Annotated in this window: 44 protein-coding genes and 1 other annotated feature (1 of these 45 running past the window's edge); of the genes, 27 read left to right on the top strand and 17 right to left on the bottom strand. The window is 30.6% G+C overall.

Going from position 1 to position 57,671, the window contains the following annotated elements; translation table 11 throughout:
- Positions 1-592 precede the first annotated feature (592 nt).
- From ACWJKE_RS12155 to ACWJKE_RS12145, 3 genes are all read left to right on the top strand, one after another.
- Positions 593-1,186 (top strand): DUF1836 domain-containing protein, encoded by a 594-nt coding sequence (locus ACWJKE_RS12155; protein WP_216303293.1) that lies wholly within the window; start codon positions 593-595, stop codon positions 1,184-1,186.
- Between the two features lie 217 nt (positions 1,187-1,403).
- On the top strand, positions 1,404-1,610 hold the full coding sequence (locus tag ACWJKE_RS12150; RefSeq protein WP_216303294.1) for a hypothetical protein: 207 nt from the start codon (positions 1,404-1,406) through the stop codon (positions 1,608-1,610).
- 480 nt (positions 1,611-2,090) lie between these two features.
- Complete coding sequence (locus ACWJKE_RS12145) at positions 2,091-4,004, top strand: EAL domain-containing protein (RefSeq protein ID WP_462958854.1); 1,914 nt, start codon at positions 2,091-2,093, stop codon at positions 4,002-4,004.
- 80 nt (positions 4,005-4,084) lie between these two features.
- Here ACWJKE_RS12145 and ispF read toward each other — a convergent pair whose 3' ends face one another.
- The 3 genes from ispF to ACWJKE_RS12130 form a co-directional block, all read right to left on the bottom strand.
- The gene (ispF, locus tag ACWJKE_RS12140) at positions 4,085-4,552 is read right to left on the bottom strand and encodes a 2-C-methyl-D-erythritol 2,4-cyclodiphosphate synthase (RefSeq protein ID WP_216303296.1); all 468 of its coding nucleotides are present in this window, start codon (positions 4,550-4,552) and stop codon (positions 4,085-4,087) included.
- Positions 4,553-5,577: 1,025 nt separating this feature from the next.
- On the bottom strand, positions 5,578-6,357 hold the full coding sequence (gene rluF / locus ACWJKE_RS12135; RefSeq protein WP_216303297.1) for a 23S rRNA pseudouridine(2604) synthase RluF: 780 nt from the start codon (positions 6,355-6,357) through the stop codon (positions 5,578-5,580).
- A gap of 138 nt (positions 6,358-6,495) precedes the next feature.
- On the bottom strand, positions 6,496-7,068 hold the full coding sequence (locus ACWJKE_RS12130) for an anti-sigma-I factor RsgI family protein (protein WP_462958853.1): 573 nt from the start codon (positions 7,066-7,068) through the stop codon (positions 6,496-6,498).
- Positions 7,069-7,294: 226 nt separating this feature from the next.
- Between ACWJKE_RS12130 and ACWJKE_RS12125 the strand changes: the two genes are divergently transcribed.
- Positions 7,295-7,423 carry a hypothetical protein gene (locus ACWJKE_RS12125; protein ID WP_268064034.1) on the top strand — a complete coding sequence of 43 codons (129 nt, stop codon included), beginning with the start codon at positions 7,295-7,297 and terminating at the stop codon, positions 7,421-7,423.
- 82 nt (positions 7,424-7,505) lie between these two features.
- On the opposite strand, the gene cls is transcribed toward ACWJKE_RS12125, so the two are convergent.
- Entirely contained in the window at positions 7,506-8,960 is a 1,455-nt protein-coding gene (cls, locus tag ACWJKE_RS12120; protein WP_216303299.1) for a cardiolipin synthase, read from the bottom strand.
- 337 nt (positions 8,961-9,297) lie between these two features.
- On the opposite strand from cls, the gene ACWJKE_RS12115 reads away from it, so the two are divergent.
- Together ACWJKE_RS12115 and truA are read left to right on the top strand one after the other, a co-directional pair.
- Positions 9,298-10,830, top strand: coding sequence for a YiiX/YebB-like N1pC/P60 family cysteine hydrolase (locus tag ACWJKE_RS12115; protein ID WP_216303300.1), 1,533 nt, complete (start codon positions 9,298-9,300; stop codon positions 10,828-10,830).
- 114 nt (positions 10,831-10,944) lie between these two features.
- Positions 10,945-11,682, top strand: coding sequence for a tRNA pseudouridine(38-40) synthase TruA (gene truA / locus ACWJKE_RS12110; protein ID WP_216303301.1), 738 nt, complete (start codon positions 10,945-10,947; stop codon positions 11,680-11,682).
- A 164-nt stretch (positions 11,683-11,846) separates the two neighbouring features.
- On the opposite strand, the gene ACWJKE_RS12105 is transcribed toward truA, so the two are convergent.
- Together ACWJKE_RS12105 and ACWJKE_RS12100 are read right to left on the bottom strand one after the other, a co-directional pair.
- Positions 11,847-12,032 carry a hypothetical protein gene (locus tag ACWJKE_RS12105; RefSeq protein WP_216303302.1) on the bottom strand — a complete coding sequence of 62 codons (186 nt, stop codon included), beginning with the start codon at positions 12,030-12,032 and terminating at the stop codon, positions 11,847-11,849.
- 112 nt (positions 12,033-12,144) lie between these two features.
- Positions 12,145-12,936, bottom strand: coding sequence for a putative ABC transporter permease (locus ACWJKE_RS12100; protein WP_253198202.1), 792 nt, complete (start codon positions 12,934-12,936; stop codon positions 12,145-12,147).
- A 247-nt stretch (positions 12,937-13,183) separates the two neighbouring features.
- Here ACWJKE_RS12100 and ACWJKE_RS12095 point away from each other — a divergent pair, with 247 nt between their 5' ends.
- From ACWJKE_RS12095 to ACWJKE_RS12035, 13 genes are all read left to right on the top strand, one after another.
- Positions 13,184-13,759, top strand: coding sequence for a nucleoside recognition domain-containing protein (locus ACWJKE_RS12095; RefSeq protein ID WP_216303304.1), 576 nt, complete (start codon positions 13,184-13,186; stop codon positions 13,757-13,759).
- Between the two features lie 49 nt (positions 13,760-13,808).
- A complete protein-coding gene (locus ACWJKE_RS12090) occupies positions 13,809-14,345 on the top strand; it encodes a spore maturation protein (RefSeq protein ID WP_165414495.1) in 537 nt (178 codons plus the stop codon).
- 246 nt (positions 14,346-14,591) lie between these two features.
- Positions 14,592-15,317, top strand: a complete 726-nt coding sequence (locus tag ACWJKE_RS12085) for an ABC transporter ATP-binding protein (protein ID WP_462958852.1) — start codon at positions 14,592-14,594, stop codon at positions 15,315-15,317.
- On the top strand, positions 15,310-16,974 hold the full coding sequence (locus ACWJKE_RS12080; protein WP_216303306.1) for a putative ABC transporter permease subunit: 1,665 nt from the start codon (positions 15,310-15,312) through the stop codon (positions 16,972-16,974). Before ACWJKE_RS12085 ends, ACWJKE_RS12080 begins: the two co-directional genes overlap by 8 nt.
- A 505-nt stretch (positions 16,975-17,479) precedes the next feature.
- Positions 17,480-19,420 (top strand): methionine--tRNA ligase, encoded by a 1,941-nt coding sequence (gene metG, locus ACWJKE_RS12075; RefSeq protein WP_220286921.1) that lies wholly within the window; start codon positions 17,480-17,482, stop codon positions 19,418-19,420.
- A 159-nt stretch (positions 19,421-19,579) separates the two neighbouring features.
- The gene (locus ACWJKE_RS12070; RefSeq protein WP_462958851.1) at positions 19,580-21,097 is read left to right on the top strand and encodes a DUF445 family protein; all 1,518 of its coding nucleotides are present in this window, start codon (positions 19,580-19,582) and stop codon (positions 21,095-21,097) included.
- A 221-nt stretch (positions 21,098-21,318) separates the two neighbouring features.
- Entirely contained in the window at positions 21,319-22,086 is a 768-nt protein-coding gene (locus tag ACWJKE_RS12065; protein WP_220286919.1) for a TatD family hydrolase, read from the top strand.
- Between the two features lie 269 nt (positions 22,087-22,355).
- Entirely contained in the window at positions 22,356-23,396 is a 1,041-nt protein-coding gene (locus ACWJKE_RS12060) for a 3D domain-containing protein (protein WP_216303310.1), read from the top strand.
- Between the two features lie 200 nt (positions 23,397-23,596).
- Positions 23,597-24,160, top strand: a complete 564-nt coding sequence (gene rnmV / locus ACWJKE_RS12055) for a ribonuclease M5 (protein WP_165412902.1) — start codon at positions 23,597-23,599, stop codon at positions 24,158-24,160.
- Positions 24,141-24,977, top strand: a complete 837-nt coding sequence (gene rsmA, locus ACWJKE_RS12050) for a 16S rRNA (adenine(1518)-N(6)/adenine(1519)-N(6))-dimethyltransferase RsmA (protein WP_220286918.1) — start codon at positions 24,141-24,143, stop codon at positions 24,975-24,977. The genes rnmV and rsmA overlap by 20 nt, the downstream gene beginning before the upstream one ends.
- Positions 24,978-25,054: 77 nt before the next feature.
- Positions 25,055-26,572, top strand: a complete 1,518-nt coding sequence (locus tag ACWJKE_RS12045; protein ID WP_462953378.1) for a DUF7922 domain-containing protein — start codon at positions 25,055-25,057, stop codon at positions 26,570-26,572.
- Positions 26,573-26,683: 111 nt separating this feature from the next.
- Positions 26,684-27,268: a hypothetical protein gene (locus ACWJKE_RS12040; protein ID WP_216303313.1), complete on the top strand. Its 585-nt coding sequence runs from the start codon at positions 26,684-26,686 to the stop codon at positions 27,266-27,268.
- Between the two features lie 360 nt (positions 27,269-27,628).
- On the top strand, positions 27,629-28,459 hold the full coding sequence (locus ACWJKE_RS12035; protein WP_220286916.1) for a hypothetical protein: 831 nt from the start codon (positions 27,629-27,631) through the stop codon (positions 28,457-28,459).
- Positions 28,460-28,524: 65 nt separating this feature from the next.
- Here the strand turns inward: ACWJKE_RS12035 and ACWJKE_RS12030 are convergent, their stop codons facing one another.
- Together ACWJKE_RS12030 and ACWJKE_RS12025 are read right to left on the bottom strand one after the other, a co-directional pair.
- Positions 28,525-28,704 (bottom strand): hypothetical protein, encoded by a 180-nt coding sequence (locus ACWJKE_RS12030; protein WP_165412906.1) that lies wholly within the window; start codon positions 28,702-28,704, stop codon positions 28,525-28,527.
- A 222-nt stretch (positions 28,705-28,926) separates the two neighbouring features.
- Complete coding sequence (locus ACWJKE_RS12025) at positions 28,927-29,127, bottom strand: cold-shock protein (protein WP_071611001.1); 201 nt, start codon at positions 29,125-29,127, stop codon at positions 28,927-28,929.
- 496 nt (positions 29,128-29,623) lie between these two features.
- Between ACWJKE_RS12025 and nrdD the strand changes: the two genes are divergently transcribed.
- Together nrdD and nrdG are read left to right on the top strand one after the other, a co-directional pair.
- On the top strand, positions 29,624-31,732 hold the full coding sequence (gene nrdD, locus ACWJKE_RS12020) for an anaerobic ribonucleoside-triphosphate reductase (RefSeq protein ID WP_216303340.1): 2,109 nt from the start codon (positions 29,624-29,626) through the stop codon (positions 31,730-31,732).
- Between the two features lie 93 nt (positions 31,733-31,825).
- Positions 31,826-32,314: an anaerobic ribonucleoside-triphosphate reductase activating protein gene (gene nrdG / locus ACWJKE_RS12015; protein ID WP_220286914.1), complete on the top strand. Its 489-nt coding sequence runs from the start codon at positions 31,826-31,828 to the stop codon at positions 32,312-32,314.
- 86 nt (positions 32,315-32,400) lie between these two features.
- Here nrdG and ACWJKE_RS12010 read toward each other — a convergent pair whose 3' ends face one another.
- On the bottom strand, positions 32,401-33,036 hold the full coding sequence (locus ACWJKE_RS12010; protein WP_462958850.1) for an MBL fold metallo-hydrolase: 636 nt from the start codon (positions 33,034-33,036) through the stop codon (positions 32,401-32,403).
- 168 nt (positions 33,037-33,204) lie between these two features.
- Positions 33,205-35,103, bottom strand: coding sequence for a type I glutamate--ammonia ligase (locus ACWJKE_RS12005; RefSeq protein WP_216303341.1), 1,899 nt, complete (start codon positions 35,101-35,103; stop codon positions 33,205-33,207).
- A 558-nt stretch (positions 35,104-35,661) separates the two neighbouring features.
- Positions 35,662-35,880, top strand: a binding site (T-box leader).
- Between the two features lie 127 nt (positions 35,881-36,007).
- Between ACWJKE_RS12005 and ileS the strand changes: the two genes are divergently transcribed.
- The 5 genes from ileS (at position 36,008) to ACWJKE_RS11980 (ending at position 46,313) form a co-directional block, all read left to right on the top strand.
- Positions 36,008-39,109, top strand: coding sequence for an isoleucine--tRNA ligase (gene ileS / locus ACWJKE_RS12000; protein ID WP_462958849.1), 3,102 nt, complete (start codon positions 36,008-36,010; stop codon positions 39,107-39,109).
- A 221-nt stretch (positions 39,110-39,330) separates the two neighbouring features.
- On the top strand, positions 39,331-40,329 hold the full coding sequence (locus tag ACWJKE_RS11995) for a LacI family DNA-binding transcriptional regulator (RefSeq protein WP_216303318.1): 999 nt from the start codon (positions 39,331-39,333) through the stop codon (positions 40,327-40,329).
- Between the two features lie 123 nt (positions 40,330-40,452).
- A complete protein-coding gene (locus ACWJKE_RS11990; RefSeq protein WP_216303319.1) occupies positions 40,453-44,517 on the top strand; it encodes an AAA domain-containing protein in 4,065 nt (1,354 codons plus the stop codon).
- Positions 44,518-44,634: 117 nt separating this feature from the next.
- Complete coding sequence (locus ACWJKE_RS11985; RefSeq protein ID WP_216303320.1) at positions 44,635-45,048, top strand: hypothetical protein; 414 nt, start codon at positions 44,635-44,637, stop codon at positions 45,046-45,048.
- 197 nt (positions 45,049-45,245) lie between these two features.
- Positions 45,246-46,313, top strand: a complete 1,068-nt coding sequence (locus ACWJKE_RS11980) for a mannose-1-phosphate guanylyltransferase (RefSeq protein ID WP_216303321.1) — start codon at positions 45,246-45,248, stop codon at positions 46,311-46,313.
- A 41-nt stretch (positions 46,314-46,354) separates the two neighbouring features.
- Here ACWJKE_RS11980 and ACWJKE_RS11975 read toward each other — a convergent pair whose 3' ends face one another.
- The 3 genes from ACWJKE_RS11975 to ACWJKE_RS11965 all read right to left on the bottom strand — a co-directional run bounded on the left by ACWJKE_RS11975 (position 46,355) and on the right by ACWJKE_RS11965 (position 52,694).
- Entirely contained in the window at positions 46,355-48,043 is a 1,689-nt protein-coding gene (locus ACWJKE_RS11975) for a sugar phosphorylase (protein WP_216303322.1), read from the bottom strand.
- 15 nt (positions 48,044-48,058) lie between these two features.
- Positions 48,059-50,668, bottom strand: coding sequence for a glycoside hydrolase family 38 N-terminal domain-containing protein (locus ACWJKE_RS11970; protein WP_462958848.1), 2,610 nt, complete (start codon positions 50,666-50,668; stop codon positions 48,059-48,061).
- A gap of 70 nt (positions 50,669-50,738) precedes the next feature.
- A complete protein-coding gene (locus ACWJKE_RS11965) occupies positions 50,739-52,694 on the bottom strand; it encodes a fructose-specific PTS transporter subunit EIIC (protein WP_216303324.1) in 1,956 nt (651 codons plus the stop codon).
- A 197-nt stretch (positions 52,695-52,891) separates the two neighbouring features.
- Here ACWJKE_RS11965 and ACWJKE_RS11960 point away from each other — a divergent pair, with 197 nt between their 5' ends.
- Positions 52,892-53,641: a MurR/RpiR family transcriptional regulator gene (locus tag ACWJKE_RS11960; protein ID WP_216303325.1), complete on the top strand. Its 750-nt coding sequence runs from the start codon at positions 52,892-52,894 to the stop codon at positions 53,639-53,641.
- A 130-nt stretch (positions 53,642-53,771) separates the two neighbouring features.
- On the opposite strand, the gene ACWJKE_RS11955 is transcribed toward ACWJKE_RS11960, so the two are convergent.
- The 4 genes from ACWJKE_RS11955 to ACWJKE_RS11940 all read right to left on the bottom strand — a co-directional run.
- Positions 53,772-54,458: an ABC transporter ATP-binding protein gene (locus tag ACWJKE_RS11955; protein ID WP_216303326.1), complete on the bottom strand. Its 687-nt coding sequence runs from the start codon at positions 54,456-54,458 to the stop codon at positions 53,772-53,774.
- 12 nt (positions 54,459-54,470) lie between these two features.
- Positions 54,471-56,000, bottom strand: coding sequence for an ABC transporter permease (locus ACWJKE_RS11950; protein WP_220286910.1), 1,530 nt, complete (start codon positions 55,998-56,000; stop codon positions 54,471-54,473).
- 112 nt (positions 56,001-56,112) lie between these two features.
- On the bottom strand, positions 56,113-57,570 hold the full coding sequence (locus tag ACWJKE_RS11945) for a sensor histidine kinase (RefSeq protein ID WP_216303328.1): 1,458 nt from the start codon (positions 57,568-57,570) through the stop codon (positions 56,113-56,115).
- Positions 57,563-57,671: the final stretch of a response regulator transcription factor gene (locus ACWJKE_RS11940; RefSeq protein WP_216303329.1), read on the bottom strand. It continues 581 nt past the right edge of the window; 109 of the gene's 690 nt are visible here — the last part of the coding sequence; its start codon lies off the right edge, out of view — the gene reads right to left on this strand; the stop codon is at positions 57,563-57,565. Before ACWJKE_RS11940 ends, ACWJKE_RS11945 begins: the two co-directional genes overlap by 8 nt.

The following is a 57,671-nucleotide window of genomic DNA, read 5'->3' as shown; positions in this document are numbered from 1 at the left end:
CAGAAAAAGATAAAAATTGAAAGTAGAAAAATAATTTGATACTCTTTTCTCCACACAAGGATTAACAGTTTATGAACAGGTGATAATGTATAATGTGGATAAGAAACTTGTCAGAATTACTTTTAATATGTAAATGCTTTTAAACAAGGCTTTCCGTGTAAATTAAATTGTCCACAGCTTCTGTTGATTAAATGTTAAAAACAGTGGATAACTTAATTATAATGGTTAAAATTTAGATGTTTGCAATATTAACTGTGAATTAAATCAAATTGCATAACGAGAATCTTGTAAAAGAGTAGAGTATATTGCGTATTATAAATAATGTTAAAAATTAGTGGGTTTTCAAACTAATAATTTATATTAACCGCTATTTATTATTAAAGTATACAGAGCGAAGAAAAAACAACATTAATATGGTAATATTTTTATATGCGAATCTTAGGTTAGTTATTTTCAAATTTCTACAGAAATAATGCAAATTATAAAAAAAAGAAAATAACTTGTAATAGTATATACATACCCTATAATATAATTATATGATCAAGACTATAAAATATATTTTATTTAGTATATTAATTTTGGAAGGTGACAAATGGTGGATAAGGCTAAATTTACTCTAGATAATATAATTTCATTATCAAAATCGGTATCCGAAAACAGCATAATTCTGTATGAAGAATTACCTCAGTACGATTTGTTTTTATCACAAGTGATTGATTACTTAAATGATAAATTTGATGCTGATAATTACACTAATAATATAGTACAGAATTATATAAAAGGCGGAGTTATATCTAAGCCAGAAGATAGTAAAAAAAGAGGCTATACAAAGTTACACCTTGCCCAATTAGTCTTACTTAGCTACATGAGACCTATACTTACGTCAGAGGAAATTAAAAAAGTCTTTAGACTAGCGTTCAATGAAATTAATGATAGAGATGATGATATTATTTCATGGGAGAAAGCTTATAAAATTTTCTCTGATATGCAAAAGGAAAGCCTTAATCATTTCGTAGAAAATCAGTTTTGTGATAAATCAAAATTACAAAGTATAATTAATGCTTTAGATTTAAAAGAAAGTGACGAGGAAAGAATAACAGTGTTTTTAGTTGTAATGACATTGGTATCACAAGCTAGTGCAATAAAAAAATTAATAAGAAAAATTGTAGATGATTATGAAAATTAAAAAATATAGAAGTGTATATTAACTATTTTAAGCGGGGGGATAACAGAAAATAAAAATTAATATTTATTCAGAAATAGGAATGAAGATCCATTTATAATGGATCCAATGCCAAATCTTAAAAAAATAAATCAAAATTAATAGCATTTTCAGCATAAATAGTAGTACACCATAATATTTATTAACTTATAGTTAATAAATATTAAAGGGGTAGATGAATATGATTGGTAAGGTACCAACATTAATTTATGATCTGTGTGGGGACAAAGTAGAAGTTATGAATTACACGAAAGTTTTTTTTGAAAATCAGAATGAAGAGGGTTATGTGCTTCATGTAGAGCAACATGATAGAGTTACATCTATAAGTGAATTTGATTTAGAGAAAAGAGAAGATAAGTATTATTGCACTAGGAAGTTGTTTAGCTAACTAAATTTTTGAACATAGTTTTAACGACATTTCAGAAGGAAGGTCTCCTACTTCTATAAGTTGGAGTTACATGCCCTAATAAATAGAAAACTTCAGTGGGAGTATAAATCTCCTTCTGAAGTCGTTAATATGCAGCTCCGCAGGAGATGATTTAACGTCATTTATTTAATCACACAAGCTTTATAATTAATAAAGCTTGTGTGATTTTCTGCGTTTATAGTAATATTATATATTTGTAGTATAATCAAATAATGATAAGTATATTTTAGCTTATAAAAAGAAAACACTGTTTATAAATATAAGGGTGAATTAACCGATAAATAGTGTAAATCATATATTATAGTGAAATTAATAGTTTATACACTGTTAACTTAACTCGAAATAGTTTATAATTTATAAAATTAACATATGAAATGCAATAAGTCTGGATAAAGGTATGTTTAGCTATAGTATAATAATAATTGGTGTAGGGGGTAAAATATGCTAAGCCAGAAAGAGAAAACAATGATTTTAGAAAATTTTGCAGAAGAAAATCAACCTATAGAAATAATAAATAAATTAAATGATGGACAATCTGAGGCGGCGGTATATACTGTGGAATTTAGTGAATCGCGTAAATTAGGAGTTCTAAAAATTCAGGAAATGAATGAAAGCGGATTACATAATAAAGCATTCTTACAAGCAATAGAGAATGGAATTGAAGGATATATTCCTGAAATTATTGATGAAGTGGAAATACAATGTGAAAATAATTTAAAGAGATTTGGAGTTTTATATGAATTAGGCGGAGATAATGTACTGGGAATTAAAACATTGAAATATTCAATGGAAAATGAATTAGCATTAGTTAAGCAAACTTCAGAACAAGTAGCTAAATTTTTATATAATTGGAATAAGCCTCATATCTCTGAAATTAAATCTCCTATTGATATAATGAAAACTTCCTTAGGTTATAGATTTATGGATGAGAAATTTATAAAGGGTTTTGAAACATTAATGATCGATGAGGATAAAAAATGGCTAGTCATTGATGGAGTTGATAAATTTTTTCCGAATCCATATAAATTTTTTGCAGATGAAAAGGTATGGTGTGGTCGTAAAATAAAATATTTAGATTCATGCATACATGGTGATTTGCACGGAGGAAATATAATTGTTTCGGTGAAAAAACCGTCTATTATTGATTTTGGAAGTTACCAACTTCATAGTAATATTTTTTATGATACAAGGTATTTAGAAATACATTCTTTAATGGACTATTTAAAATTCGATAACAATAAACAAAGAAAATTTTGGATTAGTTTATGTGACGAATTAACAAAAAATGTTAAATATGTTGATATTCCAGATGGAGAAGGAGCTAGTATATTGAGAGATATAATACCAGAATTAAGACATGGTATAGACTATTTGCTCTCGGATTCTAGAAATAAACTATATGAGCCATCTTTTTATTTAGCTGGAGTTTCTGCAGGATTGAATTTCATTCGTAAAACAAAGGATGAAAATAAAAGGATGGCAGCAATGATATATACAATGTATAACTTAAGAGCAGTTTTAAAGCATGAACTTGTAGATTTATATAATCCTAGCTTATTATCGAGCACTAGTGTTCAATGGTTTTTAGATGAAGCTTCAATAAGTGAGTATCTAGATAATGATTCAATATATAAAATTGACGAAAAGGCATATCACATTTCGGGTATAATAAAAAATAAGTCTATAGAGCTTACAGTTGAGCCTATTATAAACTTAAACAGTGGCAGGGTTAAATCATTAGAAATACTAGTTAGGGATTCAAGATTAGAATTTTTCCCGGATGAAATGTTTGAAAAAGCTAGACTTACCGGGGATTTGGAAAACCTTACTATGCTAGCTTGTGACAAATTAAATAACTATCTAAACAAACTTGAACCATTTATTGAAGAGGGATTATTTTTTAAGCTTCAATCGGATACAACTAGGCATACTATAAAAAAAGTTATAAAGAAATTGGAAGGGACAAACTTAGTTTTAGAAATTACACAACGTATACCAAGAAGTGCATTTTGGCGTAATTTTGCTGATGAATTAAAATTCAAATTAGCTATGGATAACTTTGGAGAAGGTAACTCTAATATGGTAGAATTGATAAAAATGAAGCCACATTTTATAAAAATTTCTCAGGAGATAGTAAAAGATGTGCATAAAGATGAAATAAAAGCATTGATGATAGAACATATGGTTAAAATGGGGATAAAAACAGGAATGAAGATTATAGCCGAGGGAATACGAACCTTGGAAGAAAAGGAAAAGCTAATGGAACTAGGTGTTGAATATGGACAAGGTACGTATTTTTCTTCAGCCATGCTTATTGATCATGCAGATTATGGAATTTGGAAACAAGGATTTTAGAATTTTAACGACATGTCAGAAGGAAGTCTCCCACTTCTATAAGTGGGAGTTACAGACCCTAACAAACAGAAAATAAAATTTTATTTTAAAAGACAGATGGCATTAGAAGAGATCCCTTCTAGGCGGCCAGTAAAACCAAGGCCTTCCTCTGTAGTAGCTTTAATGTTAACTTTATCTATAGGTAATTGTAGCGCAGTTGCAATATTTATTACCATAGGGGGTATATGGGGCGCCATTTTAGGGTTTTGTGCAATTATTGTAGCATCAATATTTTCGATTATGTAATTCTTATTTTTTATTAAACTGCCTACATATTTAAGTAGGACAATGCTAGACATGCCTTTATATTTAGCATCAGTATCGGGGAAATGATTTCCAATGTCACCAAGAGCCGCAGCACCTAAAAGAGCATCTATGATAGCGTGAACAAGAACGTCTGCGTCTGAATGCCCTAGTAATCCAGCCTCGTGCGGTATGGTTACTCCACCAAGTATTAAACTTCTACCCTTAACTAATTTATGAACATCATAGCCCATTCCAATTCTCAAGCGAATTACCTCTTTTCAATTTAATTTATAAATATTTTAAATATATAGAAATGTAACAGTAGGAATATATACTTTTCTTTATATAATATAGCATTTCATGAGAAGGTAATCAAGAAAATTTATTCGCGCAACACATTAAAATATGTAGTGAGGCACTCACGGATTTAGTAATAGGAAATATGATGAGAAAATAGCCAATAAGTTATTAACATGTTATCCACAAAACTGTGGATAGTGTGCATAACTTAATAATAAAATTTAGAAATATTTTATTTAAAATGCAAGTATTTACATAAAAAATTCTAAAAACGTCTATAATTAATACTATAAAGTATTCATTAACATCAACCCCACATATTATCCACACAAAAGCTGTGGATAATGTGTATAAGCCTTAAATGTTTTATATAAATTTACAAAAACATACATAATTTTAGTGCATTTGTGGATTAGTAAATCTTAATGTGTACAATCTGTTAGTCTAAATAAAAAATAGTAAAAAATTTCAAATTATTAGTAAATTTATGAAAATAATAGAGTGAAATATAACGTAATATTTATAGAAAAATAAATATTAATTACTTAGAAAGAATTTTAAAAGGTTGAGAAAAAGTTGTCAAGTTTTTTAGTGATAACTATAACAAATTGTTTAGTAGCGTGCCTAAGCACCAGAAATGTAATTAAAATGTAATAGCTATAAAACAGTAAAAAATTAAAAAGATCTCAAATTGTAGGGAGTCCCATAGAAGAAATTACCTTTGAGTCAGTAAAAGAATATTGGATAATATCTCATAGAAAAAGACTAAAGAAATATTTGAATTCAAGGGTAATAAAGAGATAATTACTAATAAATTTAAAGATATATTTACAAAAAAAAGCAGAAGTTAAATAAGATAGTTATTATTAACTAAGACTAACAAGTTATCCACAATTTCTGTGTGAATAATGTTGATAACCTTTATATAAGCCAAAAAGCACACAAATTTGTGTGCTTTTTAACTACATTTAAGCATAGAAGATGATGTTTAAGCATTTTCAGTTTTAATAGAATCAGAAATTAACTTATTAATACCGACTAGTTCTTTTGGCGTTAGATATCTCCATTTCCCAAGGGGTAAGTTGTCTATAGAAACATTCATAATTCTAAGCCTTTCAAGTTTCACAACAGCATACCCTAAATGCTCACACATTCTTCGTATTTGACGGTTAAGTCCTTCTGTTAAAATTATTTTAAAAACATATTTGCCTTCTTTTTTTACAAAACATTTTTTAGTTATAGTATTTAGTATAGGAATACCATTTGCCATACTCTTTATGAAATTAGGGGATATAGGTTTATCTACAGTAACAATATACTCTTTTTCGTGGTTATTACCTGAACGTAAAATTTTATTCACAATGTCTCCATCGTTAGTTAGAAATATAAGACCTTGAGAAGGTTTATCAAGGCGACCAATGGGGAAAATTCTTTTTTTAAAATTTATAAAATCTATGATATTTCCATTAACTTTATGCTCAGTAGTGCAGGTTATTCCAACGGGTTTATTGAAAGCTAAGTAGACAAATTCTACTTTATGTTTTAATGGTTTACCATTTATTTCAATGTGATCAGCTGCAGATACTTGAGTGCCCATTTCAGGGATTTTGCCATTTAAGGTGACATTGCCTTTGTCAATCAGTTTATCTGCTTCACGCCTAGAGCAAAAACCCGTTTCACTTATAAATTTATTTAATCTAATTTTTAAAGCACTATTTTCATAGGGCTGAATAATGTTTTTCTCTTTTTCATTAGGTGTGGTTTTCATTTTGCACCGTCCTTTGGAATTATAAAATAAGATTAAGGTATACAACTCATATTATATGGTTAAATCATCTCCTGCGGAGATTAAATGTCGTTAAATAATCATACAAATAGTTGTAAGGGTATCTTAAGCGGGATACCCTTAGTCAATTACAGCTTGACCATTATTATTTAGTGATACATTGAAATTATGTGTACCAGCATACCTATTAAACTCAGTTAAGTTAATTGGAGTTTTATTTTTATTTTCAGAAACAAATATATAAATTTTTAAACCGTCGTCCGCATGTGCTTTAGTTAGGTATTTTTGTTTAAGCGATTCATCTAAAATTAAATGAAGTGCTTCATCCAAGGATTTATTTTCTAAATTTACAAGTTGTTTTATTTTATAGCCTCCAGGACTTCTGCCTTCTACTTTTGTAATTTTATTTGAACCGTTTACCTCCATTTTTAGAGAACAATTCATGTCGACTATAACAGAAAAATTATATCTATTATCCAAATATAATTTTCTTATTGAAAATAAAAGTAATAGGATGCAAGAAATAGCCAATAAGTACTTCCAAACGGAAATGCTTCGAAATTCTTTACCTACATATAGTTCGCCTATTTTAGGATGAGCCGTATGCTTTTCAAGGGTTACAAATTCATTATTTTGAGTTATGATATAGACCTTATTTTTTTCAATGTTAATTATTTTACCGGATTTTTGCATAGTGGCACCCCTTTTATATGCTGTAAGTGTATTTAAAAATGATAATGGATTGGAACTTATGCCTGCCACGGTTATGGCGAGGAGATAAACCTAAGTAACTATTTACAGGAGGATAAATGTAATAAATTGATTTTATAATTATAGAGGCTGATAAGCATTATATTCAGGATTTAAGGAAACTAGAATATACAAAGTATGCACTGAGTTTCAATTATTATTATATCACATGAGAAGCTTATTAATAATTCCATTAGTTCATAAAGATAAGAAATATGGATTAGTAATAATTCTAAATCATAAAATGGGAGCATACAATGAAATTAAGAGGGCTAATGATTTCCCTTTTGTTATTTAGTATATATTTTAGGGTCAAAATAAATTATGAATATTATAATAAAAAACCTCACAAACATTAAAAAAGTTTGTGAGAGTTTTTATTACAATATAGGCGAAAGTAATCTTGAAATAGATTCCTTAAATTTAACAATAAAACTTCTATTAACATATTTTTCGAGAGTTAATTCATCGCAAAATTTTAAATCGTCCATAAAAAAATGTTCTAAGTCGGAAGTTATTTCTTTATCATATATAAAAGCATTAATTTCGAAGTTTAAAGTAAAGCTTCTAATATCTAAATTAGCGGTGCCTATGGAGCTTATAGACTTATCAATAGAAAGAAATTTACTGTGAAGAAAGCCCTTAGTGTAGGTATAACATTTTACGCCTGATTCTAGTAGCTCTCCCATATAAGATGTAGAAGCCCAATACACAAAGGGATGATCTGGTTTACTAGGTATCATTATGCGAACATCGACTCCGGATAAGGATGCTATTTTTAAAGCTTCTAATATACTGTCATCTGGAATGAAATAAGGAGTTTCTATAAAAATATTGGTTTCAGCTTTGCTAATCATTTTTAAATATCCATTTCTAATAGACTTCCAAGTTGAATCAGGACCGCTTGAAACTATTTGTAGACCTGTATTCCCAAGGTGAGCTCTGTGAGGGAAATACTTGTTATCAAAAATTGAATTTTCATTGGCGGCAAATCTCCAATCCATTAGGAAGTGCAATTCCAATGCATCTATTGCATCGCCCTGTATGAATAAATGGGTATCTCTCCAAAACCCAAATTTTTTAGAAAGACCTAAATATTCATCACCAATATTAAAACCACCTATAAAGCCATATTGACCATCGATAGTACAGATCTTACGATGATTTCTAAAATTTACTCTTAGATTTATATAAGGAACAAAGGGTGGGAAGAAACAAACAACTTTTCCGCCAGCCTCAATTAGTGGGGCGAAAAAGCGCTTAGGCACTTTAAGGCATCCCATACCATCATAGAGTAATTCTACCTCCACCCCTTCTTTAGCTTTTTGGGATAAAATTTCAAGAATAGTTCTTCCTAGATTATCATTTTGAAATATATAATACTCCATATGGATATATATTTTTGCATTTTTAAGGTTTTCTTTAAGTTGATCAAATTTTGATTTGCCATCAGTAAATATGGTTACCTTGTTATTATTAGTGTAAAAAGAATTATCACTGCAAAGATTAAGTGTCATAATGTCAGAGTATTTACTTAAAAAAGGATTAGTTTTAATTAAATCTTCATTATTTAAGAACTCCTTTTGTTTATCAATAATTGAGGTAAGATTCTCTTTTTCTTCTTTTTTTAGAGAAAATAATTTTTTTCTTTTCAAATTTTGACCAAGAAATAAGTATAGAATAAATCCTATGGTAGGTAAAAATAGTAATACCATAAGCCAAGTCCAAGTACTTGCAGGATTTTTGCGTTCAAGAAATACAACTGCCAAGGCGAAGAGGATATTGATAATAAATAATAAATTTAAAAAATGTAACAATAGTTCATTTGTAAACATATGTGCCTCCAAAAATTCATTTTATCTTATAATGATAGTATACATATAAAAGCGTATAAAAAAACATTAAAAATACGTATAAATAGAATATCTATTTTTTTATTAAATGTTTTTTGAGTAAAATAGAAATATTTCAGTATTATAATTTATATTATTAAAGGAATAGTAAGTTTTATGGTATAATAAAATTAAATTGCTGAAATCAACTTATGTGAAGAAGTATGTTTTGAATTGAATTTATGAATATATTAATAATATGTATTGTTTTTTTATTTGTGCATGAAGGTTTATACTAGATTGCTACTTTAAAAATGAGAATGGAATCGGGGATAAGGATATGGGGTTAGTTCATAGAATAGTTGATGAGGAAATAAACAAATCCTTAGAGCTTATAAAAGAATTAGAACTTGTGATGAATGAGATTCAAAGTAGCGAAAGTCTATTTAGTTCTAATATTCAAAATATGTCTTTAACTAACAAACAAAGTATATTAGAAAAGTGGGTTAGTTATGTAGGATGTTATAATGAATTGAATGAAACACGGGAAAAATATAAAAATAAACTTATATTAAAACATACAGAAGATTCACACACTAAATATAAAAATATATTATTAATTTATGCCTCTACCATAGCGATACGTAAAAATGCTGTATTGTTAGCTAACATTATAGAAAAAAATAAGTATTTGGAGTCAATGTTAAATGAGGCTAGGCCCGAATATAATATTAATAAAAAACAATATTATTATATTACACAAGAAATTACAGAAATTTATTATATGATATCTTTGTTTAGGAATAAGCATTACTTTGATTTTATGGTAAATCACTATGAAGTTTATGGATATGAAAGAGATGAAAACGAAGAAGAATTATTAAATTATGCAAGTTATAATTATTTAAATGTTATAAAACTTGTTAAAAATCATAGAAATATTGTTAAAAATAATATGATTAATTTTTTTGGAAAAAATATTTTTGATTTTTGGTTCCCATTTCAAAAATGGATCGCTATAAGTATTACTGGAGTTGATTACTCTAGTAGAAAAGAGAAATATGTTAGTAATGAAGATATTAATATTATAAAAGAAGAATTGCTACCAGGGGATATACTTTTAAAGAGGAACAATTATCAACTAACCAACCTGGGATTACCAGGATTTTGGACTCACACTGGGATTTATATAGGCTGTTTAGAAAAATTGGACAAGTATTTTAACGACATCCCACTGGGGGATTGTTTGTGTGTTTCAGAGTATGTAAAAGTAATTTATCCTAAAGTATATGATAGTTTATGCAATGAAAATAATGGAGAATATATTATAGAAGTTATTGCCCCTGGTGTGGTAATAAATCCTCTAGATGCTATTGCAAAAGTTGACTATTTTTCTGCATTACGTCCTAAATTACCTAAAGAGGATAAATTAAAAGCATTGTTTACAGCGTTTGAATCTTTAGGGAAGGCATATGATTATAATTTTGACATTATGACAGATAATGCTTTGTTTTGTAGTGAATTAATTTATAAATCGTATTTATGTTCAAGGAATAAGAAAGGGCTTACATTTAACTTAGAAGCAAAAGCTGGCAGGCTATTACTTTCACCTAATAATATTATTAAAAAATTTGATTCAGAATTTGATAGTGAAAATGCAGAATTTGATTTTGTAATATTTTATGATGGTAGTGAAAGAGAAAGAAAAGCTATAAGGAAAAACGAAAATGATTTAAAAATAACTTGGAAGCTATCTAAGTGGAGAATGTTAAGGAGAAGGGTTATTTTAAAAACAGAAATAAGGTATCCTATAGTAATATTAAATTCAGCATTGTCAAAATTAAAAATTATTTTATATGGTGTGTTTTATTAATTATGATATATGTATATAATATAAGCATTGTATTAAAAATATGGTTAAGTATTAAAAAATATAGTTAAAATATTAGATTAAATTCTAAAACAGAAAGTAGGATAAATAATAAATATGAGAAATATAAAAATTGTAATAGAATATGATGGTACTAGGTATAAAGGATGGCAAAGACTTGGAGATAGCGATAATACGATTCAGCACAAAGTAGAAGCCGTTTTAAGTAAGATGGCAGAAGAAAATATTGAAATTATTGGGTCTGGAAGAACAGATGCAGGAGTACATGCAACAAACCAAGTAGCAAATTTTAGAACAGAATGCACAATGCCAGATCATAAAATGCGTAGTTATTGCTATGAATATTTACCAGAAGACATTGTAGTGAAGACGGTCGAAGAAGTGGATCTCAATTTCCATGCTAGATATAATGCTAAAGTTAAAAAATATGTATATAATATTTGTAATAACAAAGCACACAATGTTTTTACTAGAAAATATGATTATCATGTGCCACAACCTCTAAATATTGAAAATATGAGAAGAGCAGCAGAAATTTTAATAGGAGAACATGATTTCCAAAGTTTCACAACACTTAAAACAAAGAAAAAGTCTACTATAAGAAATATTTATACAATAAATATCGTAAATGATGATGGAAATATAGAAATTAGTGTTCAAGGAAATGGATTCATGAAAAATATGGTGAGATTAATAGTTGGGACACTTGTTGAAGTGGGCCTGGGTGAAAAATCTGTAAATGAAATTAGTGATATTTTAGATAAAAAAGAAAGAAAATATGCTGGACATATTGCACCAGCAAAAGGCTTATTTTTAGAAGAAGTTAATTATTAAAAACCAATAAAATGGTTAATATTACAGCACCAAAGGTGATGATTTAAAAGAGGCACATAAGTATTAACTTATGTGCCTCTTTTTAGTTTTATGTTTAGTTAAAACATCTCCTGTATAGCTGAGCATCTTATTTGAATATACCTTATGTAGCTATATATGCCAAACTACAGTATTCCTTCATTCTTTAATATATCTTCAATTTCATCAACTTTTCTAGAGAGAATATAAAAACTATCTTTTAATATATTTTTTGGAAGAGGAGTTTCTTTTATAGTTTTTTCTAACACGTCTATAGTGTCGAGTGCATCATCAATGCCCTTTTGTGCTAGTTTTAGATTAGCTTCTTTCATTTTTTAATCTCCTTTAACTTATGTTATTTCATTAAATATACTTAAACCCTAACATTAGTAATTACTAATTTCAAGTTAAGAATGACTTTTATTTTATGTAAAATCGAAAAAATTAACTTTTCTTATTCTTAAGAATTTTATTTTTAACATCTTTCAAAATAGAATCGAAACCTTTGAATTTTACGTCAGGAAAGGCTTTTATAAGTCTTGAATAATCGGGGGATTTTTTGAAAACCAAAGAATCATATTTTACTTTCAATTCTTTTATGATAGTCTCAACGTCAGATTTTTTCTTACTCATCTTAATTTCGGCACTTTCTATTAACTGGTCCAATTTAATTTTTAATTCAGACATATCCTTAGTATTCCCTAAATTTAATTTAAAATCTGGAAGTTTATCGATTAAATCTGAATATACTGTATTTAATTGGGTTAATAGGGACCTTAATTTAAATATTGTATTCACAGTAATTATAAAATCAATGAAGAAATATAGGAATAGAATATAAAAAAGTGTTATGCCTGGGATAGGTGGTATTAAATTTACTATGTAAATAATATAGGGGTGAATTACCTTCAAAATAAATATGGAAACAAAGCCCCATATTATAGAAAAGGATAAGCAAATTCTACCCTTAAGATTGTATGGCTCATCACTGTAATCCCACCAAGTACTATTAAATGCAGTTTCTAGAATATAACCTGTCATATACTCTAGAGCAGAGGTTAAAAATACTGAACCTAAAAAAAGGAAAATATAATTAGTTTCAATATGCTTTAGCAAAACAATTATTGCCAAAGTACCAAAACCATAAATAGGACAAAAGGGACCGTGGAGGAAGCCGCGGTTAATGAATTCTTTTTTCTTAACTGTAGCATATACTGTTTCAAGACACCATCCCATAAAGGAATAGATAATAAAATAATAAAAAAGCGTAAATACGCTAGAATTTAACAAAGTCATATTAATCATAGATTAACTCCCTTTTTTTTAGCCCATTGTACATTGAATAAGAAAATGATAACACAAAAAGCGTTTTTTTTATAGTATATGGGATGAATAAATATTATTATATGCAATTTTATAGAAATAACTACATATATATTAATTAAGCAATGATAATTTAATTTGAATTCTAGGAGGAAAATACATGATAAATATTATTTGGTTTTTAATTTTATCATTTGGGACAATTATTGGTATTGTTACAGGAAAAGGAGAGATTTTATCAAAAGTTATTGTTTCATCAACAACTAGTGCTGTGGAATTAGTAATGGGACTCGTTGGAATGATGTGTCTTTGGTGTGGGATAATGAGAATTGCTGAAAAAAGTGGATTAACTGATAAATTGGCAAGGCTGCTTAGGCCAATATTAAAAATAATATTTAAAGAAGCTGCAAAAAACCAGAAGGCGATGGCTAGTATTACCATGAATTTAACAGCCAATATGATGGGACTTTCTAATGCAGCCACACCCTTGGGCATAAAGGCTATGGAAGAGATGCAGAAAATTAATAATGAAAAAGATATAGCTAGTGATGACATGGCTTTATTTTTAGTTTTAAATGCTGCATGCATTCAGCTTCTGCCTACAACGGTGATATCTATTAGGGCTGCGTATAACTCTCAAAATCCAGCAATTATTATAATACCTGCAATAATTGCAACAGGTACTGCTGCAGTCTTAGGCGTGGTTTATTGTAAAATTCTACAAAGGTATTTTTAAATATATAGAAATATTAATGTTTAAATTTAGATGGGGTAGGTGAAATAGGATGATTATAGCTAATTTAGTATCGTATATTTTAAAGGGAATAATTCCAATTATCATAACGCTTGTGGTAATATATGGAGTTATTAAGAAGGTGAAGGTATATGAGTGTTTTGTTGAAGGCGCAAAGGACGGAATAACTATTTGCCTGAAAATTTTTCCGTATCTTTTGGCTATGATTATAGCTGTTAATGTATTTAGGGCTTCCGGGGCTTTAGACTTTTTTATTTATTTAGTAAAACCAGTTGTTGTGTTTATTGGACTCCCCCCTGAAGTTGTTCCTTTAGTTTTAATAAAACCACTTTCAGGAAGTGGAGCCTTAGGAGTATTCACTGATATTATAAAGCAATATGGAGCAGATAGTTACATAGGACGCGTGGCATCCATAATAATGGGATCAACAGAAACCATTTTTTATACCTTGACAGTATATTTTGGAGCGGTAAATATAAAAAAAATAAGGCATACACTAGTAGCAGCAATATTAGCAGATATTACAGCAATTATAATGGCAGTTAACCTGGCTAAGTTCTTCTTTTAAGGACATTTTAAAAGGGAAGTTCCCCATTTATATAAGTGGAGATACATAATATAAGAAAGAGAAACTTCAGTGGGGTATAAATCTCCTTCTGAAGTTATTAATGTTGCAGCTTCGAAGAATATTAAACTTATAACACAAATTGTAAAACAAAGAAAAAGTATGATATTATAAATATACTGGAGTAAAATAAGGTAGATAACAGATATAATTGTTATTTATATTAGAAGAATGTAAGGGGGATATAATATGATTGAAATTACTGGCGTAAATAAGAGCTATAATGGTAAGAATAAAGCTGTAGACAACATAAGTCTAACTATAAGGGACGGAGAGATATTTGGATTTTTAGGCCCAAATGGAGCAGGTAAAACTACTACCATAAAAATGATTACTGGAATATTAAGTGCTGATAGCGGAAGAATCAATATCAATGGAATTGATATTGAAAAAAATGATTTAGAGGCTAAAAAGTTATTTGGCTTTGTACCAGACAATCCGGACATGTTCTTAAGACTTAAGGGTATTGAGTATTTAAACTTTATGGCAGATATTTATGATGTGCCAAGTATTATTAGAAAAGATAGGGTCGAAGCTTTAGCAAATAGATTTGAAATGAGCAATGCGCTAACGGACCAAATTCAAAGTTATTCTCATGGTATGAGACAAAAGATAATTATTATGGGAGCACTTCTTCATGAACCAGAAGTTTGGATTTTAGATGAGCCAATGACGGGCCTTGATCCTAAATCTTCATATGTTTTGAAGGAAATGATGAAAGAGCATGCAAATAACGGAAAAACCGTATTTTTCTCAACTCACGTTCTAGAAGTAGCTGAAAAAATATGCGATAGGGTTGCTGTAATAAATAAGGGGGAAATATTATTCTGTGGAACCCTTGAAGAACTAAGGGAACATTTTAAAGCCAGTGGGTCACTTGAAAAAATCTTCTTGGAGATGACTGAAAATGTATAAATTTATAGCGCTAACTAAGGTATTATTAAAAACAGGAACTGGATCCCCTAGTAGTAAGAAAGATAAAAAAAAGATAAAAGGAATATTGCTTGGATTACTTTTAGTACTAGCATTCACACCTATGGCTATAGGGTTTGGAGAGTTTATATTTACGGCCTATGATGGATTACATCAAATTGGTCAAGAAGCAGTTATATTGGGATTTGGATTATCTATTGTTAGCGTTGTAATTTTCTTTTTTGGTATTTTTTATGCTATGAGTATATTTTATTTTTCTATGGATGTAGAAAATTTATTACCACTACCTTTTAAGCCATGGCACATTATGGGAGCTAAATTTGCTGTAGTATTAATTTATGAATACTTCACAGAAATAATATTTTTTTTGCCTACAATAGTTGCATACGGTATAAAGAGTAATGCAGGGGTGTTGTATTATGGCTATGGAGTTATTATATTTTTACTCTTGCCTATAGTTCCTTTAGTAATTGCATCTGTAATTAATATGATTATAATGAGATTTACTAATATAGCTAAAAACAAGGATAGGTTTAGATTAGTGGGTGGACTTATGGCTATGTGTTTTGGTGTAGGAATAAACATATATATCCAAAGGTTTTCACAAAATCTAAGCCAATCAGAAGTTACTAAAATGTTTGCACAGGGAAATAATTCCTTAGTTGGTTTGGCAACAAAGCTATTTCCTAGTACTAAGATAGCTGTAAATAGTTTAATTAATACTACTAATGTTCAGGGGTTTATCAATTTGATTTTATTTATAGTAATAACATTAGCTGCATTAATGATATTTATAATGTTGGGTGAAGCATTGTATTTTAAAGGTGTTATGGGGATATCTGAAACAACCTCAAAAAGGAAAACTCTTAGTAGCATTGAGCTTATAAAAAATACGGCACAAAATTCCTCACTAAAGGTATATATAATAAAAGAGTTAAAGCTTTTATTTAGGACACCGATTTATTTTATGAATTGTGTACTTATGAATTTTTTATGGCCAGTATTTTTGCTTATACCAATTTTTGCACAAAAAGGTGCTAGTTCTCAACTTAATATGTTAGCTAAGTTTTTACAAAACAACAAAAGTTCAGGCGTAGCATTAGGCGGCTTCTTTGCATTTATGATTTTTGCATCTTGCAGTAATGCAATTGCAACTACAGCAATATCAAGAGAAGGTAAAAATGTATTTATATTAAAATACATACCTATGAAATATAAAGATCAGCTTATGGCAAAGGTATTATCTGCAGTAGTTTTAGGAATAGCTGGTATGCTTATGGTAACTATAATTGGTTTAATATTTCTTAAGATACCGATAGATTTAGTTTTATTAATGATTATAGTTGGTTTTTTTGGAATAGTATTTACATCTTTTATAGGGATATTTATTGATTTGAATTTCCCTAAACTTCAGTGGAGTACAGAGCAAGAGGCAATTAAACGGAATCTTAATGTTATGATTAGTATAATTATTTGCATAGCTTTAGGTGGGCTTACAGTATTTATGGTTATCAAATTTGAACTAACTAAATGGACTACATTTGCTATAATAGCATCTTCATATGCGATTATAGATGTAGTGCTGTATTACCTGTTAGGTACAAAAGGGGTAGAAATATTAAGAAAAATAGAGTCGTAAAATATAAAATAATGTTGACCTAAGTATAATTTATTGATTTTAGGATAAAAATATTGACATAGTGATTTATTTGCAATATGATTATTATTAAACAAATGCAATGATGAGAAGAGTAATAAGCCTAATTGTTAAAAGAGAGCTGAGAAGGGTGAAAATCAGTAGCAAGGTAGCTTATGAAGATGGCCTTTAAGCATATTATCTAAGTGAAAAATTTAAAGTTTATTGTGAAAATATACTTTTAAATTTAATTGTTAGGATAATACGGGAGCAACCGTTATATTGACAGGTGATGATGGTCACCCATTGAGGTCTTTATAGTGATGTAAAGATAAATTAGAGTGGTAAAACGTTAAATACGTCTCTAAACAGAATTTTTTTCTGTTTAGAGACTTTTTTATTTTCCGGGAAATTATAATCTTTAGGGATTATTAAAGCTAGTTAATATATTTATATTCATGGGATTGAGAACTATAAATAATTTCAATACGAGAGGTAGGATAAAACTATGACTAAAAAAACTTTTTACATTACTACACCAATTTATTATCCATCAGCAAAACTACACATCGGTAATACCTATACAACTGTTGCGGCGGATGCAATTGCTAGATTTAAGAGACTTACAGGCTATGATGTAATGTTTTTAACGGGAACAGATGAGCATGGTCAAAAGATTCAAAGAATAGCCGCGGAAAAAGGGGTCACTCCAAAACAGTATGTAGATAAAGTAGTAGCGGGCATACAAGAATTGTGGGAGCTTATGGACATAAGCTATGATAAGTTTATAAGGACTACAGATGAGTATCATAAGAAGTCTGTTCAAAAGTTATTTAAGCAGCTATATGATCAAGGTGACATATATAAAAGTGCATATGAAGGATGGTACTGCACTCCCTGTGAATCTTTCTGGACAGAAACTCAGGCAGTAGATGGGAAATGCCCTGATTGTGGGAGGCCTGTGGAGAAAGCAAAGGAGGAAGCGTATTTTTTCAAAATGTCAAAATATGCTGACAGACTTATAGAATATATAGAGACCCATCCAGGGTTTATTCAACCAGAATCAAGAAAAAATGAAATGTTAAATAACTTCTTAAGACCAGGGCTTCAAGATTTATGTGTTTCAAGAACAACCTTTGACTGGGGAATACCGGTAGAATTTGATCCAGGCCACGTTATATATGTATGGGTAGATGCTTTATCAAACTATATAACAGCCCTTGGATATAATGGCGAAGATACATCTTTTTATGAGAAATTCTGGCCGGCGGATGTACACTTAATAGGTAAAGATATATTAAGGTTCCATACAATTTATTGGCCAATTATGCTAATGGCATTAGACCTACCGCTTCCAAAACAAGTATTTGGCCATGGCTGGCTTCTTGTTGACGGTGGAGTAAGAATGGCTAAATCCAGAGGAAATGTAGTGGATCCGGTAACACTAGTGAATCATTTTGGAGTGGATGCAGTAAGATATTATCTACTTCATGAAATACCATTTGGTTCAGATGGAATATTTACTAGTGAAATATTCATAAGGAAAACAAATTCAGACTTAGCTAATGATTTAGGAAACTTATTATCAAGAACAGTAACAATGGTAGAAAAGTATTTTGACGGCGTTATTCCAGCACCATCAGAAAAAGCTGATGTTGATAATGAACTAATAGAACTAGCGCTTGCAGTTCCAGGTAAGGTAGAGAAAGCGATAGGAGATTTGAAAATTTCTGAAGCATTGGACCATGCTTGGACACTTATTAGACGGACTAATAAATATATAGATGAAACAACCCCATGGATACTTGGAAAAGATGAATCGCAAAAGGGAAGACTGGGTACAGTATTGTACAATTTAGTAGAATCATTAAGAATGACATCAGTATTGATATCGGCGTTTTTACCAACTACAAGTAAGAAAATAAATGCTCAAATAAATGCAGAAATAACTACATGGGACAGCTTGGCATCCTTCGATGGAACAAGTGCAGGAACAAAAGTTAATAAAAGTGATATAATGTTCCCAAGAATAGATGTAGAAGCTAAAATAGAGGAGCTTGATGCACTTGTAGAAGCACAAAGAAAAGCGGCGCAAAAGCCTACTATGGAGAAATTAAAAGAAGAAATTACTATAGAAGATTTCGACAAGATAGATATGAGAGTGGTTAAAGTATTAGAGTGCGAGCCAATGAAAAAAGCTAAAAAGCTTCTTAAGCTAAAAGTAGATTTAGGTGGAGAAGTAAGACAAGTAATTTCAGGAATAGCTCAGCACTATAAGCCAGAAGAACTAATTGGAAAGTACGTAGTATTAGTAGCTAATTTAAAGCCTGTTACTTTAAGGGGAGAATTATCACAGGGGATGATAATTTCAGCAGCTACAGAAGACGATAGCAAGCTATTTGCAATATCGGTGCCGGGTGAATTACCTACTGGAAGTACAGTAAGGTAATTTGAGTTTAGAAAGCATGAAGTGCTAGTAAATTAGACTTCATGCTTTTGCATTTGAATGTGCCTTATTTAGGGTACATCGACCTATTGAACTTTAATAAGGATAGATTTATAATTAGTTGTTATAAATACTACTAAGAATTACAAGGAGGTAAATAATATGAAATTTATTATAGGTTCTTTAATCGGAGCTGTTATCGGGTATATAACCAATTGGTTAGCTATAAAGATGTTGTTTAGACCTCACAATGAGATTAGACTTTTTAAATTTAAAGTTCCATTTACTCCAGGTCTTATACCAAAAGAAAAATCTAGAATTGCTAAAAGTGTGGGTGAGTCTATAGGCCAACATCTTTTGACAAAGGAAACAATTATGGAGTCTTTATGCAGTGAAGATATGAATCAGCAATTGGATTCTTGGGTGAAAAGTAAGGTGTCTGCTATGGGGAATAGCGAGAATGTAGTAGAAGATGAGATAAAATCCCTATTAGGCGATGAATATTGTGCTTTTTTGCAGAATACTAATACTAATCTTTCTAAATTACTTATAGAGTATATAAATGAAGAAGATGTTAAACAAGGTATTGCTAAATATGCATATGCACAAATAATGCTAGAACTAAAGGTTAAACCACAAACCATTTGTGAAAGTGAATTATATAATTCAATAAAAAATAAAGCGTTAAACATGGTTATTGAGTATAAAAATTCGGAAGAATTTTATAAGGAAATTCAAAAAATATTAAAAGATAAGGTAGCTCAGTTAGTGGTTTTAGACAAGAATTTTGAGGAAGTTATACCTAGTAAGATGATAAGCAATTTAAAAGTGTATGTTTATGGGAAAAGATATAATATTGCCATGGAAATAAAAAAAACAATGAAAGAAGAAAAAAACAGTCAGAAATTAAGAAAAATTGTAGGGGAAACAATAAGTACTAAACTAAGCCCCATGATAGCAATGTTTATGAATGTGGATAGTGTTTATGAAAAAGTTGCAATTGGGATAGACGAATTCTTAGATGATACGAAAAATCATAATGATATTGCCTTAATTATTAATGATATAATAGACAAGTTGCTCAAAAATTCAATATCTACTGTGCTTTCTGAATTACCAGGAGAAGGGATAGACGACGGTATAGAGCCTTTGATTAATTTATTTACAACAAAGGTTATAGATGAAAAATTTATTAGTGACACTTTTGATAAGTTAGAGGGTAAATTTAATAAGTACATGTCTATTGAGGAGTTGCTCGAAAAAATAGGCATAGATTATAAAAATGAAATAGAAAAATTTATAAAAAGTCGAATAGAAGCTATGGCAAAAAGCAATTCTGCAAAAATAAAAATTACAGAAATAGTATCTGTAATGATTAATAGATTCTTACATATGGGAACTAAATCAATATTTAATGGAAAGGGGGATAAAATACCCCAATCTGTTTCCAAAGTAGCTCTTGAGCTATACAATAAATTCGTAGAGAATAAGTCTGCTGACGTAATTGAAGTGTTGAATGTAGCTAAGATAGTTGAAGACAAAATCAATGAATTTGATGTAGCTTTTTCAGAGAAAATTATATTAGACATTGCTAGTAAAGAGTTAAGAGCTATAACTTGGCTCGGAGCACTGCTAGGCGCAATTATGGGGTTATTATCACCTGTATTAGGGTCGCTTTAGTACATTACTAATTAATAGGTAAAAGTCACTTTCGTCGTAAAGTGGCTTTTATTTATTTTAACTAAATTGTCGATTATACAATTTTGCAAATAGTTGAATATTAGTGATATAATATCAAACAGACATTTGAATTATATTAAAGAATTTATTATTACATAGAAAGGATGGTGAAAACTGTAATTAAACTTTTGAAATTAACGGGTTTAACGACAGTATAGATTATGATATTTGATTCACATGCACATTATGATGATGAGGCCTTTAATGGAGATAGAGAAGAAGTAATAAAGGGGTTAAACGATAAAGGAGTAATAGGGGTTTTAAACTGCGGTGCATCACTTGACGGTGCAAGAATGTCAGTAGAGTTATCGAATAAATATGATTTTATATACTCGGCGGTAGGAATACATCCTGAATATGCAAATATTGTTAATGAGGAAATTATTGAAGAATTAAGGAATTTAACACATTATCCAAAGGTTAGAGCTATAGGAGAAATAGGATTAGATTATTATTACGACGAAAACCCGGATAGAGAAATTCAAAAAGCGGCTTTTAAACTTCAAATGGAGCTTGCAAAAGAACTTGGATTACCAGTGGTTATTCATGATAGGGACGCCCATAAAGATACGTTAGATATATTAAAGAAATTTCCGGAAGTAGTAGGGGTAGTTCACTGTTTTTCAGGAAGTGTTGAATTTGCTAAGGAGTGTTTAAAATTAGGGTATTATATAGGCTTCACTGGTGTTATAACCTTTAAAAATGCAAAGAAAACGGCAGAGATTGCAAGGATCGTACCAATGGACAGGATACTAGTGGAAACGGATTGTCCATACATGGCGCCTGTACCACATAGAGGGAAAAGAAACCAATCGGATTATATTCAGTACATAATAGAAAAAATATCAGAAGTTAAGGGTAAAACCATAGGAGAAATTGAAAATGCAACAATATATAATATAAAACAATTGCTAAAAATTTACAAATAGTGTAGAATGGTTATTAATACAATTAGTGTGATAATTTTACACAGAATTGTTGGTAATTAAAATTAAATTTCCAACATATGATTTTAATGGTGAATATTAATTTGCCGGGTTACCCTCAAGAATGGGCTAGTTGAGATGGTTTAAGAATATAATTATATGCAAAAAGATGCATTAAAAGTCGAAACTAAGAATAATTGGGTCGAAATTTGACATATTTAATGCTTCAAGGTATAATACCCAAGTATTCTTGACTAAGGGAGGGAATTTATATGATAAAAAACGCGAAAAATAATTTTAAGAACTATTTTTCAAATGGTCCCAAGACATTTTTTGTAGTAATGCTATTATTAACATGCATTTCAGTTACTATGTTTAACATGAAAAAAGCTATATCTGTTATTGTAGATGGAAAGTCTATAGAAGTTATAACTTTAAAAAGTAATGTTACTCAAATACTAAAAAGTAACAATATAGCATTAGGGTCAAAAGACCAAATAACAGTTAGTTTAGACAGTAAAGTAAAAGACGGAGATAAAATATATATAAAAAAAGCTGTAAATGTCAAAGTAACAGTTGATGGGAAAGAGTTAAATATACAAACTGCTGAAAAAACGGTAGAAGATATGCTAAAAGCAGAAAAAATTGTATTAGGTGATGAAGACAAGATTACCCCATTAAAAAGTGATTCGCTAAAATCAGGTCTCGCAGTAAGGGTAACAAGAGTAAACACTGAGAATGTGAAGGAAACTAAAGCAGTTAAATTTGCAACCGAAATTAAAAGCAGCGATGAACTAAATAAAGGTGTAAAGAAAGTTATTCAAAAAGGCATAACTGGTCAGAAGGTTATAACTTCAGCTGTTGTTTATGAAAATGGCAAAGAAGTATCTAGAAAATTAGTTAATGAAGAATTTAAAGCACAGCCCGTTAAGGAAATAATTGCATTAGGTACTACTAGTGTATATACACCATCCCGTGGAGGCGATATTAGTTATACTAGGAAACTGAAGGTTAGGGCAACAGCATATACTGCTGATTATAGTTGCACTGGTAAGAGTGCGGGCGACCCTGACTTTGGTATAACTAGCACAGGGGTGAGGGCGAAAAGAAACTCAGAGGGATATAGTACTATAGCCGTTGATCCTAGCGTTATTCCATTAGGAAGCAAGATTTACGTAGAAGGGTACGGATATGGTATTGCAGAAGATATAGGTGGAGCTATAAAGGGTAATCATATAGATTTGTATTACGACTCCAGTGATGAAATGTGGGGTTGGGGAGCACGAAATGTAAGTATTTATATTGTTAAATAGGAGCGCAAGCTCCTTTTTTTGTTTTATAGTTCACTATTAATAAGTAAAATGGTATTATAGATACAGCAATAAAAAGAAATACTAAGGGATGTTTTTATTTTTTATGATTATATAATAAGGAAAATGCCTTAGTTTATCATAGCAGGTCGATAACCACATAATAAGTGGTGCCCTGCGGTATGAAGAATTAGGAGGACAATATGATTAAAGAAGTGATAGTAGTTGAGGGAAGAGATGATATCACAGCAGTTAAAAGAGCGGTAGACGCTGAACTAATTTCTGTAGGAGGCTTTGGAATCAACGAAAAGGTAATTAGTAAAATAAGGGAAGCGCAAAAGCGAAAAGGGGTAATAGTATTTACAGACCCAGACTTTGCTGGAGAAAAAATAAGAAAGATTATTACCAAAAGAGTAGCAAATGTAAAACATGCGTACATATCTCAAAAGGAAGGTACTAAGGACGGAGATATAGGTGTTGAAAATGCATCACCTGAAACAATATTAAGGGCTCTCGAAACTGCAAAATTTGAAGTCCAAGAGAAAAGAAAAGAGTTTGACGTGCAAGATATGATATTTTTCAAGTTAACAGCAGATATTAGAGCTAAGGAAAGACGCCATGCGCTCGGAAACGAATTAGGTATAGGATACGGTAATTCGGCGCAATTTATAACTAGGTTAAACAATTATGGAATTATAAAAGAAGAATTTATAAATGCTGTACAAAAAATAAACAAGGAGATGAATTATGGCAGATTTGACGATTAGTGAGGTTAGTAAAAAATATGAATTTAGATTCAAAAAAGGTTTAGGCCAAAACTTTTTAATAGATGACTCTGTGCTAGACGATGTTGTAGAGGGGGCAGAAGTTAATGAAGAAGATTTTATAATCGAAATAGGACCAGGATTTGGTACATTAACTAGAGCACTTTTAAGGAGAGCTAAAAGAGTTTGTGCTATAGAGCTAGACGAAAAACTTTTACCGATTTTGCAAGATGAATTAAAAGAGTTCGATAATTTTGAGCTTATACATAATGATGCTTTAAAAGTGGATTTTAATGAACTAATTAAGGATGAAAAATCTGTAAAATTAGTTGCTAATTTACCATATTACTTAACAACACCAATAATTGTTAACTTACTTACTGGGGGTTATAATTTTAAATCTTTAACTATAATGATACAAAAGGAAGTTGCGCAGAGGATAGATTCAGAGCCAAATTGCAAAGCTTACGGAGCCTTTTCAATATTAGTTCAGTACTACTGTGACACGAAAATACTTCGGCTCGTGCCGCCTTCAGCATTTTTGCCGCAGCCTAAAGTAGAATCTATGGTTATAAGATTAGATAGATTAAAAGAGCCTAAAGTTAAGGTGAAGGATGAAGAATTATTCTTCTCTATAGTCAGAAAATCTTTTAATATGAGAAGGAAAATCTTATGGAATTCTGTTAAAGATATAGGAATTCCTAAAGAAGATTTACTAAAATGTTTTGAAAGAGCAAACATTGATCCTAAGAGGAGAGGCGAGACTTTATCACTGCAAGAGTTTGCAACGCTTTCGGATGAAATAGGACTTGTAAAATAAATTTCTATATAGTGTTCATTTTTTATAATATGGTTCATATATTATAATGAATAAGTTTTATATGGAGGTAAATGCAGGTGACACCTAAAAAAAATTATAGTAGGTACTTTATTATATTACAAGAAGATGAAAAAGGCTATTCATTAGAAGCTGACAAGATTCCATCTGGATATGCAAAGCTTGAGATGAAAAACAGTAAATGTAAGGTTTCATACTACGTGCAAAACCTAAGGAAGGAAAAACAACCTTATTACATGATTTTAATATGCGGCAAAAAAGATGTAAACAAAATTATAAAAGTTGGTAAATTGAACATAGACGATCACGGTAGGGTAGACATTTCCCATGAATATGATATGGACAATATAGCGGATACCGGCATTTCTGCTGAAAAAATTATTGGAGCTGCAATTGTAAAATTCTTAGATGTTAATGTGATTTCAATAATGAGTGGATTTTCAACAACAGATAAACCAAATGAGTGGAAAAACTATAAACTAGCGGATTGTAATAAGGATAAGAAGGAAACTAGAGCAGATGATATAAGTAATGAATTTGATGAATATGAACAAAGCATTGAATTAATTAAAGTGAAAAATGCTGACGTAGTCGAACATTTAGAAGCTCAGGAGAAGGTAGATGGAGCAGCGGACACAAAAGTAGACACAAAGAAAAGAGGCAATGCCGAAGATATTGGACCTCTAGACGCTCAAAATAAAGTAGCTGATGAAGTAGTCGAACATTTAGAGACTCATGAGAAGGTGGATGAAGCAGCGGATACAAAAGTAGACACAAAGAAAAGAGGTAATATCGAAGATCTTGGATCTTTAGAAGCTCAAGATAAAGTAGCTGATGAAGTAGTCGAACATTTAGAGACTCATGAGAAGGTGGATGAAGCAGCGGATACAAAAGTAGAAACAATGAAAAGAGGTAATACCGAAGATCTTGGACCTTTAGAAGCTCAAGATAAAGTCGATAAAGTAGACAAGGTAGATACTACGCAAAGAATTAATATTGAAGATGTTGAGATTTCAGACAAACTAAAGGGAAAAAATGAAGTTAAGAAACTTGAAGATGATTTTGATGTAAATAGAGATAAGGATAAAAAGCAACATAAAGAAGATAAAAAAGATGAGTGTAATTATAAGGAGAAAAAGTCTTCAAAAGAGGAATATCCTAAAGGCGCTATGGGAGAATTCTTCAAGGTAGTAGCGCAAGATTTTGATGAAGTACCTGACTTTTCTAATGAAATTAAATGGTGCAAATGGTATAAAGTACCGGTTAGTAATTTAGAGAATATGTATGATTTGAGTGACTATAACAAATATACAATAGCATATTATCCTATGATTTCGTATTATCCGTATATTAGAAACTATAAATCTTTTATGTTAGGATATAAATGTGACTCAAGTGGGAAAATGAAATATATTGTTTATGGAATACCGGGAAGTAGAGCTAAAACTCATCAACCTTATGGAGGGAAAACTGGTTTTGTAAGTTGGATTTCAGATAAGGAGAATGATGAAATGGGATATTGGCTGATGTTTTATGATTTTAAAAATTCTACAATTGTTGTACCTTTAAAAAAATAATATATGTAGAATTAAATGTGTGGCTAAATAATTTAGTCGCACATTTAATTTTTTAATATTCTTTTAATGTATATCATATAGTATATTAACATTAATATGTGGAGGGGTACAGTGAAGGTTATACTTATAAACAGAAAAAAAGTTGGAATTATAGTAATAATCCTCGGACTGATGATCACGCTTTTGGGGATATCAAAACAATTTGATGACAAGCTAAAAGCTACTATTCTTGTGGAGAATGATATTAAATTACTTAATGATTATACAGCTATAGACGGAAAGGTAAGTTACAAATTGCCGGTTGGATGGACGACTAAAGAAAAAAAATTTTCTGGTGGTGAGATTATGTATCATAACGATTTTCAATCAAATGATGCAGTTATTCATGGCTTTGTAGAAGTTTGGAAAAATAAACAGGACTTAAAAGCATTTTTAGATAGTAGCAAGGAGATATCACAGAAGCAAAATGCGATTAGAAATTATAAAATAGATGACACTATTATAAATGGGAAAAAGACATACTTAGTGAAATACTTAATTAATGTAAGCGATAATAATTGGTACAAGGCCTATGAATATTTTATTGATGATGGAAAAGAGTTTTATAGAATTTCTTTTTTTACAAGAAATGTTAATTTTAAAGAGACTTATGGAGCTATTTTTGAAAGTATAGTTGAGACTTTGAAAGTTCGATAGGATGGATTAGACATCTCTCCGAATGTCGTATGAAATTAATTAGAGTTGCTTAAAACTTTTTAAAGTATTATAATTTATTTAATGATATCTAAAAGACCGTCCATTACCATATTGTGAGTCATTAAGTCATCACCTGCGGAGCTGTTGCAGCACTGAAGGTGATGATTTAACAAGTCATGAGCTAAGAGGATCAATTATGATTCTCTTAGTATTTTATTGTGCTAAGCAGCTTAAATAAAGGGAATAAAAAGGAGATGAATTTTAAAATAACAAAAGAAACTTTGTGGAAATAATATTTGAGAGTTAGGATAACAATATATAATTGTTATTTCCTGCAGAGATTAGCTAGGGGGATAACAAATGATTAAAAATAAAAGCAAACTAATTATATTTTGTTTTATAATTATAACTTCATTTATATTTACTGGATGTAAAAGCTTTGATGTAATTAAAGTAAAGCTTGGAGTGAAAAATGTTGATTTTGATTATATTGAGCAGGGGAGAATTAAAAAAATAATAATACAAAGTACTAGAGATAAAAGCTTTAGATTTGTGGTTACGGATGAAATAGCTATAAAAGATTTACATAAAATTTTATCGTCAGCTAAGGAAGTTAATGAAAAATCAACACTAGAGGCTGATTATATTTTTGAAATGTATGAAGGTGTCGATAAAGTCCATAAATTTAGTTATATAGCGGGACTTGATAAAAAAGATGGAGCTAATTTATATAGTGCAGATAAAAGTTATATTGTATCTAAAAGGATTGACAATGATATCATCAAAAACTTTTGGAATATTAGAAAGCCTATAGATTTTGAAACTGTATATTATGATTCTATTTTAAAGGTATTAGATAAGTATATAAAGGATGATGATAAAAGCAAAAAAATATTTGTCGATATAAGTGAAGATAATGAAGTGGCTAAATTTATATTATCAACTGATTTAGAATCATTTAAAAGTAAGCTATTAAATGATTTTAATGCACTATTGGTAAAAGATAAAAATACAGGATATGATGAGTTAGTAAGTGTTAAAACGGAAGGATACAAATCCACTATATACAAATCTTCTGTGACGATTAAGAATAAAGCGAATGAGAAGGAAAAGAAGTATTACGTAGTAGCGAAATACGATAAAGGATGGAATATTGAAATTTTTGAAGATGAAAAACCTAATGGATTTTAATAATTTGCAAAAAATAATAAAAAACTGTATTTAAAAATAAATGCAGTTTTTATTATTAAACTTAATTAGAGAAAATTTATCATTGTATCGTTAAGCATATTAGTAGGAGCATCAATATTTAAATCAATAGTATCTCCTATTTTTGAATTTTTAGGTAAGCGGGAAACACTTACGTTTATACTAGTTCCATTTAAAAAATTTATAAAAGCATCAGTATTGCTCATATCTATTATTTTACCAAACATTATAAAACCATCCTTTCATAATAAATAAACTATATTTATTATAGTTTTAGCAAAGAACACTATTATATTCATGAAAGTGATAATGTTTTTATGTATAATATGAACAAATGGACTTGCGTGCGAGAGAGTATGATTTATATTATACATAAACTAAGAAACACCTATCACAAAGTGATAGGTGTTTTTTCTATAATTAATTTATATTATAGATTAGATTTTGAATTATAATCTAGTAACGTTTGAAGCTTGAGGGCCTCTAGCGCCAGTAGTTATTTCGAATTGAACTTGTTGTCCTTCTTCTAAAGATTTATATCCGTCTCCTTGAATAGCTGAAAAATGTACGAATACATCCTCTTCTCCTTCTACGGATAAGAAACCAAACCCTTTTTCTGAATTAAACCATTTAACTGTACCTGTTTTCATATAACTTTCCTCCTGAATAAAAAAATTTGTAACATTTGTAACATAACTATTATGATACTACACTTTGGTGAATTTTTAAATAGTTTTTTGAAAATAATAATATTATCTATGTATTTATACTATTTTTTTACTAAAATGTATCTAAACACAACTTATATTATAATATCATAGCTATTTATAAAAATATATTTACCTACAACACTTTATTATTTATAATAGGTTTTAATCTAAATTGTATATATAGTTTGGCTTTTAATATGTTTTTTATACTATTTTATTTTTAAAGTTTTTATCAGGATGATATTATCAAAATTGAGCGGGTAGGTTAACTAATTATGTTAATAAGGCGATAACTATAAAAAATCAAAGGATATCGAGGTAACTAAAAATTAATTGGCTGTATTATATGATAGAAGTTAATTTAGAAATTGATATAAATTTTTTACTAGAGTATAATAAGCAAAGTAAAAGATACTGTGTTCGGAGGGGTCAAAATATGCTACATGTTGTCAAAAGAGATGGACGAGAGGTTCAATTCAATTCAATTAAAATTACAAATGCCATAAAGGGAGCGATGGATGAAATCGCTTTTAATTTAAAAGAAAGTGAAGTTATAGAGCTAACTCAAAAGGTCATAGAAAAAATTGAGGATTTGCAGAAACAGCAACTAACTGTTGAAGAAATACAGAATATTGTTGAAGGTACGCTTTTAGAAAATGGTCATAAGGTTATTGGAGTAGCTTTTTCTAATTACAGACGTGAACGTAACAAGATTAGAGAAATAAAATCAGACCTTATGAAAGCTATAGAAAAAATAGGAGTAGAGACAGATAGAGATAATGCTAATGTTGGTAATAACTTTAGTTCTAAGTTACTTAGAATTGCTAGCGAATCAAACAAATGGCATAATTTATCTATGATGCCTAAGCATTTATCAAAAGCACATGAAAATGGTGACGTATATTACCATGATCTAGATAGCTATAATTTAACTGTAAATTGTTTGCATATACCAACAAGAGAAGTATTAGAAAGAGGGTTTAATACAGGATACGGATATATAAGAAAAGCAAAAAGGATAGAGTCTGCAGCAGAACTTTCATGCATTTTACTTCAATCAACGCAGAATGATATGTTTGGAGGTCAATCACATCCCGATTTTGACAATGACATGGCGGCATTCATAGAATATACAAGGCAAGAAATTAGACAAGAAATTAGAGAACTTGGTGTAGATGAGCACAAAATTTGCGAATTTGCGGAACGTAAATTAAGAAGAGCTGTAGAACAATCTATGCAGGGCATAGTATATAACCTAAACACAATGCATAGCAGAGCTGGATCACAAGTGCCTTTTAGTTCGATGAATATTGGAGTGCCGGAATCTAAAGACGCAGCACTCGTATGTGAAATATTTTTAATTGAATACGAAAAAGGACTTGGGAAAGGGGAACAACCTGTATTTCCAAACATAATTTTTAGGGTTAAAAAAGGGGTCAATAGAGAAAAGACTGACCCATATCACTACTTATATAAGCTTGCTTGTCGCGTTGCTAGTAGGAGAATGAATCCTACCTTTATGAACTTGGATGCTGATTTTAATAAATTCTACTATGATCAAGGGATTACTCCGGCTACCATGGGATGCCGTACTTATATTTGCTCTAATGCAAATGGAGAGGCAGGAACAAAAGGGAGAGGAAATATTGCTCCAGTAACTTTAAATCTTCCTAGACTTGGTATATTAGCGAAGGGAGAGGTAGATAAGTTTTACAAATTACTTGACAGTAAATTAGAACTTTCTAGAGAAGCACTTATGCATAGATATGATGTTTTAAAAAAATTAAGAGTTAAGGATCTACCTTTTGTAGCAGGGCAAGGTCTTATGGTAGGTAGTGAAGGGTTATTACCTGAGGATTCCATAGAACCTATTTTAAAAAATGGATCATGGGGTATTGGTTTTATAGGGCTTGCAGAAACGGTAGCGTCGCTAACTGGAAAACATCATGGAGAATGTGCAGACTCCAGAAAATTAGGGGTTGAAATAATATCTTATATAAGGAATTATACTGACAAGCTGATAGATGAAACTAAGCTTAATTGGAGTGCTTATGCTACGCCGGCTGAAGGATTAAGTGGTAGATTTATACTTCAAGACAAGGCTGTATTTGGTGAAATACCAGGGGTTACTGATAAAGAATATTATACAAATAGTTATCATATTCCAGTAGGGTATCCAATATCAATTAAGGAAAAAATAGATATCGAGGCGCCTTATCATAAATTATGTAATGGTGGACATATTAGTTATATAGAACTTGACGATTATCCAACAGAAGAAATTATAATGGACATATTAGATTATGCATATAAGCAAACGAACATTAGTTATATGGGCATAAATTTCCATATAAGATATTGTAAAGACTGTGGAACATATCTCCAAAGTGGAGCACATAAATGTAGCAAATGTGGAAGTAGTAATATACAAGGGATTTCAAGAGTAACAGGTTACTTAAGTTTGGATGAGAGATTTGGTAACGGGAAGACAGCAGAGAGAGCAGATAGAATATCTCATACTGCGGGTCATGTATCTACATATTAAAAATCGACTAAGTACGATGAAAATGATGGGCAATTGTATTAAACAATTGCCCATCATTTTCATATGATTATTTTATAAAAGGTGGTGGATTGAATGAAACTTCAAATAGGCGGATTTCTAGATAATTCATTAGTTAATGGAGATGGACTTAGGTCTGTAATTTTTGTGTCTGGATGCATGCATAACTGTAAAAGTTGCCAAAATGAATTTATGCAAGATTTTAATTATGGGGATTCTATTTCAATAGATGATATTGCACAAAAAATAGAGAATAATATGCCTATAATAAAAGGGGTTACCTTTTCAGGAGGAGAACCTTTTGAGAGTGCGATAGCTTTAACGAAACTATCAGAGAAATTAAAGGGCCAGGGATTAAATATTTGGTGTTATAGTGGATACACTTTCGAAGAACTAATGCATAGCGGAGATAGTGACAAACTAGGGCTATTAAGTTGTATTGATGTACTTATTGATGGCAAATTTGATAAAGAATTAAAGGAAGGCGCTAGTAAGTATACTGGATCATCTAATCAGAGAATCATTGATGTTAAAAAAAGTATTTTAGAAAATCAAATTGTATAATGGAATAAGCGAATATAAATATTTTGATCCAATGTGAAATAAAAAAGGAAAGCCCACCACTTATTTAAAAATGGTAGGCTTTTCTTCTAAATATAGTTTAATATTTTGACAGACATGGATTCTTTTATTTCATCGTTAACCACTAAAGTATTACTATCTATCTTTGAGGCGTTTTTCATATGCATAAGATATGTTTCTACTCCCTCTAATGGAAGAGATAGTCGTGAAGTTTTATAGTGCATAGGTATAACTATTTTGGGGTTTATTTTTTTAGTAACTTCCGACGCTTCCTTGCCATCAATTGTATAATTACCCCCTACTGGGATAAACAATATATCTACATCTCCAAGGGAGGATATATCATCATTTGAAAGAGTGTGGCCTAGATCTCCTAAATGACATAAGGAATACCCATCCATTCTAAAGGTGAATATTATGTTATCGCCCCGTTTTGCACCTTTATTTTTGTCGTGATAAGAAGGGGTACCTTTTATAGATATATCATGTAAAGTGGAAATACCAATTTTATCTATGATTTTATAATTGCCAGTTAGCTCTTTGATATAATTATGATCAAAATGTTGATGACTTATAGTTACAATATCTGGACTACCTTTATAAATATCATACCCTAGAGTATTGTCAAATGGATCTGTTAAAAGCTTCACACCTTTTGAATCTTCCAAAAGAAAGCATGAATGACCTAACCAAGTTATTTTCATGTAAATTCTCCTTTTGTTAAATGGTTTCTCTTTGTTATGGTATGTGACTCCCACTTATAGAAGTGGGAGTCTTTCCTTCTGAAATGCCTTTAAAATTAATATATTGTGTAGTAAAAGAACATTTTATACGGTCATTTCATGACTCACAATATATAATTTTGATTTTTATTAAATATCTAATAAATTCTTTTTATAGTTAGAATAATAATGTCTAAGCTCTTCCATTTGTGCATCTAATTGTATTTGTAATGATGAAAGTTCTTCATAGTTTTCAAGTTTAGAGGCTTCTTTTATTTTAGTAAATAGGCTTTTCTTAGAATAAGTATCCTTCATAAGAGAATGTCTAAGGTCATTAATTTTTTGCCAATTTGCTAAATCTAAATCTAAAGCTTTTTCAGCAGTGTGAATCATTTCAGATTTTCGAATCTCTTCTGCATAATTATTTAATAACCTATTATTTATTTCAGTAACCCATCTACTGGTTATTGCCATTTTAAAGCTATTTATTATGCTAGTAGTAAATACATTGGAAGTCGTAAGAACCTTAAGCTTTTCAGGATATTCTTCTAATGTACGAACATTTTCATAAACAGTTTTTGGTGCTTTTCCAAAATATTTTGCGCGCTCTTCTTCTGTATAGAATTCGAATACATCTTCTTCACTTCTGTAAGCTCTATCTTTTTCTAAATAATCGCTGTCGTCTCCTGGTGCTTTAGATAATTCTTTCAAAAGGTCATCTTCAGATTTATTGTTTTCGATGGCATATACAATCCCATCGAGCATTGTCATATATAGGGTAGATAAAGCTAAATAGGCATTAGTATGTGGACATGGAGATCTAAGCTCAAATCTTGTAGCAAGTGGATTATCAAGGTCTCTTATTAAGGCTAAAAGTATAGATCTGTTTCTCGATGGAATATCTACACTGTGACCAAGTGAAGTTACTATGCAAATAGGAGCTTCAAAACCAACTTTTAATCTTCTTAAAGAATCATTTGTTGAAGAAACAAATGGATTTATTACTTCATAATTTTTAAGTACGCCCATCACGGAAGCATAACCTAAAGTGCTTAAAAAATGTTTTTTATTTGAATTGAATAAGTTAACTCTCTTTCCATTTTTTAATCTTACAGCGACTCCAACATGAATATGTTCACCGCTTCCAGCCACATCATGTACAGGTTTTGCTAAAAAATTAACATCTAGACCGTTAAGTCTGAAGGTTTCCTTTACTAAATTTCTGATAAATAGCTCATTATCTGCACATTGTAGAGCATTTGAAAACTTCCAATCTATTTCAAGTTGTTCCATAATATGTGTTAGAGTACCAGCTTCACCTATTTGAGCTTTTACCCCACCAACTTCTTTATGGCCCATTTCAGGTTCGAAACCATACTCTTCCATTAAAAGAAGTGTTTGCTCGAGAGCTGTTCGAACATTTCCTTTAGTTTTACTCCAATATTGCTCTTTTAGTACTTGCGAAGTAGATAGTTCTTCTATATCGGCCTTATCATTAGGTGTTTTTACCCAAAATTCTAACTCAGTAGCAGAAGTGAGCATTAGCTCATCAATATCTTTATATTCAAAATTAAAAGAAGTTAAAGATGATGGATTTTCTTTGAATAAATTAAGAAGGGTTGTTTTAAAGCATTCAACGGATCTTTTTAAGATTGATCTTGAATCTACTGGGAGATTATCATGTAATAATATACATGGAATTTTTAATGTACCTATAGGTAATGTTGTTTCAGGGTCAATGTTTTCATAATTGTAGTCGACGTACCAATTACAGTCAAAATCTGCTAGCATGTCTAATTTAGCATTGTTTAGAGTTGCAATACCTGGCAATACTACAGATGAACCATCAGTTTGAATAGCACCGTCCGCGAAGCCACTAATATCATTTAAGAATATTTTCATTGGAATTCTCTCGTCAGTGTCATTACCTGATAAGTCAATACCAACTAGTGAGACGAATTTCACCTCAGGGTGAGCAAGTAAAGTTTCTTTAATTTCTTTTTCAGAATGCTTTTCTTTAGGAATTACATAAATTAATTTTTTCAAAATAATATTCCTCCTTTAAAGTATATAAATTGCTTAAAAGCCACTAAAGTGACTTGATTAACCTTTTTAGAAATAGAATCATGATCTTAGCAGAATACTTGAATTGCCTGTAACAAGGCTACCACATATAGAAGTAGAGAGCTTTTCTTAGAAATACAACAAAATTTTATTTGTAAATAAAATGATTTTATTATGAAAATGCAAGTATGTCAATAAGAAAACATCACAAAACACAATAAATTATAAATCGATGGCGCTGATTTGCAAGTTATTACAAATGAAAAATCATTTATAAATTCAAATCATAACAAAGTTTATTTTTAACTAGTATTATATCACATACATCTATGAAAAGGTGATATTTAAATAATCAAGGTGTTATTGAAGGTTTGTAGAATAGTATTTCCAAAATATCAAGATATAGGATTTATAACACAAATTTTAAATTTTAGATATAGACCTCTTTTTTTTAAATACAATAGAATTTAAAAAGAATTTGACAATGAAAATTCATTATAATATAATGATAAGAAGTTCATAGTAATTATTGATTATGACTAATAAAAAGCTTTGATTAGGAAAAGTATTTAAGCAAGTAACTTACAGAGAATGGGGCAGGTTGAGAACCCATAGTGAAGGTTTAGAGAAAATCACCTAGGAGCTGAGAGCTGAATGTTTAGTAAGCTTATCCGTATTTCTGCGTTAAAGAATAAGGTATTATTGTACTTGAATTTATATGTATTATATAGGTGGTATAACGAATTTAACTTCGTCCTATTTAGGGTGGGGTTTTTTTATATTTAAAAATATTGTAGTACCACAGGTGATGATTTAACGATATTTCAGAAGGAAAGTTCCCCACATACAAATAGTAATTATTAAATAAAATAGGGAAAGGAGTTTTATTATGTATAAGAAAAATGATGCTTCAAAAAGTTTTATGGATATAGAAAAAGATGTGCTTAAGCTTTGGAAAGAAAAAGATATTATTCAAAAGAATTTTGATTTAAATGAGGAAGGAGAGTCCTTTACTTTTTATGATGGTCCACCAACGGCTAATGGAAAACCACATATCGGGCATGTTTTAACAAGAGTTATGAAGGATTTAATTCCAAGATATAAGGTAATGAAGGGATATAATGTTCTTAGAAAAGCTGGGTGGGATACCCACGGATTACCGGTAGAACTTGAAATAGAAAAAAAACTTGGAATTAATGGTAAGCCTGGAATAGAAACTTATGGTGTGGAAAAGTTTGTGAAAGAATGTAAGGACAGTGTTTTTAATTATGTAAATATGTGGGAAGAAATGTCGGATAGGGTAGGATACTGGGTAGATATGGAGAAGCCATATGTAACTTATCACAATGATTATATTGAATCGGTTTGGTGGGCATTAAAGCAAATGTGGGATAAGGATCTATTATACAAAGGTCATAAAGTAATGCCTTATTGTCCAAGATGTGGAACATCTTTATCATCTCATGAAGTGGCTCAAGGATATAAAGATGTAAAAGAAATGTCAGCATATGTGAAATTTAAAGTGAAGGGTGAAGAAAAATTTATACTTGTTTGGACTACAACTCCTTGGACACTTCCAAGTAATGTAGCACTTGCAGTAAACAAAAAATATGATTATGTTGAGGTAATCCAAGAAGGTGAGACTTTAATACTTTCGAGAGATTTATTAAGTAAACTCGTGGGAGAGTATGAGGTAGTACGTGAATTTAAAGGAGAAGCTCTAATAGGCCTTGAATATGAGCAAATGTTTAATTTCTATACTCCAAAAGAAAAAGCTTTCTATGTAGTACACGGAGATTTCGTAACACTCTCAGATGGTACAGGGATAGTCCATATTGCTCCGGCTTATGGTGAAGATGATAATTTGCTTGGTAAAAAATATGATTTACCACTTATTAATTTAGTTGATGTAGAAGGAAAATTTGTAGATTGCGTTGCTCCATGGAAGGGCATTTTTGTTAAAGAGGCTGATGCTAAAATATTAGAATACTTAAAAGAAAACAATATTTTATATAAAGCAGAGAAATTTGAACACTCATACCCACACTGTTGGAGATGTGATACACCACTTTTATATTATCCAAGAGAAAGTTGGTTTGTAAGAATGTCTTCAGTAAGGGACAAACTTATAGATAATAATAATAAAATTAATTGGATGCCAGATAACGTGCGAACAGGTAGAATGGGTAAATTCCTTGAAGGCGTTATAGATTGGAGTATAAGTAGATCTAGATATTGGGGGACTCCACTTCCAATTTGGGAATGTGAATGCGGTCATCGCGAACTTATTGGAAGTATAGCAGAACTTAATGAAAAGGGAATAGATGTGCCAGGAGGAATAGAGCTTCATAAACCATTTATAGATAAGGTAAATTTAAAATGTCCAAAATGTAGCAAATCTATGACTAGAGTAGAAGAAGTTATAGATTGTTGGTTTGACTCAGGATCAATGCCATTTGCGCAACATCACTATCCATTTGAAAATAAAGAAATATTTGAAGCTAATTTCCCAGCTCAATTTATTTCAGAAGCAGTAGATCAAACAAGAGGATGGTTCTATACGTTACTTGCGGTATCTACAGCTGTATTTGATACAAACCCATTTGAAAACTGTATTGTACTAGGGCATGTATTAGATAAAAACGGAATTAAAATGTCTAAGCATAAAGGGAATGTGCTAAGTCCATTTACAGTGCTAGAAAATCAAGGAGCAGATGCTCTAAGATGGTACTTTTATACTGCTAGTGCGCCATGGTTACCTTCAAGATTTTATGAAGGCGCGGTAATTGAAGCACAAAGGAAGTTCATAGGAACTCTTTGGAATGTATATTCATTCTATATTCTATATGCTGAAATAGATAATTTTGACCCAACTAAATATGATAGCTTTGAATCTGAGAATATTATGGACAAATGGATGATGTCAAAATTAAACACATTAGTTAAGAATATAGATGACCATTTGACAAATTATAGAATAACTCAAGGTGCTCTTGAACTCGAAGGTTTTGTAGATGAACTTTCTAATTGGTATGTAAGGCGCAATAGAGCAAGATACTGGGTAGAGTCACTTACAGATGATAAGATAGGCGCTTATATGACATTATATAGAGTTATCACAACTTTTGCCAAAATATCTGCTCCATTTATACCGTTTATAACAGAAGAGTTATATCAAAACTTAGTAGTTGCATTTGACAAAAGTGCACCAGAAAGTATTCACTTATGTGCATGGCCTGAATATAGAGAGGATCAAGTGGATAAAGTATTAGAAGAAGAAATGGATATGGCTTATAAGACTGTTAAATTAGGAAGAAGTGCACGAAATGCTGCTAATATAAAGAATAGACAGCCGCTTTCTAAAATGCTAGTTAGTTCTAAATCTCTTCCGGAATATTATGGAGATATAGTAAAAGAAGAACTTAATATTAAAGAAGTAGAGCTAGGAGCTGATATTTCTAAATATGTTAAATTTGAAATTAAACCAAATTTACCTGTGCTAGGTAAGCCATATGGTAAGCTAATACCAGGAATTAAGAAAGCAATAGGAGCTATGAACCAAATGGAGCTTGCTCAAACTATAAGTAACGGGAGCATAGTTACTATAAATGTAGCGGGAACAGAAATAGAACTCAATAGCGAGAAATTACTTGTTACAATGCAAGGGCTTGAAGGCTATGCATTTGCTGGGGAAGGTGAAATGGGAGTAGTCTTAATGACTAACATCACCGAAGAACTTAAAGAAGAAGGAAACGTACGTGAGATCTTAAGCAAGATTCAAAACATGAGAAAAGAAAGTGGTTTTGAAGTTGCTGATAAGATTAGAATTTACGTATCTGGAAATGAAATGCTTCAAAATGTAATTTCGAGATTTGAGGAACAAATCAAACGGGATACTTTATCTGTAGAAGTTGTATATAATGGTGAAAGAGAATATACGACGGTTAAGATAAATGGTGAAGATTTAAAACTAGATTTAGAAAAATTGTAATTAATGATTTAGAAAGTATGTGATATTAAGCACATACTTTCTTTTTTAGTAATAATAATGTGCGGGTACACTTTATGAGATATATTTATAAATATCATTGTAAACTTGATTTAATGGGAACACTATAACTATACTAATAGTAGCAAGTTCATATATAACTTGAAATGACAGGCTTTTATCAGTATAATGATAAGATAAGAAAATAGTAGGAGTTGAGAAATATGGCTGCGTCAATAAAAGATGTTGCAAGAGAAGCGGGAGTTTCTATTGCCACAGTATCCAGAGTTTTAAATGATATAGATGTGGTAAATGAAGACACTAAGAAAAAAGTAAATGATGCTATAAAAAAATTGTCGTATAGGCCTAATATAGTTGCAAGAAGCTTAAAAACTCAAAAATCTAGTACTATAGGGATAATTATACCGGATATATCAAATCAATTTTATCCTGAAATTGTTAGAGGCTGTGAGGATGTAGCTAATATTTATAAATACAACATTATGCTTTGCAACGCGGATTTAGACGTAGATAAAGAAATGGAATCTTTAAGAATACTTAAAGAGAAAATGATAGATGGGGTTATATACATGAGTAATTCCATAGAGAATAATGTTATAGGCTTAATAAAAGAGCTCGAAATGCCGACGGTTCTTGTAGAAACTACAGATGCTGGAGGAATATTACCTAGTGTTACTATTGATAATGTAAGGGCAGCGGCTGATGCGGTAAAATATTTGATAAATAAGGGCAATAAGAAAATTGCATATGTAGGTACTGATATAGAAAAAGTTAATGCGCTAGCTAAAAGGCACACTGGCTATATAAAAGGGCTTGAGGAAATGGGAATAACACTTGATAAAGAGCTAATTTATCTTGGCGGAGTTAAGGCTAGAGATGGGTACAAGGGGATTAATGCGATATTAGATAAAGGTGTCCAAATAGACGCAGTATTCTGTGCTAGTGATGAAATTGCTATGGGAGTAATAAATGCATTAAGAGATAAATCTATTAAAGTTCCGGAGGACATAGATGTTATGGGCTTTGATGATATTTATTCAGCTTCAATATTCTATCCTAAATTGACTACAGTGGCTCAACCAATGTATGACATGGGATCTGTAAGTATGAGAATGCTTATAAAAGCTATAAATAATTTAGAAGTTGAGGAAAAACATTTTGTATTACCATATAGAATAGTGGAGAGAGATTCCTGTAAATAAATATAAGTCTTATTAAAACAAAATAAGTTTTAATAAGACTTTTTACATTATTTTCATGAGCCTTGAATATACAATTAGGTGATTTTATAAATGTCAAATTAACAAGTTGGAGGTAACGAAGTTTTGAATATTAATAATAAAGTAGAAAAAATATTTTCATATTTACTAAGTATAAAAAATATGAATCAAAAAACTATAAGAAATATTAATGAATATGAAAATGTACATTGGCAAAAGGAACTCCAAAATATTAGTGGGTGCACTTTTAATGTTGATGAAAATAAGGATTATTGGTTAACTATAGATGAGAGAGCAGGAAAATTATACGCTCAGTTTCAGAAAACATATTTAAAACTAGAAAAAAACAGTGAAGATTTAGAGGTGATTTGGTCAAATGGGCTTTTAACTTGGGAAAAAGAGGGCAAAAAAGTAGTCCATCCTATTTTTACGACTAAAATAGAAATAAAGCTTGATTCAATGAAAAAAATATTTACCCTAAAACCATATAATAACCAAACCAATGTGGAGCTTGAATTTTTAAATGAATACCTCGAAGTAAACTTAGACAGTTTACTAAGCATTCGCAATAAAGCAAAAGATATGGCTCTGGATGTAAGAAATATTGAAATGGCTTCGAAAATATTCGAAGAGATAGCTATGCTTTTAAAAGCTCACAGGTCGGGTTTTTATATTGAGGAGCTAAGCGGTGAATCAGATATAAAGATTCAAAGTAACATGCAATTTTACAATGCCCCATGCATCATACTTCGTAAGGTTGACACAAGACTTTGGAATATGGAACTAAATGATGTATTAACGCAAATAAGAGCGGGATTTCCTATTCCTAAAACTATAGAAGCTTTAGTTTCGGAGGAAGATATGGTGCAAGATATCGAGGAACTTAAAGAGTGGACGGAAGTGGGACAAGATGTATTATTTCCTTTGCCTGCAAATCAGGAGCAAATGGAAATAACTAAGAGACTCGCTGAAAACTTTGGCATTGTTGTACAGGGACCGCCAGGTACTGGTAAAAGCCATTCTATAGCTAATTTAATATGCCATCTTTTGGCACATGGCAAGAGGGTACTAGTGACAAGCCAAACAGATAGAGCATTAAGGGTTTTGTCTAATAAAATCCCCGAAGAAGTTAGGGCATTATGTATAAGTATATTGGGAAATGATACGAAATCACTAGAAGAATTGGACGAGTCTGTTAGAAAAATAACTGAAAATTTATCAATGGATACTAAAGAATTACATAAAGACATAAAACTCTTAAAATATAAACTTAGTAAGTGCATCGAAACTCAAAAAAAATTATATGAAGGGTTAAAATGCATTGAAGATAGAGAAAACGACAAGGTAGAGTATGAAGGTCAAAAATACACATTAATGCATATGGCTAAGTGGGTTAAAGATAATGAAGATGCTCATTCTTGGCTAGTAGATAAGGTTGATTTTAATAAACAAAATCCCTTAGGTCATGAAGAATTTAATAAGTTAGTTACATTATCAAGTAGAATTACAAAAGAGCAAATACATGAAATAAATAACATAGATAAGTACAGAGCGATATTGCCTAAAGAAGACGAGTTATGTTATAAAATATTAGAATTATTTAAATTAGAACAGTATCAACATATTCATGAGAATAATATTAAAGACTGGAATAATGTTAAGTCTATAGATTATGGAAATAGAAGATTACTAAAACTTGTAGATGATGCAATAGAAAGACTAGAAGGGTTTGAAAATAGCTGGCTAAATAATGTTATGACACATTATTATTCTAATAACGAATCACAAGGTGTTTGGCAACAATTAGTTAATAAGTGTAATGAATATATAAGAAGTATAAGGGAAATTAAGCAAGAATTAAATGATCACAAGTTAGAAATACCGACTGATGTTGATATAAACAAATTTAAAAATGACTTTGATGTTGTATCAAAAACAATAAATGAAAAAGGCAAACTGGGAATTGTATTTAAAATGATCCATGGTAAGTTTAAATATATATTCGCGGGTTGCAAGGTGGATTATGAGCTTATAAATAATAGTGAACAAATAAGGGTAGTTAATTTATATATAAAGCTACAGCTATTAGAAAGAGAACTTAAAAATACTTGGAATAATACAATAGAAGAGTATGGGGCAAAGATTATAGATGATTCAAACTTAAACTATGTAAGTGAAGTCGCGGGTTGCATTAGGGGTATTGAAACGATTATTAACTGGGACAAAGACTTTAGAAATAATATAATTAATTTTTTACCAGATAAAAACCTGACGATTAGTTTACGTTGGTATGAAAAAGAATCATATATCTATCTAAAAAATGGATTTGAGAGTTTAAGGCTTATAAATAAATATAATAAATTAAAACTAGAAATGGAAGGGATAGAGAAAACATTCAATAATGTAGGGTGCATGCAAAAGTTACACAATGCTATAAAAACAAGAGACGTTGATAGTTTACATTCTGTTTATATGGAGATTGATAGTCTAATGCAAGTGGCGAGTAGTGTGTTAGAATTAACACAATTAAGCAAAAAGATAGAAAAATGCTGTCCGATATTACTTGAAAATATCACAAATGATAATAAAAAGGCCATGAAGAGTTTAGAAAATTTAAATTGGGAAAAGGCATGGAAGTGGAAAAAATGGAATGATTTTTTGTGCGAATTAGAAGAAATTGATGTAGAAGCTTTAGAGAAAAATATAGCCCAGGAAAAAATTAAAGAAAAATATATTATAAGAGAACTTGTTTCTAAAAAAAGTTGGTTTAATCAAATAGAGCGTACTACTGAGGCTCAAAAAAGAAGCTTATTTACTTGGATGGAAGCTATAAAAAGAATAGGAAAGGGCACAGGAACTCAGGCAGTGAAATATAGGAAAATTGCACAAAAGGAAATGGAAAATTGTAAGGATGTAATTCCTGTATGGATTATGCCAATAAATAGAGTCATGGAGAATTTAAAGCTTACGGATAATTTATTCGATGTGGTAATTGTGGACGAGAGCAGTCAAAGTGATATATCAGCTATAACAGTTTTAATGAGGGCTAAGAAGGCAATTATTGTAGGAGATGAAAAGCAAATAAGCCCAGAAGCCATTGGAAAGGACCATGTTGCTGTAGAAACTTTAATAAACACATATTTAGAAGACATTCCACATGCAGAATGGTTTGATCTAAAAACTAGCTTGTACAATACAGCCCTAAGGGTATTCCCAAATAGATTATTATTAAAGGAACACTTTAGGTGTGTTCCAGAGATAATAGGATTTAGTAATGAATTGTGCTATTCGGGCGAAATAATACCTTTAAGAAGAATAGACGCTAAAGAGATAGTTGGCCCATTTATAGTAACCTCTAAAGTTACTCAGGGATGTAGGGATGAAGCTAAGGCTATAAACGCAAACGAAGCAAAAAGCATTGTAGATAAGATAGTAGAGTGTTGTAGTGATGAGAGGTATAATGGCATGACAATGGGAGTTGTATCGTTACTAGGGGACGCTCAAGCTGAATTAATACTGGGCATGTTGGTAGAGACACTTGGCATGGAGGAAATACTGCAAAGAAGACTTATATGTGGAGATGCTTATTCCTTCCAAGGGGATGAGAGAGATGTAATGTTCCTATCGATGGTTATTGCAAATAATGCTAAATTTACAGCTTTAACTAAGGGATCAGATATAAGAAGATTTAACGTAGCGGCAAGCCGTGCAAGGAATCAAATGTGGCTATTTCACTCAGTCGATTTAGATAACCTCAATAATAAATGTGTTAGATACTCACTATTAAAATATTGCCTTGAGGAGAATGAACCTAAGGAAGAAATTAAATCACAACAATATTTATTATTAAACGATTTTGAGGAGCACATAGAAAAATGCATAAAAGAAAATGGATATAAGATCACACCAAAGGTTAAAGTGGGAAAATATACTATAGACTTTGTTGTAGAAACGGATTTATCCTTGGATATTCCTGGAGGTCATTATAAAAAAATAGCAGTTAAATGCATTGGAATGCCACAAGATGAAAATTATAATTGGCAAAAGCAGTATGAAATGCAAATGTGTCTTGAAAGGGTTGGATGGGAGTTTTATAAAATACGTGCCAGTGAATTTTATAGAAATCCTAGTGTAGTTATGGATAGATTATCACAAAAATTAAATAACTAGAAAACACATAAAACCTACTTAGTGAAATTTTTGTTTGCATATTATTCCAATTAAGTTATAATAAGTATAATGGCAGAGCATGATAATAGTATGATTTTTAATAAGAGGGTGAGAGGAATGACTAGCAAAGTGAAGAACGTAATATGGATGATATGGAAGAATGAACAAGAAGAAACATTTAAAGTAGGCGAATTAAGTAAAGGACCGGAAAAATATTATTTCAAATATGATATTGAGGGTGTTAAAAAGGCTGAAGCATATGGATTCTCTCCATTGCCGTGTTTTCCTATAGTAAATTCAAAGTATTTCAGCGAAGAATTATTTCGTTCATTTGTAACGCGACTACCATACCAGGGAGAAAAGGATATGACCTCTGTTTTAAAGGAATATAATATTGACGAATACGATGATTTAGAATTACTTGGAAAAAGCGGAGGCAAAATGTCAACAGACAGATTTGAATTTGTTTCGCCTTTTGATGAAGAGCGTATTGTTTTAGATAAAGAAGGTATTATCTCGGATGAGAAATAAAAACATCTAGACAAAAAGTGTGTAGGATGAAAAATATATTTTTCAGCCTACACATTTTTTGTTTTTCAAAATATGATAAGAAGTATAAGCAATTTTCAAATTTATAAAACTAAATACTTAAACAATATTATAAATTGTTCTCACAACATAGACTTATGAATCATAAAATGAAATGAGTAATAATTTGGGGTGGTATTTTGCTATACGTACTAATCTTAGCAGGTGGAAAAGGAACAAGACTTTACCCTCTATCTCGTGCACAAAACCCGAAGCAGTTTTTGAATATTATCAATAATAAGAGCTTTTTAAGAAGCACTGTGGATAGAATAAAATGTTTAGTTAGAAATGAAAATATTTATGTAGTTACAAATGAAGATTATTTTGATAAAATATGTGAGGAACTTCCAGAAATTAATAAAAAAAATATATTTGTGGAACCTAGTAATAAAGAAACTGCCACTTGTATAGGTCTATCCGCTGCCAAGCTAGTGAAGCAGGACAAGGAAGCAACCATGATAGTTTTACCTTCTGATCATTATATAGAAAATGAAAAGGAGTTTAAAGAAACTATTTTACAGGGAGTTGAAATTGCAAATAAAAAAAGAGGACTAGTCACCATAGGTGTACAGCCCACAAGACCAGAAACTGGGTATGGTTATATAGAAATGGGAGATAGGGTAAACGCTGATATGCCTACGTTCAAAGTAGAACGATTTTTAGAAAAACCTAATACCGAAGTAGCCAAGGATTTGCTCTTAAAAGGAAACTTCCTTTGGAATAGTGGTATGTTTGTATGGAGAGCAGATGTGTACTTACGAGAGATGGAGAAGTATTTACCTAAGATGTATAAAAGATTAATGACTATATATCAAGCTTTAGAGACTGATGAAGAAACCGAGGTAACAAAAGAACAGTACAATGAAATAGATGGAATATCAGTAGATTTTGGCATAATGCAGAAAACTAGAAAGGCATTTGTTATAAAATGTGACTTTGTATGGGATGACATAGGAACTTTTGCAGCACTTTCAAGGTTTCTAAGTAATTTACGAGGTAACAATGTATTGGGTAACACGTTTATGGAAGAGAGTGAAAATTGCTCAGTATTTGGTAAGGACAGACTTATAATTGGGTTTGGTGTAAAGGATCTTATAATTGTCGATGCAGGAGATGTAATACTCGTAATGGACAAGAATAAGGATCAGGAGATTAAGCATTTGGTTAATGAACTTAAAGAGTATGAAGAAACGGAAAAATATATATAATTTAATTTTAATAAGCCCCACCTATAGGGGGGGCTTATTGGTTACTTTATCCATACAAATTCATAGGGGTTTAGATCAATATTACCCTTTATTTCTCTGCCTGTAACTATGTCAATTCCCACAATATTAGGGTTGATTTTTACTGTTTTTGAGTCTACATTTACTATAAATGTTATCTTTTCTTTAGTATGGTCATTATATCTTTCTAATACAAATATATTTTCTCCTAAATCTAAAACCTCTTGAGATGCAAAAGGTGAAAATGCTGAATGTGTTTTTCTAATTTCAACTAATTCCTTTGTTCTATTAAATATAGCCTTTTTTCTTTCATCATTATCTAATTCATTAGATAGCTTGCTAAATTCAAGCTTTTCTCTATTAATTCTTCTATTTATTCCTGACGATTCTAAGCCCTTATAATCATTTCTTGATCCTAATAATGAATGATAGTATATAGCAGGTACTCCTACAAAAGATAGTAATATTGAAATTGAAGCTATTATCTTATTAACTTCATCCTCTAAAGTAATATCTTCATCTATATTTATAATAGCATCATTATAATTAATATTAAGTTCATATACCGACCTACTTCCATCCGCATTATTCTTATAAGAAACTCTTCCTCCATTTTTATTAACCTTATCTACTAAAACTTGTCTTTCATTATCAGTTAAGATTCCTTCTGTTGGTCTCATCCCTATTCCATCATGACTTGATAAGAAGTTAAAATATGTAGCTGTATCAGATACCTTATCTATAGTATTTGCCCACTCTGTTAACTTTTTAGAATTATGGGTTGTAAGAGTGTATAGTACTAGTGGTGGTAACGGAAATTGATATACCATATTTGCTTCATTACTCTTATCTCCAAAGTAACTTATATTTTCACTGTGAGGTACATTAGTCTCCGTTATTATTTGAGTGTTTTCTTTAAAGTAATCAAACAATAGTCTCCAAACCTCAATAACTGCATGGGTTTGAGGGAGATGCATGCAGTTTGTGCCAGACTGCTTCCATAAGAAACCTATAGCATCTAACCTTATTGATGTTGCGCCATTTCTAGCATAGTTTAATAATATATCTGTCATTTCTAATAAAACTGCAAAACATCCAAAGTTCACATCGATTTGGTCTTCACTGAACGTTGTCCATACTGTTTTTATTCCACTTTCGCCTTCATACTTATGGAATAATGGTGATGTTCTGGGCCTTATAACATTTTTAGTATTAAAATTATTATCTTCTTTTATAAAATAATTTTCGTATTTTTTTTCATTACTTAAGTAGCCCTTAAACCAGCTACTTGATTTAGAAATGTGATTAGCTACAAAATCAAACATTAATCTATAATCCTCAGATAAATTTTTTATACATCCCCAATCACCTAAATCTTTATTTATTTCCATATAATCAACCACAGAAAATCCATCATCAGAGGTATAAGTAAACATTGGAAGAATATGAATGTCTGTTATAGTGTTTCCTACCTTTTTATTTAAGAACTTCTTTAAAGTTCTTATTGTTGGAACCCCCTCCTCATAGATGCTATCTCCATAAGTTATCAAATATACATTTTTTTCTGAAATAGCATCTGCCTTTGTAAGTCTTATTTCTTCCCACTTATTTATCAGTTTTTCAATTTCATCTTTAAATTCATCTTTATATTCTGATCCATAAATAAACTTTAATTTTTCAACTACAGCGCTAGTTAATTCTAAATTATTCATAAAAACCTCCACTTCTTATACTATTATCTTTATAGTTACATATCCTCTAGGCTTAACTTTAATTTCTCCATTAACTTCTTCAATCTCTTTTTCATAAAGATTAGTTAACTTTATGGATTTAAATTTATCACAATATAAGTTAACCACTTCTTCACTATATCCTGGATTAAATAATCTTACTATAAACCCATCTTTCTCGTAGGATTCTTTACATACACTTTGTATTATATTTGCGTTATCTATTTTCATTAATGAATATTCATCTCCATTAACATCAAGATTTAATGGAATCTCAAACCTTTCTACTCTCTCTTCAAATAAATTCAGATTCTGCTTTTGGTAACTTGTATATCTTCCAATGAATTTGTCAACTTGTTTAAATAATTCTTCCGAGGAATCCCTTAGAGTTATGGCATATTCAAAATTCATTTTTTTGATCATTTGTGCATCTGGAGTGTAAACAACCTTATTGTTTATTCCAGAAGCTCTACCTGGTCTCCAGAGTAAATCATCACGTCCAAGTAACCCAACACTTCTAAATAGTGTTAATGCTATCTTTGAATTCTCTAGAATTTCATATTCTTTAATGCCCTTGGTAATAACCCCATAAGTATACTTTTCATCCTTTAACATAACCATATTCTCTAAGGCATATATTGGTACTGGTGCTTCTACAAATCCACTTTCTCTCCAGTTTTTTAGATATTTATTAGTATTACTTCTTTCAATAAAAGAGAATCCCTGGTCACTTAGTGAAGTTGAACTAACTACATTAGTATTTAAAACAACTCTTACTCTATGATCCTTTGCCGTATTATCTATATGATGCTTGATTCTTATAGTGGATTCACCATTTCTAAGCTCTATTTCTGTGTTTACAATTATCTCACAAGATTTATAATTAACTCCTCTATGCTGAATAATCATCTTGTTTATGTTCTTAGATTTTTTAACTTCTAAAAGAATAGCCTTACTTATAACTGTGCGTTCTCCATTTGAAGATGGAGAATAATCGTAAGAATCTCCACAATCTTCACTATCTTCAAAATAGAAGATGTCCGTAACTTCTTCACTTGTTTTTTTGTTTATTAATGTAATTTCATTATCCTTTAACCTTATTTTATAGAAGTTATTATCTATTTCATGGTCCTCAATAACTTCTAGTATATTTTCACTGTTTATTTCACCTTCATTAACGATAAGGGTCTTATATCCCAAAGCTTTAAGCTCTTCATTTTTTATAATTACTTCACTTCTATAATAGCCAGGAAGCTCTATTTGAGTATCTCCATCAGCACTTGCCACTACTTGCTTTCCGCCACTTATATAATCTCTTTTAACTATATCAAACTCGGCCGAATTTCCTTCTATTGTATTTAAGTTAAAGTTTTTTTTCACACTAAATATAACTGTTTCAACATTTTCTACTGAGCTATAAACTTTAGTATTAAATAATACAACTATATTTTCATTTCTTACTTTTTTACTAATAGCTGTAGTAATTTGCTTTTTAATTACATTAATTAATCCTGAGCAAATCCTATCAGACTTCTCGATCCTATTTAAAATTCCTCTATTTGTAGCATCAGAATTACATCCACCTATACTATCATGAGCATGAACATCAAATAATGATTTCCACATTATATCTACCCATGGAGTTGGATATTTTAACCCTAAGGAGTTCCCTATAACAGCAAGTGGCTCTAATATATAAAGTATCTTATTTTCCACATCATAGTTAGCTTTTTTAATATCATACCTTTGAGATTTTATAGTATTATGTATCCTTGATTTTTGACAAGCTATTAGTTCTCCTTTTATCTCATTTTCAAAAGATTTATTCATTGTATCCTTCATAAAGTCTTCATAGTTAGACAATATAAACTCATACTTATACTGCTTTTCATTAAGCTCTTTTATAGTTTTTGGAAAATGATTTCTAACTAGAACTTGGTCTCCTCCTGCTGGCAATAATAGATCATCTGAGCCCACATTTAAAGATTCCAACTTTTCTAACATTGGTATAAGTTTTTCTTCTATATATTTATCATCTGTAGTTAGAAATTTACCCGGGCCATAACCCAAGAAAATATTATTAGCATTAACTCTTTCTCCATCAGGTGATGACCATCTAAAGTTTAAATTATCTTTTAAATCCTCTGTGTATACTCCTCTTTGAAGTATGCTGTCTTCTATATCAAAACCCCTAAAAATTGAAGGTAAATATTGATTTTGTCCAAATACATCGGGTAGATATCCTACCGTCATAGAGTGGCCAAATTTATTTCCTAGTCTTGTTCCATATAATAAGTTTCTTATTATTGATTCTTTATTTACAAGCAATGTATCAGTTTGAGTATACCAAGGCCCTACAAATATTCTTCTTTCCTTAATCAATTCTTCTAATTTCACCCTATCTTCTGGATAAAGCACTAAATATTCCTCAACTATTGATAATTGTGCATCTAATGTATAAGAATTAAATTCTGAGTCCTTTTCTAACACTTCAATAAGGTATGGAATGTTTTGGCTTAGCAGTACGTTTGAATCCTCTATTGTAAAGTACCATTCTCTATCCCAATGAGAATGTGGTACTATATATACCTTTTTCTTTTTATTCATATTCTCCTCCTAAATCATAATCACTAGTGAAAGAACTAAAAGCTATAAATATAGCTTTTAGTTCTTTTATTTATAAAGCTGTCTTTTTCTCGTGTTTTCTAATAATATGATATCTTATAAAAATATTAGCAAAAGCTATGAATAATACACCTACTATTAATCCTATTATGTAAGCCCATAAATTTTCTACTAAAGGCCATCCCCATATTGCTGGTAATGGATTCCATTGAACAGCGCCTAGCGCAACAGCTGTACATGAACCAATTATTGCACCAATTACATTGATTGGAATGGTTATTAATGGATTTTTTAACATAAATGGTATTGCGCCTTCACTAACTGCTATGAGCCCTAACACAATAGATGTATTACCAACAACTCTTAAGTTTTCATCAAATACTCTTCTTCCAACTATATATTTATCTAAAACTGTTGCAAGTCCAAGCCCTATTGGAGGAATTACTATAGATAATACTCTTCCTGTTAAAGGGAATATTTCATCTGCTGCAAGCCCCATAGCTATAGCACCTGCTGCCTTGTTTACTGGCCCTCCAAGGTCAAATGCTGTACAAGCTGCTATTATAGAAGTTAATATTAATGTACTTCCAGTATTAAAAGAAGCAATTAAATTTGATAACCAACCATTTAAACCTCCAAAGACAGGATCAATAACATAGAAATTTAGCACAAAAATAACAAATACAACTATACCTGGTAATAAGAACATTGGCTTCATTGCTCGAAGATCTTTTGGTAACTTGATCTTTTCATTTAAGAACTTGGTTAAGTAACCTGCGACTAAACCAAGAATTAAAGCACCTAAGAATCCTGAAGGTATCCCTCCTTTGATTTCCCAGAAGGTATAATGCAATCCACCGGCAAAAGCACCACCTATAAATCCTGGTACAAGACCCGGTCTATCTGCAATTGAATATGCTACATATGCTGCGAATACTGGATATATAAACTTAAATATTAATGCACCAAACTTATCTAAATAATATAAGAATACGTATAATTGATTTGCGCTTTCTCCTAATTTATTCAAGTTATCTATTTGACCTAGGCCCATAGCCCAAAGTTTTGCTATACCCATCATAAGACCAGCTGCAACTATAACTGGAATCATATAAGAAATACCAGTCATTATAGCTTCCATCATTCCAGCTAAGAAGCCTTTTTTAACACCGCTATCCACAGAGGATTCTGATACAGCTCCACTCTCTACTTTGCCATCTGGATTTTCTAAAACTCTCACAATTAAACCCTTAGCATCCTTTAGTGGTTCTGCTACCTTTACCTTTACAAATGATTTACCATTGTATCTTTCAATGTTTTTAACGGCTATATCACAGGCAAATATTACTCCATCTGCATTTTTTATATCGTCCTGGCTATGTCTATCTTCTATACCGTTAGCGCCTTGCTTTTCAGTAAGCACTCTAACTCCCATTTCCTTACCGGCCTTTTCTAGTGCTTCAGCAGACATATATGTATGAGCTATTCCTGCTGCACAAGATGTAACAGCTAAAACTGTCTTATTATATTCTACAACTTCATTATTAACCTTTTTATAATCTAGCGCCGCTATAAACGCTTTAATATCTTTAGCCTTCTTTAAATTTGTGGTAAAGTCTTCATACATTAAAGCTGATGCAAGTTCACCTAACAATTTTAAATGAGTTGAGCCTTCTTCTGCTTTGGGGATAGCTAATAAAAATACTAATTCAACATCATTATTTTCCGTTACACTTTCCCAATCATTTATAGGACTTTCTAACCTAGCCACTGCAAAAGCTGCTTTATTTACTGAAGTTGATTTACCATGTGGTATTGCAACCCCTCTTTCTAGTCCTGTTGGAGACTGTGATTCCCTCTCCATTACAGTTTTAAAAAATTCTTCTTTTGATGAAAGTATACCTTGATCATAAAGTTTGTCTATTAGTTTTTTTATAACTTCTTCTTTTTTTAAAGATTTTTGATTTAAAATGATTAATTCACTATTAGTCATATTTTTTAAATCCATGATCATTCTCCTTTATCATTTTATATATGAGGGCTTATTGATTTGTGAAATCTTTTACATTTACAAGATAATTATTACATAAAGAGATAAAGTTTTGTTATACAAAGAAAGTATAATTTTACTTTTCCGCATTATGATGTGTATAATGTAATTATAATATTCGTTATAAAACATCATAAAAATTGGAGGTATTATATTTGAGTGTTGTTGTTAACTATTTCGCTGATAAGTTAAATTACTTAACTTATGCTGAAAAACATATTTTCTATTACATAGACTCAAACTTAGAAAAGGCAAAAGAACAATCTCTTACCAAGATGGCTGAAGAAAACAATGTCAGCAATACCACTATTGTTAGAATGTGTAGTAAACTTGGACTATCTGGTTTTTCAGAGCTTAAATATATATTAAAAAATATTGACATACCATCTACTCCTAACATATATAACTATATAGGTGTAATTAAAAACAATATCAATCACTCTCTTGATAAATTATCTATAGGAAACATTAATAAACTAGTCAAAATGATAAAAGGGTCTCAGAAAATCATTATAGTCGCTGTTGGCCTCTCAAAGCCCATGGGTGAATATTTTTCAAAACTATTAATGCAGTCCAACAAGAGTAGTTTCTATATATATGAATCTCAGATAATTGATCTTTTAGATAAAAGTTCAACCCATGATGATTTGATAATTTTTATATCAAACAGTGGAGAGACTCATACATTAACTACTATTGCTGAAAAACTAAGCTATAGGAATTTTAAAACTGTTGCTATTGTTAATACTCCTGATTCTACTTTATCTAAACTTGTAGATATTTCTATAAATGCTTATTCTGAAAAAAACAATTTATATGGTTATGATATAACAGCACGCTCTACTCTTTTGGTTATTATTGACATAATTTTTGCTTATTATATTAATAACACAAAAATAACATAAATAAGGAAAATTGATGATGTAATTAATCTATATAAGCCAATATTAATACGAAATTAAACCCTCTTAATTAAATAAGAGGGTTTAATTTCATTTAAAATGGAAGTCATCTACGGAATAAGTGGGGTGGATTTTAAAGCGAAGATAGCTTGCTATCATCGTTATTATCGAATTTTCCGTTAGCAATCATTATTTTTTTGTCAGCGAATGTAGCTACTTTTGATGAGTGAGTAACGATAATTACACATTTGTCTTGCTGCCTTGCCAGTTCTAAAAAAATCTTCATTATGCCTTCTTCTGTGTCTTTATCAAGGTTACCTGTTGGCTCATCAGCTAAAATTATATCTGGATTATATGATAATGCTCTTGCTATTGCAACTCTTTGCTGTTCACCACCAGAAAGCTTTAGGACTCTACGCTTTGATTTTGTTTCATCAAGTTCTAAATTTGATAACATATTTAGAGCAATTTCATTTTTATTTTCTAGTTTCTTTCCAGATACATCAAGTGATAATACCACATTTTCCTGTGCTGTCAGTTGAGGCAACAAATTGTATCCTTGAAATATAACTCCCACCATTCGGCTCCTATATTGGTATTTATCTATTTTTTTAATATCTTTACCATCATATAAAATCTTCCCTTCAGTTGGAGTAGTTAACCCCGATAATACAGATAAAAGTGTACTTTTACCTGCGCCTGATTTTCCAATAATTGCATAGATTTTGCCCTTTTCAAATTCAAAATTAATATCATTTAAAATCTTTTGATTATTACCATCATAAGAATAAGACAAACTTTCAAGTTTTAATATACTCATATACCTCTCCCCCTAATTCCTATTTGACAATATCTTAAGCGGTTCATAGCGTAAGATAAATATTGTTGCTCCACAACTACTAATTATTGTAAGTAGTATACCAATTCCAATTAACTGCAATATTACATTAATATCAGTTACTGCTGTTATATTTTTAATATAGCTGACATCGTTATTTTTTGAAGAATTTCGAATTTGAACACTTCCTCCAGCTTGACCCATTCCCGGTCTTCCAAAATTTTCATTTTGGGTGGATTGCTGTGTTTGAGCTGATGTTACTTGGCTTTCAAGTAATGTGTTTGCAATTGGTACAGAAGCTATTGCTCCAATTGATGTCCCAATAATTATTGCAACAAAAGTAACTAAAAATAGCTCTATAACAAACTGAAATGCAACTTTTATTTTTTTCATTCCAATAGCAGTCAATACTCCTACCTCATATTTACGTTCACGAATATTGAAAATGTTAAGTACAACTAAAATCGTTCCACCGATTATAAAAACAAGTAAAAGAAATATGTCTGCGAATTTGTTTAAATTTTTAAGTGGAACTAAGCTTTGCTCGTAATTAGTTACATCTTCTGATGTAACCGCATAGTCTTTGGATAGTCCAAGTGATACCACATCAGCTTTAAAGTTATTAAATTGTTCTATATTTGAAAAAGAATATATACCACTAGTTTGGTATCTTAAAGCTGTTGTAGTTTCGTTTTCATTCTGGTCAGTAGATTTTTGCGCCTTATTTTCTGAGTTATTAGTAATTGCTTTTAGTGTGTTGTAGTTTGTATAAATATAATTTGCAGGATCCTGCGATGCGGAAAATCTCATCATTTTATTATCGCTTGTAGCGGTTGTGCTATAAATGCCCTTTATGGTGAGTTCATATGTTTCCGTACTTAAATTAGGGTTTGATAACTTTATTTTATCACCAACCTTTAAATTGTTAAAAGTTGATAGTGTATCACTTATTAGGCAGGAGTTATCTGCTTTATCAAATGAAAAAATTCCACCGGATGCAATTTTATTTGTACCATTTACAAAGGATGTCATTGCATTTTCTGTGTTATATCCCCTAATTGTGAAATCACCCTGTTGCCCCATACCTCCAAAGTCTTTTTTGTCACTAGTGACAACTTTAAATCCATTTGTATCTCCGGTTGTCGTGGTCTCAGTTTCAGTGTATGGCTCGATGCCATCACTTTTTGAAATAGAACTTTCTAATGAGTAATTAAAATCTTTAACATAGCTTGAATTTGAGTATTTTTGCATTTCAGCTAAGGTAATAGCCGGATTGTTTTGCATAAGCTGACGTAATGCCTGTCTGTCATTCTTAGCTTGTTCTTGGATTTTTGTCATGTCCACTCCAATTGTGGCTGTAATTGATAAGTCTTTTAGTCCCTCATTCTGGGCAGTTTTTGCTGCTTGTTTAATAGATAAAGCAACACAGCTAGAAACTGCGATTACAAGCGCAATAATTCCTATTAAAATATTTCGACCTAGATTTCTCGAAATATTTTTAAGTGCATTTTTGAAAATATACATAGTGACTAATCATCTCCTTCTTTAATTCTAATTATATTTAACAGTTGTGATGTTTTTGTGAGCTTAAATAAAAAAATCTGCTTAACGCCTAAGCGTTAAGCAGATTAAATTATTAATTTGTGCTTTTCAAAGAAAACCAAAATTCAACGCCACCGTCATGATTTATAACACCATAATCGCCTTCATGAGCGTTAATAATTGTTTTAACAATGTAAAGCCCTAATCCAACATTGTTTTCGTCATTTCTTGTTCTTGCTTGATCCGTCCTATAAAAGCTGTCCCATATCTTGTCGATATTCTCAATAGGAATATTTACGCCCTCGTTATATATTGAAAACACCACATTTTCTTGTTGTTTCTTAACAGATATCTTAACCATATTATTTGGTTTTGTGTGTGAAATTGCGTTTATCATATAATTTTTCATCACTTGCTCTAAGTGTATTTTATCACCACTAACGCAGCAATCATTTTCAAAATGCGGACTATAGATAATATCTTTTTTTGCAAACAATACATGGTTTTTTGCAGTAAGAAGTGATGCAACTTCTCCCAATTTAATATTTTCTTTTTTTAATTTAACCAAATTATTTTCAATGCTTGAAATATCAAGCAAGCTCTTAACAAGCTGATCCATTTTTTGGCTTTCATCAATAATTACATCATAATAAAAGGTTTTATCGATACCCTCTACATCATTTTTTAACATTTCGGAATATCCCAATAATAATGAAAGTGGGGTTTTTAACTCATGGGAAACATTCGCAATAAATTCTCTTCTCATTTTTTCTATTTGCTTTTGGTAATCAATACCTTTCTGCAGGACTTGATTTGCGCTTGTAAGCTTTGAAATCATTTGTGAAAGTGTATTCGACATGATATTAATGTTCTTAGCTAACCTTCCTATTTCATCATCAGGCAAATTTTCATCTGCTTTTTTAGTAAAATTCAAAATAGCCACATTTCGTGCCACTTCATCAATTTGTTTAATAGGTTTACTGAATTTCGAAGCAAATATATATGCTGCAAATCCACCAAATAGTAATGCAAAAATAGAAATAAACACACTAAATTTAGCGAGAATTTTTGCGCTCTGTTCAACTCCAGAAATGGGTGTTTCAATTACAATGAATCGTTTTCCATTTTTAGAATTTATTATTCCGTGAAGCATTAAGCTTTCTTCATTTGTTCTATAGTTCACCTGCAACTCAGCGCGTGGATTTTCAGAAAATATTACTCTACCCTTTTCACTTTTAAAACGAGGAGGTGCATCTGGGGGAAATGGATTATTTCCCCCATAACTATTATAAATAACATTATTTAATTTATCTAAAATTGTAATTTTTAAATTATCAGTTTCTTCGCGGTGGTTAACGATATTGTATAAATTTGTATCATCATCACTGTAATTTTGATTGATTTGACTAAATAGTTGCTCAATTACATTGCTTTTTTGTGCCTTAAAATATGGATTTGCTAAAAATATATTGAATATTACTTGTAATATTACAATTGAAAAAATAATTAGCCCAACAAATATAGTAACTTTAGTTTTAATTGTCTTATTCATTTTTCACCTCAAAGCGATAACCAACGCCATGGACGGTTTTGATATATTGGCAATTGAATACAAGTTTTGCTCTTAATTGCTTTATGTGTGTATCAACTGTT

This window comes from Clostridium sp. CM036, assembly GCF_055081135.1.
The sequence above is the reverse complement of the archived record's forward strand: the minus strand, read 5'-3'. Positions and strand labels throughout refer to the sequence as shown.

What these genes read in the sequence shown, in the direction of transcription:
- ACWJKE_RS12155 (WP_216303293.1), top strand. Translation starts at nt 593, where the DNA reads ATGGTGGATAAGGCTAAATTTACTCTAGATAATATAATTTCATTATCA.
- ACWJKE_RS12150 (WP_216303294.1), top strand. Translation starts at nt 1,404, where the DNA reads ATGATTGGTAAGGTACCAACATTAATTTATGATCTGTGTGGGGACAAA.
- ACWJKE_RS12145 (WP_462958854.1), top strand. Translation starts at nt 2,091, where the DNA reads ATGCTAAGCCAGAAAGAGAAAACAATGATTTTAGAAAATTTTGCAGAA.
- rluF (WP_216303297.1), bottom strand. Translation starts at nt 6,357, where the DNA reads ATGAAAACCACACCTAATGAAAAAGAGAAAAACATTATTCAGCCCTAT.
- ACWJKE_RS12130 (WP_462958853.1), bottom strand. Translation starts at nt 7,068, where the DNA reads ATGCAAAAATCCGGTAAAATAATTAACATTGAAAAAAATAAGGTCTAT.
- ACWJKE_RS12125 (WP_268064034.1), top strand. Translation starts at nt 7,295, where the DNA reads ATGAGAAGCTTATTAATAATTCCATTAGTTCATAAAGATAAGAAATAT.
- cls (WP_216303299.1), bottom strand. Translation starts at nt 8,960, where the DNA reads ATGTTTACAAATGAACTATTGTTACATTTTTTAAATTTATTATTTATT.
- ACWJKE_RS12115 (WP_216303300.1), top strand. Translation starts at nt 9,298, where the DNA reads ATGGGGTTAGTTCATAGAATAGTTGATGAGGAAATAAACAAATCCTTA.
- truA (WP_216303301.1), top strand. Translation starts at nt 10,945, where the DNA reads ATGAGAAATATAAAAATTGTAATAGAATATGATGGTACTAGGTATAAA.
- ACWJKE_RS12105 (WP_216303302.1), bottom strand. Translation starts at nt 12,032, where the DNA reads ATGAAAGAAGCTAATCTAAAACTAGCACAAAAGGGCATTGATGATGCA.
- ACWJKE_RS12100 (WP_253198202.1), bottom strand. Translation starts at nt 12,936, where the DNA reads ATGGGATGGTGTCTTGAAACAGTATATGCTACAGTTAAGAAAAAAGAA.
- ACWJKE_RS12095 (WP_216303304.1), top strand. Translation starts at nt 13,184, where the DNA reads ATGATAAATATTATTTGGTTTTTAATTTTATCATTTGGGACAATTATT.
- ACWJKE_RS12090 (WP_165414495.1), top strand. Translation starts at nt 13,809, where the DNA reads ATGATTATAGCTAATTTAGTATCGTATATTTTAAAGGGAATAATTCCA.
- ACWJKE_RS12085 (WP_462958852.1), top strand. Translation starts at nt 14,592, where the DNA reads ATGATTGAAATTACTGGCGTAAATAAGAGCTATAATGGTAAGAATAAA.
- ACWJKE_RS12080 (WP_216303306.1), top strand. Translation starts at nt 15,310, where the DNA reads ATGTATAAATTTATAGCGCTAACTAAGGTATTATTAAAAACAGGAACT.
- metG (WP_220286921.1), top strand. Translation starts at nt 17,480, where the DNA reads ATGACTAAAAAAACTTTTTACATTACTACACCAATTTATTATCCATCA.
- ACWJKE_RS12070 (WP_462958851.1), top strand. Translation starts at nt 19,580, where the DNA reads ATGAAATTTATTATAGGTTCTTTAATCGGAGCTGTTATCGGGTATATA.
- ACWJKE_RS12065 (WP_220286919.1), top strand. Translation starts at nt 21,319, where the DNA reads ATGATATTTGATTCACATGCACATTATGATGATGAGGCCTTTAATGGA.
- ACWJKE_RS12060 (WP_216303310.1), top strand. Translation starts at nt 22,356, where the DNA reads ATGATAAAAAACGCGAAAAATAATTTTAAGAACTATTTTTCAAATGGT.
- rnmV (WP_165412902.1), top strand. Translation starts at nt 23,597, where the DNA reads ATGATTAAAGAAGTGATAGTAGTTGAGGGAAGAGATGATATCACAGCA.
- rsmA (WP_220286918.1), top strand. Translation starts at nt 24,141, where the DNA reads ATGGCAGATTTGACGATTAGTGAGGTTAGTAAAAAATATGAATTTAGA.
- ACWJKE_RS12035 (WP_220286916.1), top strand. Translation starts at nt 27,629, where the DNA reads ATGATTAAAAATAAAAGCAAACTAATTATATTTTGTTTTATAATTATA.
- ACWJKE_RS12030 (WP_165412906.1), bottom strand. Translation starts at nt 28,704, where the DNA reads ATGTTTGGTAAAATAATAGATATGAGCAATACTGATGCTTTTATAAAT.
- ACWJKE_RS12025 (WP_071611001.1), bottom strand. Translation starts at nt 29,127, where the DNA reads ATGAAAACAGGTACAGTTAAATGGTTTAATTCAGAAAAAGGGTTTGGT.
- nrdD (WP_216303340.1), top strand. Translation starts at nt 29,624, where the DNA reads ATGCTACATGTTGTCAAAAGAGATGGACGAGAGGTTCAATTCAATTCA.
- nrdG (WP_220286914.1), top strand. Translation starts at nt 31,826, where the DNA reads ATGAAACTTCAAATAGGCGGATTTCTAGATAATTCATTAGTTAATGGA.
- ACWJKE_RS12010 (WP_462958850.1), bottom strand. Translation starts at nt 33,036, where the DNA reads ATGAAAATAACTTGGTTAGGTCATTCATGCTTTCTTTTGGAAGATTCA.
- ileS (WP_462958849.1), top strand. Translation starts at nt 36,008, where the DNA reads ATGTATAAGAAAAATGATGCTTCAAAAAGTTTTATGGATATAGAAAAA.
- ACWJKE_RS11995 (WP_216303318.1), top strand. Translation starts at nt 39,331, where the DNA reads ATGGCTGCGTCAATAAAAGATGTTGCAAGAGAAGCGGGAGTTTCTATT.
- ACWJKE_RS11985 (WP_216303320.1), top strand. Translation starts at nt 44,635, where the DNA reads ATGACTAGCAAAGTGAAGAACGTAATATGGATGATATGGAAGAATGAA.
- ACWJKE_RS11975 (WP_216303322.1), bottom strand. Translation starts at nt 48,043, where the DNA reads ATGAATAATTTAGAATTAACTAGCGCTGTAGTTGAAAAATTAAAGTTT.
- ACWJKE_RS11970 (WP_462958848.1), bottom strand. Translation starts at nt 50,668, where the DNA reads ATGAATAAAAAGAAAAAGGTATATATAGTACCACATTCTCATTGGGAT.
- ACWJKE_RS11965 (WP_216303324.1), bottom strand. Translation starts at nt 52,694, where the DNA reads ATGGATTTAAAAAATATGACTAATAGTGAATTAATCATTTTAAATCAA.
- ACWJKE_RS11955 (WP_216303326.1), bottom strand. Translation starts at nt 54,458, where the DNA reads ATGAGTATATTAAAACTTGAAAGTTTGTCTTATTCTTATGATGGTAAT.
- ACWJKE_RS11950 (WP_220286910.1), bottom strand. Translation starts at nt 56,000, where the DNA reads ATGTATATTTTCAAAAATGCACTTAAAAATATTTCGAGAAATCTAGGT.
- ACWJKE_RS11945 (WP_216303328.1), bottom strand. Translation starts at nt 57,570, where the DNA reads ATGAATAAGACAATTAAAACTAAAGTTACTATATTTGTTGGGCTAATT.